This window comes from Psychrobacter sp. PL19, from assembly GCF_017875835.1.
In the GTDB taxonomy this organism is placed as follows: domain Bacteria; phylum Pseudomonadota; class Gammaproteobacteria; order Pseudomonadales; family Moraxellaceae; genus Psychrobacter.
This window is the reverse complement of record NZ_JAGING010000001.1, coordinates 288,358-346,028: the sequence shown is the minus strand read 5'-3', so window position 1 is coordinate 346,028 and position 57,671 is coordinate 288,358. Positions and strand designations below refer to the sequence as shown.

At 43.3% G+C, this 57,671-nt stretch carries 52 protein-coding genes and 2 pseudogenes (2 of these 54 only partly in view); 23 read left to right on the top strand and 31 right to left on the bottom strand.

The window, feature by feature from the left end; genetic code table 11:
• Positions 1–1,050, top strand: partial view of a tryptophan synthase subunit beta gene (trpB, locus tag H4W00_RS01355; RefSeq protein ID WP_209955702.1) — the 3' portion only. It extends 186 nt beyond the left edge of the window; only the last 1,050 of its 1,236 coding nucleotides appear in the window; the start codon falls outside the window, past its left edge; its stop codon occupies positions 1,048–1,050.
• Positions 1,051–1,122: 72 nt separating this feature from the next.
• Here the strand turns inward: trpB and H4W00_RS01350 are convergent, their stop codons facing one another.
• Positions 1,123–2,280, bottom strand: a complete 1,158-nt coding sequence (locus H4W00_RS01350) for a hypothetical protein (protein WP_209955701.1) — start codon at positions 2,278–2,280, stop codon at positions 1,123–1,125.
• 243 nt (positions 2,281–2,523) lie between these two features.
• Between H4W00_RS01350 and H4W00_RS01345 the strand changes: the two genes are divergently transcribed.
• Positions 2,524–3,627 carry an alkene reductase gene (locus tag H4W00_RS01345; RefSeq protein ID WP_209955699.1) on the top strand — a complete coding sequence of 368 codons (1,104 nt, stop codon included), beginning with the start codon at positions 2,524–2,526 and terminating at the stop codon, positions 3,625–3,627.
• A 103-nt stretch (positions 3,628–3,730) separates the two neighbouring features.
• On the opposite strand, the gene H4W00_RS01340 is transcribed toward H4W00_RS01345, so the two are convergent.
• Complete coding sequence (locus H4W00_RS01340; protein ID WP_209955698.1) at positions 3,731–4,774, bottom strand: pirin family protein; 1,044 nt, start codon at positions 4,772–4,774, stop codon at positions 3,731–3,733.
• 122 nt (positions 4,775–4,896) lie between these two features.
• Positions 4,897–6,207 carry an NAD(P)/FAD-dependent oxidoreductase gene (locus H4W00_RS01335; RefSeq protein WP_209955696.1) on the bottom strand — a complete coding sequence of 437 codons (1,311 nt, stop codon included), beginning with the start codon at positions 6,205–6,207 and terminating at the stop codon, positions 4,897–4,899.
• Between the two features lie 386 nt (positions 6,208–6,593).
• On the opposite strand from H4W00_RS01335, the gene acs reads away from it, so the two are divergent.
• From acs to H4W00_RS12690, 3 genes and pseudogenes are all read left to right on the top strand, one after another.
• Complete coding sequence (acs, locus tag H4W00_RS01330; RefSeq protein WP_209955693.1) at positions 6,594–8,561, top strand: acetate--CoA ligase; 1,968 nt, start codon at positions 6,594–6,596, stop codon at positions 8,559–8,561.
• A 186-nt stretch (positions 8,562–8,747) separates the two neighbouring features.
• On the top strand, positions 8,748–9,983 hold the full coding sequence (locus tag H4W00_RS01325) for an NAD(P)/FAD-dependent oxidoreductase (protein ID WP_209955692.1): 1,236 nt from the start codon (positions 8,748–8,750) through the stop codon (positions 9,981–9,983).
• Between the two features lie 462 nt (positions 9,984–10,445).
• Positions 10,446–10,547 (top strand): annotated as a pseudogene (locus H4W00_RS12690) (HU family DNA-binding protein); the annotation flags it as partial.
• Between the two features lie 29 nt (positions 10,548–10,576).
• Here H4W00_RS12690 and H4W00_RS01315 read toward each other — a convergent pair.
• From H4W00_RS01315 to H4W00_RS12680, 3 genes are all read right to left on the bottom strand, one after another.
• Complete coding sequence (locus tag H4W00_RS01315) at positions 10,577–11,452, bottom strand: lantibiotic ABC transporter permease (protein ID WP_334684839.1); 876 nt, start codon at positions 11,450–11,452, stop codon at positions 10,577–10,579.
• 144 nt (positions 11,453–11,596) lie between these two features.
• Entirely contained in the window at positions 11,597–11,866 is a 270-nt protein-coding gene (locus H4W00_RS12685) for a hypothetical protein (protein WP_442966419.1), read from the bottom strand.
• The gene (locus H4W00_RS12680) at positions 11,863–12,210 is read right to left on the bottom strand and encodes a recombinase family protein (RefSeq protein WP_442966418.1); all 348 of its coding nucleotides are present in this window, start codon (positions 12,208–12,210) and stop codon (positions 11,863–11,865) included. The genes H4W00_RS12685 and H4W00_RS12680 overlap by 4 nt, the downstream gene beginning before the upstream one ends.
• Before the next feature lie 329 nt (positions 12,211–12,539).
• Here H4W00_RS12680 and H4W00_RS12530 point away from each other — a divergent pair, with 329 nt between their 5' ends.
• Together H4W00_RS12530 and H4W00_RS12525 are read left to right on the top strand one after the other, a co-directional pair.
• A complete protein-coding gene (locus H4W00_RS12530; protein ID WP_334684838.1) occupies positions 12,540–12,878 on the top strand; it encodes an IS630 transposase-related protein in 339 nt (112 codons plus the stop codon).
• Between the two features lie 13 nt (positions 12,879–12,891).
• Positions 12,892–13,383 (top strand): annotated as a pseudogene (locus H4W00_RS12525) (IS630 family transposase); the annotation flags it as partial.
• Positions 13,384–13,693: 310 nt separating this feature from the next.
• On the opposite strand, the gene H4W00_RS01300 reads toward H4W00_RS12525, so the two are convergent.
• Positions 13,694–14,140 carry a hypothetical protein gene (locus H4W00_RS01300; RefSeq protein WP_209955687.1) on the bottom strand — a complete coding sequence of 149 codons (447 nt, stop codon included), beginning with the start codon at positions 14,138–14,140 and terminating at the stop codon, positions 13,694–13,696.
• An 864-nt stretch (positions 14,141–15,004) separates the two neighbouring features.
• Here H4W00_RS01300 and pgsA point away from each other — a divergent pair.
• Positions 15,005–15,667 (top strand): CDP-diacylglycerol--glycerol-3-phosphate 3-phosphatidyltransferase, encoded by a 663-nt coding sequence (pgsA, locus tag H4W00_RS01295; RefSeq protein WP_209955685.1) that lies wholly within the window; start codon positions 15,005–15,007, stop codon positions 15,665–15,667.
• Between the two features lie 214 nt (positions 15,668–15,881).
• A complete protein-coding gene (locus H4W00_RS01290; RefSeq protein WP_209955683.1) occupies positions 15,882–16,472 on the top strand; it encodes a DsbA family oxidoreductase in 591 nt (196 codons plus the stop codon).
• Between the two features lie 324 nt (positions 16,473–16,796).
• On the opposite strand, the gene H4W00_RS01285 is transcribed toward H4W00_RS01290, so the two are convergent.
• Positions 16,797–17,291, bottom strand: coding sequence for a pyridoxamine 5'-phosphate oxidase family protein (locus H4W00_RS01285; protein WP_209955681.1), 495 nt, complete (start codon positions 17,289–17,291; stop codon positions 16,797–16,799).
• A 448-nt stretch (positions 17,292–17,739) separates the two neighbouring features.
• On the opposite strand from H4W00_RS01285, the gene purL reads away from it, so the two are divergent.
• The gene (gene purL, locus H4W00_RS01280) at positions 17,740–21,753 is read left to right on the top strand and encodes a phosphoribosylformylglycinamidine synthase (RefSeq protein WP_209955678.1); all 4,014 of its coding nucleotides are present in this window, start codon (positions 17,740–17,742) and stop codon (positions 21,751–21,753) included.
• 383 nt (positions 21,754–22,136) lie between these two features.
• On the opposite strand, the gene tdh is transcribed toward purL, so the two are convergent.
• Positions 22,137–23,162, bottom strand: a complete 1,026-nt coding sequence (gene tdh, locus H4W00_RS01275) for an L-threonine 3-dehydrogenase (RefSeq protein ID WP_209955677.1) — start codon at positions 23,160–23,162, stop codon at positions 22,137–22,139.
• 66 nt (positions 23,163–23,228) lie between these two features.
• Positions 23,229–24,419, bottom strand: coding sequence for a glycine C-acetyltransferase (gene kbl, locus H4W00_RS01270; RefSeq protein WP_209955675.1), 1,191 nt, complete (start codon positions 24,417–24,419; stop codon positions 23,229–23,231).
• Positions 24,420–24,585: 166 nt separating this feature from the next.
• Here kbl and H4W00_RS01265 point away from each other — a divergent pair, with 166 nt between their 5' ends.
• Positions 24,586–24,828 carry a phosphoribosylformylglycinamidine synthase subunit PurQ gene (locus H4W00_RS01265; RefSeq protein ID WP_442966451.1) on the top strand — a complete coding sequence of 81 codons (243 nt, stop codon included), beginning with the start codon at positions 24,586–24,588 and terminating at the stop codon, positions 24,826–24,828.
• A 338-nt stretch (positions 24,829–25,166) separates the two neighbouring features.
• Here H4W00_RS01265 and H4W00_RS01260 read toward each other — a convergent pair whose 3' ends face one another.
• The 5 genes from H4W00_RS01260 to H4W00_RS01240 all read right to left on the bottom strand — a co-directional run bounded on the left by H4W00_RS01260 (position 25,167) and on the right by H4W00_RS01240 (position 28,201).
• The gene (locus H4W00_RS01260; protein WP_209955671.1) at positions 25,167–25,562 is read right to left on the bottom strand and encodes a hypothetical protein; all 396 of its coding nucleotides are present in this window, start codon (positions 25,560–25,562) and stop codon (positions 25,167–25,169) included.
• A 54-nt stretch (positions 25,563–25,616) separates the two neighbouring features.
• The gene (locus H4W00_RS01255) at positions 25,617–26,165 is read right to left on the bottom strand and encodes a DinB family protein (RefSeq protein ID WP_209955669.1); all 549 of its coding nucleotides are present in this window, start codon (positions 26,163–26,165) and stop codon (positions 25,617–25,619) included.
• An 84-nt stretch (positions 26,166–26,249) separates the two neighbouring features.
• On the bottom strand, positions 26,250–26,423 hold the full coding sequence (locus H4W00_RS01250) for a hypothetical protein (RefSeq protein WP_209955667.1): 174 nt from the start codon (positions 26,421–26,423) through the stop codon (positions 26,250–26,252).
• Between the two features lie 25 nt (positions 26,424–26,448).
• Entirely contained in the window at positions 26,449–27,075 is a 627-nt protein-coding gene (locus H4W00_RS01245; protein ID WP_334684837.1) for a type 1 glutamine amidotransferase, read from the bottom strand.
• A gap of 256 nt (positions 27,076–27,331) precedes the next feature.
• A complete protein-coding gene (locus H4W00_RS01240; RefSeq protein ID WP_209955662.1) occupies positions 27,332–28,201 on the bottom strand; it encodes an N-acetylmuramoyl-L-alanine amidase in 870 nt (289 codons plus the stop codon).
• A gap of 108 nt (positions 28,202–28,309) precedes the next feature.
• Here H4W00_RS01240 and H4W00_RS01235 point away from each other — a divergent pair, with 108 nt between their 5' ends.
• Complete coding sequence (locus H4W00_RS01235) at positions 28,310–28,744, top strand: hypothetical protein (protein WP_209955660.1); 435 nt, start codon at positions 28,310–28,312, stop codon at positions 28,742–28,744.
• Between the two features lie 33 nt (positions 28,745–28,777).
• Here H4W00_RS01235 and H4W00_RS01230 read toward each other — a convergent pair whose 3' ends face one another.
• From H4W00_RS01230 to H4W00_RS01210, 5 genes are all read right to left on the bottom strand, one after another.
• Positions 28,778–29,587 (bottom strand): MOSC domain-containing protein, encoded by an 810-nt coding sequence (locus H4W00_RS01230; RefSeq protein ID WP_209955658.1) that lies wholly within the window; start codon positions 29,585–29,587, stop codon positions 28,778–28,780.
• Between the two features lie 229 nt (positions 29,588–29,816).
• Positions 29,817–30,230, bottom strand: a complete 414-nt coding sequence (rsfS, locus tag H4W00_RS01225) for a ribosome silencing factor (protein ID WP_209955656.1) — start codon at positions 30,228–30,230, stop codon at positions 29,817–29,819.
• 123 nt (positions 30,231–30,353) lie between these two features.
• Positions 30,354–31,274: a nicotinate-nicotinamide nucleotide adenylyltransferase gene (locus H4W00_RS01220; protein ID WP_209955654.1), complete on the bottom strand. Its 921-nt coding sequence runs from the start codon at positions 31,272–31,274 to the stop codon at positions 30,354–30,356.
• 485 nt (positions 31,275–31,759) lie between these two features.
• Entirely contained in the window at positions 31,760–33,907 is a 2,148-nt protein-coding gene (gene pta, locus H4W00_RS01215) for a phosphate acetyltransferase (protein ID WP_209955652.1), read from the bottom strand.
• Positions 33,908–33,947: 40 nt separating this feature from the next.
• On the bottom strand, positions 33,948–35,183 hold the full coding sequence (locus tag H4W00_RS01210) for an acetate/propionate family kinase (RefSeq protein ID WP_209955650.1): 1,236 nt from the start codon (positions 35,181–35,183) through the stop codon (positions 33,948–33,950).
• Positions 35,184–35,817: 634 nt separating this feature from the next.
• Here H4W00_RS01210 and H4W00_RS01205 point away from each other — a divergent pair.
• The 4 genes from H4W00_RS01205 (at position 35,818) to H4W00_RS01190 (ending at position 40,037) form a co-directional block, all read left to right on the top strand.
• Positions 35,818–36,150, top strand: coding sequence for an LptM family lipoprotein (locus tag H4W00_RS01205; protein WP_209955648.1), 333 nt, complete (start codon positions 35,818–35,820; stop codon positions 36,148–36,150).
• A gap of 343 nt (positions 36,151–36,493) precedes the next feature.
• Complete coding sequence (gene lysA / locus H4W00_RS01200; RefSeq protein WP_209955645.1) at positions 36,494–37,840, top strand: diaminopimelate decarboxylase; 1,347 nt, start codon at positions 36,494–36,496, stop codon at positions 37,838–37,840.
• Between the two features lie 233 nt (positions 37,841–38,073).
• Entirely contained in the window at positions 38,074–38,961 is an 888-nt protein-coding gene (gene dapF / locus H4W00_RS01195; RefSeq protein ID WP_209955644.1) for a diaminopimelate epimerase, read from the top strand.
• 56 nt (positions 38,962–39,017) lie between these two features.
• Positions 39,018–40,037, top strand: a complete 1,020-nt coding sequence (locus H4W00_RS01190) for a tyrosine recombinase XerC (RefSeq protein WP_209955642.1) — start codon at positions 39,018–39,020, stop codon at positions 40,035–40,037.
• Positions 40,038–40,228: 191 nt separating this feature from the next.
• On the opposite strand, the gene H4W00_RS01185 is transcribed toward H4W00_RS01190, so the two are convergent.
• The gene (locus H4W00_RS01185; protein WP_334684983.1) at positions 40,229–41,104 is read right to left on the bottom strand and encodes a nitrilase-related carbon-nitrogen hydrolase; all 876 of its coding nucleotides are present in this window, start codon (positions 41,102–41,104) and stop codon (positions 40,229–40,231) included.
• 447 nt (positions 41,105–41,551) lie between these two features.
• Here H4W00_RS01185 and H4W00_RS01180 point away from each other — a divergent pair, with 447 nt between their 5' ends.
• Together H4W00_RS01180 and hpf are read left to right on the top strand one after the other, a co-directional pair.
• A complete protein-coding gene (locus H4W00_RS01180; protein ID WP_209955640.1) occupies positions 41,552–43,351 on the top strand; it encodes an RNA polymerase factor sigma-54 in 1,800 nt (599 codons plus the stop codon).
• Positions 43,352–43,925: 574 nt separating this feature from the next.
• The gene (gene hpf, locus H4W00_RS01175; protein WP_209955638.1) at positions 43,926–44,306 is read left to right on the top strand and encodes a ribosome hibernation-promoting factor, HPF/YfiA family; all 381 of its coding nucleotides are present in this window, start codon (positions 43,926–43,928) and stop codon (positions 44,304–44,306) included.
• 423 nt (positions 44,307–44,729) lie between these two features.
• Here hpf and thiS read toward each other — a convergent pair whose 3' ends face one another.
• From thiS to H4W00_RS01155, 4 genes are all read right to left on the bottom strand, one after another.
• Positions 44,730–44,930, bottom strand: coding sequence for a sulfur carrier protein ThiS (gene thiS, locus H4W00_RS01170; protein ID WP_209955637.1), 201 nt, complete (start codon positions 44,928–44,930; stop codon positions 44,730–44,732).
• Between the two features lie 85 nt (positions 44,931–45,015).
• The gene (locus tag H4W00_RS01165; protein WP_209955635.1) at positions 45,016–45,390 is read right to left on the bottom strand and encodes a DUF423 domain-containing protein; all 375 of its coding nucleotides are present in this window, start codon (positions 45,388–45,390) and stop codon (positions 45,016–45,018) included.
• A 111-nt stretch (positions 45,391–45,501) separates the two neighbouring features.
• Complete coding sequence (gene rpoH / locus H4W00_RS01160; RefSeq protein WP_209958786.1) at positions 45,502–46,365, bottom strand: RNA polymerase sigma factor RpoH; 864 nt, start codon at positions 46,363–46,365, stop codon at positions 45,502–45,504.
• A gap of 274 nt (positions 46,366–46,639) precedes the next feature.
• On the bottom strand, positions 46,640–47,140 hold the full coding sequence (locus H4W00_RS01155; RefSeq protein ID WP_209955634.1) for a sulfurtransferase TusA family protein: 501 nt from the start codon (positions 47,138–47,140) through the stop codon (positions 46,640–46,642).
• Positions 47,141–47,538: 398 nt separating this feature from the next.
• Between H4W00_RS01155 and H4W00_RS01150 the strand changes: the two genes are divergently transcribed.
• On the top strand, positions 47,539–49,248 hold the full coding sequence (locus tag H4W00_RS01150; protein ID WP_327192867.1) for a M48 family metalloprotease: 1,710 nt from the start codon (positions 47,539–47,541) through the stop codon (positions 49,246–49,248).
• A 150-nt stretch (positions 49,249–49,398) separates the two neighbouring features.
• On the opposite strand, the gene H4W00_RS01145 is transcribed toward H4W00_RS01150, so the two are convergent.
• Together H4W00_RS01145 and rpsU are read right to left on the bottom strand one after the other, a co-directional pair.
• Positions 49,399–49,848, bottom strand: coding sequence for a GatB/YqeY domain-containing protein (locus H4W00_RS01145; protein ID WP_209955632.1), 450 nt, complete (start codon positions 49,846–49,848; stop codon positions 49,399–49,401).
• A gap of 273 nt (positions 49,849–50,121) precedes the next feature.
• Complete coding sequence (rpsU, locus tag H4W00_RS01140) at positions 50,122–50,337, bottom strand: 30S ribosomal protein S21 (RefSeq protein WP_025651930.1); 216 nt, start codon at positions 50,335–50,337, stop codon at positions 50,122–50,124.
• A 404-nt stretch (positions 50,338–50,741) separates the two neighbouring features.
• Between rpsU and H4W00_RS01135 the strand changes: the two genes are divergently transcribed.
• The 4 genes from H4W00_RS01135 (at position 50,742) to H4W00_RS01120 (ending at position 53,901) form a co-directional block, all read left to right on the top strand.
• Complete coding sequence (locus tag H4W00_RS01135) at positions 50,742–51,302, top strand: c-type cytochrome (protein ID WP_209955630.1); 561 nt, start codon at positions 50,742–50,744, stop codon at positions 51,300–51,302.
• Between the two features lie 240 nt (positions 51,303–51,542).
• The gene (locus H4W00_RS01130) at positions 51,543–52,103 is read left to right on the top strand and encodes a c-type cytochrome (protein WP_334684836.1); all 561 of its coding nucleotides are present in this window, start codon (positions 51,543–51,545) and stop codon (positions 52,101–52,103) included.
• A 273-nt stretch (positions 52,104–52,376) separates the two neighbouring features.
• Positions 52,377–53,426, top strand: coding sequence for a tRNA (adenosine(37)-N6)-threonylcarbamoyltransferase complex transferase subunit TsaD (gene tsaD, locus H4W00_RS01125; RefSeq protein WP_209955628.1), 1,050 nt, complete (start codon positions 52,377–52,379; stop codon positions 53,424–53,426).
• A 103-nt stretch (positions 53,427–53,529) separates the two neighbouring features.
• A complete protein-coding gene (locus tag H4W00_RS01120; RefSeq protein WP_209955626.1) occupies positions 53,530–53,901 on the top strand; it encodes a CrcB family protein in 372 nt (123 codons plus the stop codon).
• Between the two features lie 303 nt (positions 53,902–54,204).
• Here H4W00_RS01120 and H4W00_RS01115 read toward each other — a convergent pair whose 3' ends face one another.
• The 4 genes from H4W00_RS01115 to potA form a co-directional block, all read right to left on the bottom strand.
• Entirely contained in the window at positions 54,205–55,095 is an 891-nt protein-coding gene (locus H4W00_RS01115; RefSeq protein ID WP_209955623.1) for a LysR family transcriptional regulator, read from the bottom strand.
• Between the two features lie 106 nt (positions 55,096–55,201).
• Positions 55,202–56,056, bottom strand: coding sequence for a spermidine/putrescine ABC transporter permease PotC (potC, locus tag H4W00_RS01110; protein WP_334684835.1), 855 nt, complete (start codon positions 56,054–56,056; stop codon positions 55,202–55,204).
• Entirely contained in the window at positions 56,056–56,934 is an 879-nt protein-coding gene (gene potB, locus H4W00_RS01105; RefSeq protein WP_209955621.1) for a spermidine/putrescine ABC transporter permease PotB, read from the bottom strand. Before potB ends, potC begins: the two co-directional genes overlap by 1 nt.
• Positions 56,934–57,671, bottom strand: partial view of a spermidine/putrescine ABC transporter ATP-binding protein PotA gene (gene potA / locus H4W00_RS01100; RefSeq protein WP_442966417.1) — the 3' portion only. Its footprint extends 603 nt past the window's final position; the window shows 738 of its 1,341 coding nt (coding positions 604–1,341); its start codon lies beyond the right edge, outside the window; it ends in the stop codon at positions 56,934–56,936. Before potA ends, potB begins: the two co-directional genes overlap by 1 nt.

Here is a 57,671-nt window from a genome sequence, read left to right as displayed (position 1 = left end):
ATGCAGCGTTTGCGCGAGACTTATATCGGTCGTCCAAGTCCTATATATCATGCCAGACGTTTAACGGAGCATTGCGGCGGGGCGCAAATTTATTTCAAGCGTGAAGATTTAAATCATACTGGTGCCCACAAGATAAATCACTGCTTGGGTGAGGTGTTACTGGCAAAAAAATTAGGCAAGACTAAGGTAATTGCAGAAACAGGAGCAGGGCAGCACGGGGTGGCACTGGCAACTGCGGCGGCCTTGATGGGTATTGAGTGCGAGATACATATGGGGGTAGTTGATATTAAAAAAGAACACCCGAACGTCAGCCGTATGAAAATTTTAGGCGCAAAAATTGTTCCCGTATCACGTGGCGCAAGTACTCTAAAAGAGGCCGTGGATAGTGCTTTTGAAGCTTATCTTGGCGAGCTAGAGACCAGTATGTTTGCGATTGGTTCTGCTTTAGGACCGGCACCCTATCCTGAAATAGTGAGTTACTTCCAATCGGTGGTTGGACGTGAAGCCCGCGCGCAGTTCTTAACCACGACTGGCAAATTACCCAATAAAGTAGTGGCCTGTGTCGGTGGCGGCTCGAACGCTATCGGTATATTTAGTGGGTTTTTGGGTGATGAAAATGTCGAGTTAGTAGGGGTTGAACCTGCTGGTGAAGGCTTAGATACCCCAAACCATGCAGCAACTATGACTCTAGGTGTTAAAGGTGAGATTCATGGTTTTAAATGTTATGTATTGCTTGATGATAAAGGCCAGCCTGCTCCCGTACATTCGATTGCTTCAGGTTTAGATTATCCTGGAATTGGGCCGCAACACTCACATTTAAGAGATGAAAAATTGGCCACTTATGAGTCTGCAACAGATGCTGAGTGCTTAGAAGCCTTTATGGCGTTGTCACGACTAGAAGGCATTATTCCAGCCTTGGAGTCTGCGCACGCCATTGCCTACGCGATGAAAATTGCCAAGGACTTACCCGCCGAGGATACTATTTTGATCAACTTATCAGGGCGTGGGGACAAAGATATTGATTTTATTTTAGATAAAGTACAGTTGTAGTCTAATATTATGGTTGTGGAGTGGGTTACTGCGAGCGTAAGCCACTCCAACGTCGCTACTCAAAGTGATTATTTAAAGTGATGATTCAACGTTATAACTGACACAAATCACGCTACTTAAACAGTCTCTATTATTATTGTCTTCCCAAGGTGAAGGTAGTGGTAACGCTGCCATTAACCGGTAGCGTGGCATTGCCCAATCGTCTCTCTTATTGCCCTTATCATCTTTGCTGGGCACTGGATACTTTTTCTTACGCTCGCGGTCGGACAGTGCGATAAAATCAAGAAAACTTTGCGCGTCTTGAGCCAAGGTACTGTTAGAGCGTTTGGATAACTGTGTCATTGCTTGTGTGTATTTGGGATCAAGAAATTCGTGTACAGCATCATCTGTCCAGCGGGTATTGTCTGAACCATAAAACAGCACATAGCGATACAGGCTAAATAAATCTTTTGCATCTTGAATAAAATAACTTTTTGGGTAACGCCGGATATAATCTTCCCAAAAGTTAGCACGGGCAATCACTTCGCTAAAAGACACTGCAACCGCCGCATCGTTCCAAAAAATATCTTGATTGTCTTTTGCCATACGCTGAATAAACTTGGCCTGTTCGTTGGGTAGATAGGGAATAAATAGCGCTGCCATCGCCTTTAAATTATGATGAAATGTGAAGATACCTTCGCCTAAATATAGCAGGCTAACGTCAGCGTTATTCGCTACTAATTCAATAAGGTAGCGTCCACGTGGGCTCAGTGTTTTTAGTTGCTTAACAGATAATCCTTGGCCTTGTTCTATGGTTGCTACTACCTCGTAAAAGTCTGCATCGTCCATATCATCATTAGACCCTAAAAAACGTCCATACAGCGCCTGATACTCCTTTAGCCACTGCAGTATTTCGACGTTATCAGTCATTGGCAAGCAAGCATTTAATTGCCGCTGGATAGCGTGAATATCTTCGATTTTACTTTTATTATCAATGGCTGTCATAGCCTCACTGAGCTTAGTGCAAACCAGCTTATCTGTTAGCTTTTTTTCAGACAGCTTTATCAACGCAGTCGCTAATGCCTTTGGGGTTTTTGCCTCTATTAGAGGTTCTGCATTTGGCTGCTCTACAGTTTGCGTGGATGTTGATTTGGTTTTGGATGTTTCTGGCAGATCAGCTGGAGGCTGGCAAGCGCTCATAGCAAATAATAGGCTTGCTCCCATCATCAGTGCTAATGTGGTCTTTTGCATAATTTGAATCCTTTAGGGTAATCTTATTAACTTAATACGGTTATAAGAGTACTTGAATAATGAGTATTATAAATATCGATATCACGTTATATGGGCGTTTTTGTTTGTAAAATATGCTTGAATAACATCATTGATCCCCTATAAAGGAAATTGAGAATTAACAGAACGCTAAGTGAATTCAATAAGTAGAACTAATTTTTACTCATTTAGCTATAAACTTTATAATGATAGACAAGGCACCTCATGGCACACGATAATTTATTCGAACCCGTCAAGATGGGTAAGCAAACTCTGAAAAACCGCATTGTTATGGCACCATTAACGCGCTTACGTGCCGTTGAACCGGGTGACGTACCAACAGCATTGGCGGGTGAATACTACTCACAACGCGCAGGCGCAGGTCTTATTATAACTGAAGCAACCCAAGTCTCGTTTCAAGCAAAAGGCTATGCAGGTGCGCCAGGTCTACATACGCAAGATCAGATGGTTGCGTGGAAAACTATCGTTGACAATGTCCATGCAAAGGGCAGTAAAATAGTTGTGCAACTTTGGCATACGGGTCTCGTTGCCCATGAGAGCGTCCAGCCTGATGGTAAAGCGCCCATCTCAGCCTCCGATATCGATGTCGGCGTACGTACTTCTCTACGCGATAGCGACAATCAAGCGATTCGTGTCGCTGCAACACCGCCGCGTCCAGCAACTATAGCTGAGATCAAGCAAGTTATTGCTGACTTTGCACAGGCGACTAAGCTTGCCCAGCAAGCAGGCTTCGATGGCGTAGAGGTTCATGGTGCTCATGGTTATTTATTACATCAATTTTGGGTTGAGCAAACCAATAAGCGCGATGATGAATACGGCGGCAGTCGCGAGAACCGTGCGCGCATAATGCTCGATGCTATCGATGCTTGTGTCGATGCTTGGGACAGAGATCACGTTGGTGTCCGTGTCTCGCCACTCGGCAGCTTCAATAATGTGGATGCCGGCTACGAAGAAGACAAAAATATCTGGTTAATCGAGCAAATCAATAAGCGTGATTTGATGTATTTGCACTTGTCTGAGCCGGATTGGGCAGGTGGTACACCATACAATGATGGTTTCCGTCAAAATATTCGCGCAGTCTTTGATAATACTATTATCGCAGCTGGTGGTTATACTGCTGAAAAAGCGGAGAGAAATGTTCGCGAAGGGTACATTGATGCCGCTGCTTTTGGCCGTGACTATATTGCCAATCCTGATCTGGCTGAGCGTATTCATCAGGGCGCCGCGCTTAATGATCAGCATCCAGAAAGCTTCTATGGTGGTGGTACAGCAGGCTATACCGATTATCCATTTTTAGACCAAGCCTAATAACTGTTTATTTATAGACAGCTGTTAAAAAAGCCACCTTGCTAGCGATAGCCAGGTGGCTTTTTTATAATAAACTTCCAATATTTAATTTTAAGCGAATATTTTAACCAAAATTACCCGTTTGATAGTCATGCAGAGTCCGCTCTAGCTCATCAGCGGTAGTCATTACAAAGGGACCATAGCTGGCAATCGGCTCACCAATCGGCTCGCCACTGAGCAGCAGTAACTTAACGGGCACTGAGACACTATCAGAGGTGACAGGATAGTTCAGTTCGATGACATCAGTAGATGAGCTGGATGACTGCTGAGACTCAGAGTTCTCAGTTTGTAGAGGTGTTGTTTGTTTGGTGGGCGCAGCAAACTGAATCAGCTTGCCAGCATCAACTAGAGTGTCATTGACAAGTAGCTCGCCCTCTTGCACCAGCAGCATAACATTGTGGCTATCAGGAACATTGAGTGTCGTGACGCCCGTGGTTAGTAGTTCAATATTCCATAAGTTAACGGGCGTAAAAGTCGTTGCAGCGCCGCGCTTATCTTGGTACTCTCCTGCGATGATAGTGGCGCTACCGATTTTTATACTATTGTCTGTAACTTGTCCATCAGCAGTGTCTTTATAAGCAGTGCCAGTAGCGTTGTCGCCAGCTTCACTAGCTTGACTATACAGATCAATAACGGGCATGTTAGTACGTCTAATCGTTTGGTGGTTTGGCGCTGTCAGTTTGTCTGCTTGTGGTAGGTTGATCCACATCTGCACCATGCTAAAGACCCCACCGTGCTGTCCAAAGTCTTTTGAGTGAAATTCTTCGTGCATGATACCGCGCCCTGCGGTAATCCATTTGACATCTCCCTCCGAAATAGTACCGCAACCACCTGCTGAATCGGCATGACTAAGCTGACCAGCATAAGCGATGGTCACTGTCTCAAAACCTCTATGTGGATGCTGACTCACCCCATACGGATGAGTATCATAATAGATATTAGGTGCAAATGTCCTTGGTAAGCCATAATCAAACAACAAAAAAGGGTCAGTGTGCTGGTAATTAAAGTCAGGATCTTCACTAAAATGACTGATCAACGTTTTTACATGAAAGCCATCACCTATCCAATGACTGGGCTTATCACCATGAACTTTTTTGATTGCACGCATGTATTACCTCATAAAATTAAGTTTATTATCGGATTAATATAAAAGATAAGCGGGAAGTTACAATCAAACTCACTGTGACGCTTTGCTTATTAGCCGGCTTCGGTTAGTAAATTAGGTTTCAATTAAACCACTTCACCGCAGACAAAGCCGCTGGCCCATGCCCACTGAAAGTTATAGCCACCAAGCCAACCGGTCACATCGAGGACTTCACCAATGAAGTACAGTCCGGCCTGATGGTTGCTTTGCATATTTTTGGAGGAGACTTCATCCGTTTTGACTCCACCGCGCGTAACCTCAGCAGTGCGATAGCCTTCAGTACCTGACGGCTTAATCCGCCAGCCATTAATGGTCGCTCCAAGCGCCGTTAAACGCTCGTCTTTAATATTGGCCAGTTCAGTATCTTTAATATCGTCCCACAGCGCCGTTTGTAGGGCGGTCAGTAGTTTTTTGGGCACGCTGTTATCGGTATAGTCAGCCAGTACCGTGCGGACCAGCTGCCTTGGGTGCGACTTTTTATGGTCTAGCAGCAGCGCAGTCATATCGATATCAGGGAGTAAGTTAATGTCAATATGTTCGCCTGTCTGCCAGTAGTTAGACAATTGCAGCATGGCAGGACCAGACAGACCACGATGGGTAAAGAGCATTGGCAGACGAAACGAGATCCGCGCATTACTCGCAATCACTGGTAAGCTAATACCTGCCAACGCACGAATCAGCTCACCGGTTTTATCGGTAAAAGTAAAGGGCACGAGACTGGCATCGATCGGGTTTAGCTTATGCCCAAATTGCTGTGCCAGCTCATAGCCTAAACCACTAGCCCCCATTGTTGGAATAGAGAGACCACCAGCCGCAACCACCAATGATTCACAGCTATAGTGAATTTGGGCGGGTTTTATCTCATTTGCAGGATCATTTTTATCCTTCTTACTGAGTTTCTTACTGGTTAAAAGCTGAAAGCGTGCCTCATCATTGTTAGCATGACTGTCATTTTGCTCAACTATTTGCACCTGCTCAATTTGAGTATTAAGTCGTACTTGCACACCAGCAGCCGCGCATTCATCAAGTAGCATTGATAAGATATCTTGTGCAGAATCATCACAAAACAGCTGCCCATGCTCGCGTTCATGATAGGCAATTTTGTGTTTTTCAACCAAGCCAATAAATTCCCAGCTGGGATAACGGCTTAGCGCTGATTTACAAAAATGTTGATTGGCACCGATAAAGTGCTCAGGTTCCACAAAATAGTTGGTAAAGTTACAGCGACCGCCCCCTGACATGAGAATTTTTTTCCCCGCTTTATTGGCATGGTCGAGTACCAACACTCGGCGTCCACGGCGACCAGCCGTAAGCGCACAGTATAGCCCCGATGCGCCAGCACCGATGATAATGACATCGTAATGGGAGTGGTTTTTTCCATTATGATTATTGTTCATAGCGGTTATTTTCCATTGCGGTTAAGTTTATAAAGCGATAGGTTTAAAAAAATATTGATTAAAAAATACTTTTACGGCTTAAAAAGAGCTGTTTAGAGTGGCTATTGTCCATATTTAATTTGGTGTTACAAGGGTTAAATAACAACCAATCTAAAAAATTTCAAATAATATCAACGACTATACAGCTACTAGTAGTAGGCAATAGGTGTACAAATGTATATTGAAACTGTGGCAATTAACGGTTGATGTCTTGCATCACTCGCCCTTATTTGTCAAACTGCTAGTAGGTGTCACACATTATGGAAGATGACCCCACATCACCGGTATAGATAACCATTATGAACGATAATTTGTACCGGTAATAATAATTAAAAAGGATTACAACCATGACTCAAAAATCATTTCCCATTGCGGCTGAGTTCGTCGCCGCCGCCAATACTAGCCCTGAACAGTATGCTGATACCTATCAAGATTCTATTAACTCGCCTGCCGCGCTTGATGCTTTTTGGGCTGAGCGTGCTGAACAAATTGACTGGATAAAAAAGCCCACTAAAATCAGTAATGTTAATTATGATTTAGATGATTTTCGCATTAAATGGTTCGAAGATGGTGAGCTTAACATTTCGGTCAACTGTCTTGATAGGCACCTAAAAACCAATCCTTATAAGCCGGCTATTATCTGGGAAGGAGACCATCCTTCCTTGCACAAGATTATATCATTTAAAGAGTTACATTCCGATGTCTGTCGCTTAGGTAACGCCATGCGTAAACTTGGGGTTACAAAAGGCGACCGGGTGACCCTTTATATGCCGATGATACCGGAAGCTATTATAGCCATGCTGGCTTGTACGCGAATTGGTGCGGTGCACTCGGTGGTATTTGGTGGCTTTTCAGCTGAAAGTCTAGGTAACCGAATCGTTGACAGTCAGTCCAAACTGGTTATTACCGCTGATGAAGGCTTGCGCGGTAATAAACGTACCCCGCTCAAAGCAAATGTCGATCGCGCGCTGGACATGGAGGGTACCGACAGTGTTAAAAATGTCATCGTGGTACACCGCACAGGTAACTCAGTACCGATGAGCGGTCGCCGCGATATTTGGTATCATACCTTGGTAGAAGGTGAAAAAGAGCAGTGCGAACCAGAAGTAATGAATGCCGAAGATCCACTGTTTTTATTATACACCTCTGGCTCTACTGGTAAGCCTAAAGGGGTATTGCATACTACTGGCGGCTATATCACCTACGCGCTGTCGACCTTTCGTGATGTTTTCGATGTTAAGGATGACGATATTTACTGGTGTACGGCTGATGTCGGCTGGGTGACTGGACATACCTATTCCACCTACGGACCGCTTGCTAATGGTACGACAACTGTAATGTTCGAAGGCGTACCAGAATATCCAACGTGGGCGCGAGTCGGTCATATTATCGATAAACATAAAATTAGTATCTTATATACGGCGCCAACGGCCATTCGCGCGATGATGAAAGAAGGCGATGCCTTTGTCCGCGAGTCTGAGCGCTCAAGTCTACGTCTACTCGGTACAGTCGGTGAGCCCATCAATCCTGAAGCGTGGGACTGGTATTACAATGTGGTTGGTAGTGGTCACTGTCCGGTTATCGATACTTGGTGGCAAACCGAAACCGGTGGTGTTTTACTAGCACCTATACCAGGTACGGTGGCGCTTAAGCCAGGCGCTGCCATGAACCCACTATATGGCATCATACCGGATGTTATGGATACTGATGGCACAGTGCTCCACGGGCCTGCTGAGGGTAATTTAGCGATTAGAAATAGCTGGCCGGGACAAATGCGTACTATTTATAATGACCATCCGCGTTTTTTAGAGACTTATTTTACCAACTATCCAGGTTATTACTTCACCGGCGATGGCGTACAGCGTGACGAAGATGGACACTACTGGATAACTGGACGTGTTGATGATGTACTCAACGTCTCAGGACATAGATTGGGCACTGCTGAGGTTGAAAGTGCTATAGATTCGCATCCTTCAACCGTCGAAGCAGCCGTGGTTGGCATGCCGCATGAGATCCGCGGAGAGGGTATTTGCGCTTTTATCATTCTCAAATTAGGCGAAATTGCCAATGACAACCTAAAAGCTGAGCTGAATCGGCATGTACGGAATGAAATTGGTCCGATTGCCAACCTAGACGCCATCTATATCGTAGAGGCCCTGCCCAAAACGCGCTCCGGCAAAATTATGCGCCGTATCTTGCGTAGCCTTGCTGCCGGACAATATATAGGATTGGGTGATCTATCCACCCTAGCTGATAGCTCGGTTATTAATCATTTGGTTGAAGTGGTCAAGGCTGAACGTAAAGTTTGCCATTAATAGATAGTGGTTATCAGAGACTCAAAATAAGCCATGTTGTTGAAGATAGCATGGCCTTGTAATGTGCTTTTTTAATAGATACAGCGTTGGATTATAATAAAACAGCTGCTTTGAATTAAGTCTTTTTAAGTTATCTAAGTTTCCTTTTTACTGATTGTTCTATATTTTATAAGGCTTATCGTCATTATGACCGACCACTCTGTCACTGATTTAAATAATACCAAAACCCACAGTTCTAATACTAATAATGGCGTAGCAAAAATAGCCATCATCGGCGGTGGGTTGACCGGTTTGTTCACTGCAACTTTGTTAGAGCGTACATTCGGTCAGCAAGCAGATCCCTCTGACCCTCAAAAACTGCCTCCACAGATAACTGTTTTTGAAAAATCACGTAGTGTTGGCCGTTTAGCAACGCGCTATCGCACTGATGAGCAGAGTGATAAAAACTGGCAATGGGCATTTGGTGCACAGTTTTTTACTGCCAAGTCAGACAGTTTTTCGCAGTTTATTGAACCGTGGTTGGGAACAGGTATGCTACAACCATGGTGCGCACAGGTGGTCAATTTAACGCCAGCCACTGAGGATGCACAACCTATCATCAATAAAAAGGAGCAATGGGATACCACCCATGCGCGTTATATTAGCACTCCGAAAATGACCAGCTGGGGTCGGGCATTAGCCGACGACCTACAATTGACTAGGGTAACGTTCAAAACCTGTGTCGCACCGCTAAGTGCTTCAAAAACTCATCAGCTACAAGAATATTCTACTCATAAAAAAACCGAGCTGTTTGATACCGAGGGTGACAGTTTAGGCTGGTTTGACTGGGTTATTTGCACCGCGCCAAATGATCAGGCGGTAGCCTTGATGGCAAATAGCAACTTTAGTGAACAAGCAAAGATTACCGAGCCCCAGATGCAGGCGTGCTATACGTTGATGTTGGGCTGGGACAGTGTGCAGCAGTTACCAGCAACTTTGAGTAGTAAGACGACCAACGCGACCAATGTTGTGCTGCCAGGGTGGGATGTGGCTTATATGCATGGTTCTATACTTGATAGAGTATTCGTTGAGCATCACAAACCGGGGCATGGCGATTTATCACCAAGCGTGACTATCCATGCGCGTAATGACTGGTCACAAGTACATGTTGATGACGATATTGAAACAGTAAAATCACAATTATTAGCTGCAGCGCAGCAAGCACTTAATTGGAATAATGATACGGCCCCTAGCCAAATAGACTGCCATCGCTGGCGTTATGCGGCAACGGTTGTTACTGACACCAATAAAGAACAAGGTATCTTAGTAGATGATAACCAACAATGGATCGTAAGTGGTGATTGGTGTGGTCAGGGCAATATAGAAAGTTGCTATAAAGCGGCTGAACAGACGGTAAAGGTTATGACTATGGCGTTGACATAAAAACCTGCGCAAATGGCTACCAAAATAGAACAGCTACTAAGAACTTCAACACTACTAAAAATTTAGATCTGTAGAGTATAGGTCGACTCTCTATTAGTGGGCCGAACACGATTTAAAGCGCTTATCTTGGATAGCGATTTTTAGTTAAACCACCATACCGACATGTTCATTGTCAACCTAGTGTCCAAGTATGTTTGTAGTGTCTGTACAATACGACTGTCCAGAGCGTTAAGTGAGCAACTATGGCACTAACCTGTCTATGAGGTAAATTATAATTCCCTGTAAGTATTAGGCTTAAAAACCACTAAAAGTATCATTGAGCTATGTCGACAATGCCGGGGCAGTTCAGTTATTTTAAATTCAGTGCTCGAAGTAATTGCTGAAGGTTTAGATAAATTAGAAGAAAATGAAAGATTAAAATTGATAGCGTTTACTACCTTTTAGAAAGTCAGAAGGAGCGCTCGAAATGGTAGAAATCCTAAGACTGGTGAGCCAGTCGATATTCCTGAACGAGTAACTATCAAAGTGACCATAAGTGAGAATTTAATAGACTCGAGGAGCTGAAACCTGATTTTAAATCCATAGGTCGAGTTTTATGTTGTATGGCGTTTTGCCATATATTTGCCCAGTAAGGGCAAGCAAAATGCTGGTAATTGAAAAGCACCCAGTAACGGTAAAAACACTGCACCCATAAAGGGTGCGGTTATGGTGTAAGCAAGTAATACATTGCGTCCGCCACACACTAGCGCAGCGACAATGGCGTTTTCATAGCCAAAACGTCGATATATTATATAAGCGCTAAAATAAAACACCAATGCCAATACAGAACTTAGCGCTAGTAATAACAACGCTTGCCACGGATCATGGTCAAAAGTGGTACGAAATCCTGCCATCAGTCCCAGTGGAAACAACATCAGCAGTAAAATATTAAACTGCCCAATTTTGGGATAATAACGTGACAAAATAGCCGGTGAAACGAACCGGCGCACCCCCACAGCTAGCACCATTGGCATAAGGATATAAACTAACAAGCGATTGACATAAACACCAACGTCTACATGCGCATTTTCATCGCCTAATAGCCACAATACGCCTAATAATGTACATGGCATAATGAGCGTGGCAGCGATAGTTTTTGCCGTCGCCAGTTGCGCATCAAACCCCACCGCATTGACCAATGCACCACTACCAAACAATGGGGCAGTGGCACCAAGACCTGCAATAGCCAATAGCCAATCGCCACGTACGCCGAGCGCATAAGCAATTAATATTAAAACTAGACTCATACCCCCGCTTTGTAACAAGGCAAAAACCCACACATAGCTTGTCGCTATACGTTTTAACAGCGCATATTGGTCGATGCCCAGTAAAGTAAAAAACATCAAGAAGAACAGTATTTGGGGTAAATATACTAATACCGCATTGGATAAGTTTGGAAAAAAAAAGCCCACAATTGCGCAAACTGGCATAATTACTGTGCTATGACGCGCAATAAAACGAAGAAGCATGACTGAACCGTCCTGGGATTGTTAGAGACTTGAGACTCTCCAATTAGGGATTTTATGCATACTAACTTAACAACGAGTGATACGTTCTTTTAAAGTATTTGAGTATTACTTCGTTTCTTTAGCTATCACAGCTATCAGCTGACGCGAGCACTTAGCAGTAGCTTGTATTTCGGAATAGCTATGCCCAGATTTTAGCAGACTAGCGATAACTTTACGCTTCTCGGTATCTTTCCTATGTCCTAAATATTTACCTTCTGTCTTAGCACGAGCGATACCTCGCATCTGACGGTTACGTCGATCTTTATAGTCTTTTCTAGTAATAGCTGCGAGCATATCCAGCATCATCGAATTGATGGACTGCAATACGCTGCTCATAAATTTAGTGCTGCTCTCAGATTGAAGCGCCATATACGAGGTAGGTAGCTCTTTTGATACGATAGATAGCTTTTTTCTGATAGCATTCTTTTGAGAGTATCCCAATCAGCTTGGTTCAAACGCGCCAAGCGATCAATCTGCTCAACTAAGATCAGATCGACTTCGTGAGCATCATCGATCAGCTGCATTAACTGTGGACGTATCAAAGTTGCGCCTGATTCGTTTTCGACATAGAAGGCGGCGATTTTGTGGCCATGATCTTTGGCAAATGCTATGAGCTCATTCTTGGCACGCTTAGCATCTTGCTCTTTGGTTGACGCTCGTAGATACGCTCTGATAGACATAATCGTCTGCGCAGTTTGTTATAAATGGTTCCATTATATCAGTCTATTTTAAGTGGTCTATTAATAGGTTTAAAGGCTGAAATAACTGGTTCCACTGGGGTATACCTATGGCAAAGCAATCATATTCTTTATTTACAAAGCCCTTGCTATAAGTGATAGCTTATTCATAATGTAATTTCGGCCGATAACTCCATATCTTCTACCTTCTATAACGATATCAAAAGATATAGCTGAGTTATCGATCTGCTTGAGTTCCATGATTATATAGTCAATTTCCTTTAAAAATGTTATAAACTAAACCAACTAACCTATTACTATTATAAATACTCATGACTTATTCACTAGATTTTCGCAAACAAGTCCTTAAAAGCTTGGACGGGGGTATGACCTTTGCTCAGGCGGTTGATTTCTATGATCTTAGTCCAACCACCATACAAAACTGGAAGCGGCGTGTCCACAGCAAAACAACAAGGCAAACTAAACCTCATAAGATAAGCGATGACGTTCTGCTCAATGATGTTAAAGAGCATCCTGACGATTACCAGTATGAGCGAGCTCGTCGATTAAACTGTAGCCCATCAGGCATTTATCACGCCTTAAAGCGCTTAGGTATTAGCAAAAAAAAAGACCTTAGAGCATCCAAAAGCTTGCCCCCTAAAGAGAGCTAAGTATCTAAGCAAACTCAACGACTATATCACTCAAGGCTTTGCTATTGTATACATGGATGAAAGCGGCTTTGAGTCTGAAACCCTGCGTCCCTTTGGCTATGCACCCATTGGAACCCCATGCATTGATAGCTATAACTGGCAAGGTAAAAAAAGAACCAACGTTATTGGTGCTTTATATGAAAAGATACTGTTTGCGCTTGATTACTTTAATAAGAATATCAATGGCGACATATTCTACAACTGGTGCAAATATACCTTAATTCCAAGCCTTAAACGTAAGTGCGTGATTGTGATGGATAACGCAAGCTTTCATAAACGTGTGAAAAGACTGCTTAACAGGCATGGTCACAGGCTTCTATTCTTACCCCCTTATAGCCCTGACTTAAACCCTATTGAGAAAAAATGGGCACAAGCAAAGTTTCTACGCCAAGGATGGATGGAAAACGACTTATCTAAATTGTTTTATGATATTAATCCTTGTCATAACACTTTTATTTTGAATTGACTATAGAAGGATTTTCGTTAACAAATTTTAATAGCTCTACATAATAAACATCGTCAATAGTTATAGCCAATTCTTTTGGGTTTTTAGCTAAGAAGTTTGCTGTATAGACAATAACATTGAAAAACTTATACTTCTTTTTGCGAAAATTGTTGAATTTATATCGCAACCAAATAAATATAATTACACAAATGGCAACTATCCCTAATATTTCCATAAATAAACCTTATTATTTTGAATGTAGTACATCATTATGCTTAAAAAGGTTACTATTTTACTCATTCCGCTTGAACATTGTTTAATTAAAAGGCTATCAAAGTGGATAACGAGATTTAAAAGCCAGCATAGCTATCGCCTCTGCACCACGTTTAGCTAAAATTAATGTGAGACAATATGAAAAATAGTCTCTCGCAATAGTTGTATCCAAGGCTCTCTCTCTATGAGCAATATCAAATGAGTCTAAATTAGCAGCTTCTTCACCTACCAATATAATAAAATTTGTTTTAGATACCTCCCTATTTAATATTACTCCATTTCTCAATCCATTCTTAGGCAAAATTCCTTGTCGTTCTAGACTTTTACCTGCAAATAGAATCAAACTGTGTGACATTTTTTCCCTTTGTTTTGCATTACTATGTTCTAGAACACCTAACCATTCAGACATTGATCTTAAACCAACTTCATTTGCATCTTGATATTTCTTCAGAGCAAATATTATATAAACAACAGCACCACCAGCAATCATCCAAATAATCGCCATTATTATATCCTCTCAATTAAATTTATCTCAAAATCCTATTACTCTAAGACAAATTAAGCACTATTTAAAAAATTTTCAGGTATCTAATTGGTAGGTAGCAGTTACACACTTTTTAGTAAAGTCTCACTACATGTACACCATGAAGTACACTGTGACTATTTCAGCGAGTTAAAACATTGATATCATTAGAATAAAGCCAAGGCTTCAATTCCTAACTAGGGTAGGGTACCGTGCTCATGAAAGCACCCTATAGTCTCATTATGCCATTCTCAATCAAATTACTATTAAGTTAACTATTGAGCAGAAAAATGCGTTTAAAAAGATAGATAATACTTAATATCAAATGCTGAGGCTTATTTGTAGCTACATAATTATATGGTGGTCAAACTATCAAAAATTAATTCAGATGGTAATCAAAGTGGTGGTCAGTTATTAAAATTTAATATATAAAACTTCATATATCAGTGGTTTAATAGACAAAAAAAGGCCCACAAAGGAGAGACTGTGGGCTGAGGAAAACTGAGTATGTAGCTGACTACAGGTTCAGTGGTTGTTACTTATTATTATTGGTTTTTTAACGCTATTGATTAACAAAGAGCCTAGATTGGTAAGTCAGCTGTTTTTTATGCTTGTTAATGAGTTCAGTGTACAAGTGTTGTTGATTCCTATTTATAATAACGGAAGTTATGCTTATTACGTTAGTGAAATTACATAACGTTACGTTTAAATAGTTTTAAAAAAATGAATTCACTATTTTATTGAGTTTTTCTTATTATCAATGTGCATACAGAGAGCACATGACGGCATGGGCGAAAAATGCTAAGCTAACCACCATTCTTACGTTTACATTGAAATGGCTTTGTCATGACTGAGAGCACACACCTGCAAGCACAAGATACGAAAAGCATCTTTAATTTGCCCAATAATTTGACCATCGCGCGTATTTTAATGATTCCATTATTTGTTGCGATTGCGTATTGGCCGCCAGCAATGGGTATTGGCATGCCTGCGATTTCGGATAATGTTATCGCGCGGGTGGGGATGAGTGAGTTTAGCGATAGCCTGCTACGCCATTTGTTGTTGACTGGAATATTTGTTATTGCAGCAATTACTGATTGGCTTGATGGTTATTTTGCCCGTAAACTTAATATGATGTCAGCCTTTGGGCGGTTTTTGGATCCAGTCGCTGACAAGCTCATGGTAGCCGCGGCGCTCATTATCTTGGTCCAGTGGCACCCTAACATCATCATGGCGATTGCCGCGATTGTGATCATCTCTCGTGAGATTGCAGTATCTGCGCTGCGTGAATGGATGGCAGAACTGGGCAACCGTACTAGCGTGGCGGTCTCTTATGTCGGTAAACTTAAAACTACCTTTCAAATGATTGCTATTTCTGTACTACTGCTAAACTGGGAGTCGCTGGAGATGATTGGTTATATCTTAATGGTAGCCGCGGTCATTCTGACCTTATGGTCGATGTTCATTTATCTTAAAGCCGCCTGGCCTTATCTTAAGCAAAGTGGTTAATCAGTGGTTACTTCAGCCTATTTGCCTTATCAGCACTGTTACGTAAATAATCACTTTATAAGTGAAGCGTTTTTATAACCACTCTCGTTAGATATTTGATTCAGTAAGCCTATTGGTTTTCTTTATAATTAATATGAAAATGTAAGGATGTACATGCTCTTACATCCTTATTACAATTTGTCTAAATCCTAGTCAAGTATCAAGTGAGGTGCTAATGCTCTCTATAACTGTCTATTCTGACTTTGTTTGTCCCTTTTGTATGCTCGGTGAACAGGTACTAACTGACGCAATTGGTAACAAGGACATCTCTATTAATTGGCGCGCTTTCGAGCTGCGCCCTTATCCAGTAGCAACACTGAGACCGGAAGATTCTTATCTGCCTACTATTTGGCAGCAGTCAGTTTATCCTCTCGCTGAACGCTTGGGCGTATCCATGCAGCTACCGACTATTTCGCCGCAACCGCGAACAGATAAAGCATTTGAGCTGCTAGTGATGGCTCAAGATAAGGGTCTGGATCACGAGTATTCGATGCGAGTCCTTCGAGCTTTTTTTCAAGAAAATCTTGATATCGGCGATCCTGAAGTTCTAGTAACGCTTGCTGCCGATGTAGGCCTTAATGCTAAAGACGCTAGGCAGGCGCTTGAAAATGGTATTTATACTGATCGGCACCGTGAGGCTTTGCGTCATGCCCGCGAGGATATGGCAATTACTTCCGTGCCTACTATCGTGGTCGGCAAACAAGTCTTTCGCGGAACCCCCTCTATATCACAATTGCGCGAGGCAATCGACCTGCTCGAAGCTTAAAGAGATACTAGTCTTGACCTTGAAAAGCTTTCTCATTCATAACTCAGAATCGCTATAATTCTTAATATTTATACCCGCATAAAAAAAACGCCAGTAGCGATAAGCTTACTGGCATTTTATATATATTACTCGTCTACAGTCAAAACATTGCTCTGTCTGCTATCGACTATTTCTTTATATCCCCTTTCAGCATGAAACACTATTTTTAGACATTAATAGCGGTCAATTATAGCTACTAGTGGCTAGTGATGACACCCCATTCTCACTACGTCACTGTTGTTGTGATATTGCTTTATAAAAATTCTAGTTGATAAAAGCAGTAATTTATAATGATACAGAGAAAGTCTCACCGATATCTTTAGCTGTTTTGCCTTCTTGTGCCGCTGCTACTGCCATCTTAAACATGTTTACAGTAGAGCTACCGCTTATCCAACACTCTGCGCCATGTGGTACCACTTTAATCAGTTGAACACTTTCATCTTCTTTACCCTGTTCAAAAAAAGCACTATCCATTGGTGACCATAGTTCTTCCAACTTATCTTTGTCATCTGATAATTCGGCATTACCACTAATTGAGACGTAGTTTTTGGCATCCTGACTCGCATAAGTAAGTCCAATTCTAGCGTCATCCTGAATATTTTTTACCAGGTCTGAGGTTTTATCACCGATGAACCAAATTTCTTTTACATCCAGACTGGTTTCAGTGGTGGTCATAGGCCAGGCATGAATGTCGCCTTTTTTATTAGTGGTACTCATCATGGCAAACTTTATGTCTTTTGTTAGCTCTTGAATTTTATCGATATGATCTTGTCTACTCATAGTGTTTATCCCTAATTCATTATAATGCTTACATTAAAATACTTTGATTGCCGTTGTTTGAAAATATTTGAATCTAAAGTAAAGACTTTATTCTTAATACGTAACTTAACAAGTACAAGTAAGCGGCAGCCTTGCATCTAGATTTAGGATAGCGAGTTATGGGCATAGGTTTATATAGCTTGCTAGTAATACGATGTGAGCGTTTGTAAGGTACACAAGTGTTTGGTAAAGCGCACTATAGTTTTATGCAGATGTGGATTAAAAGCGTCTAGTATTGACAGTGAAGGTTTAATTTTTTCTAAAAATTAAACCTTAGGTAGACAGATAAAGGATGAATTTATGGCGGTTTGACCCTGTTTCTTATGAGGCTTCTTGTTATAATGTGCAAACCATTTACTTTACATGGCAGTGATGCCAAATCTATCCTAATCCCACGGAATATGCCTTTATGATGACCATCGCCGGACAACCGTTTTTGACCGATTTTCAAACGCAGCAACTCATCAGCCAGTTTCAGCAAAAAACCAATCTCAATATCACCCAAATTAACACCCAACAAGTCTATGTACTGTCACGGGAATTAGACGGTGATGAGCATAAAAAGGCATTAGATTTGTTGGGTATCAATAAAGGGGCTGATGGCAATACTGAAGTTACTTCGCCAGAAGACAAGCAATTACAGGTAATTGTTGGTCCACGCTTTGGTACGATATCGCCATGGGCAAGCAAAGCGACTGATATTTTTAATAATTGTGAAATTAAAATTAATCGCGTTGAGCGAGTTATTGTTTATACCCTAACAGTCGACGGCGAGGTTAGTGAAAAACTACCTAAAGTCGCCGAGCAGTTATTATTTGACCGTATGACCCAAAGCTTGGTTTACGATTTAGCAGAGACCAGTAAATTATTTGACGACCAACCGCCAGCATCGCTTAACCATATTGATGTGATTGGGGAAGGGCGCGAAGCATTAGAGTCTGCTAATACAGAATTTGGTTTTGCATTGTCTAGTGAAGATATTGACTATTTAATGCATGCGTATGTCAATGAGCTACAGCGCAATCCGACTGACGTTGAGCTGATGATGTTCGCGCAGGCTAACTCTGAGCATTGCCGTCATAAAATCTTTAATGCACAGTGGACGATTGATGGTGAAGTCCAAGCCAAATCATTATTCCAAATGATTAAGAATACTTATAAAGCCAATCCACAAGGTATTTTGTCTGCTTATAAAGACAACGCCGCAGTGATGGCAGGCTCTGAAGGCTGGCGCTTTTATCCAGTTCCTGAAAATGCTCAAGATGAAAATTCAGCACATCCGTATAAATTTCATCAAGAAGAAATCGATATCTTAATGAAGGTCGAAACCCACAATCACCCAACGGCGATTGCTCCTTATGCGGGCGCGGCGACTGGCGCTGGTGGTGAGATTCGTGACGAAGGCGCAACCGGTCGTGGCGGTAAACCAAAAGCAGGCTTGACTGGCTTTCATGTGTCACATCTCCATATTCCTGAGCTAGCAGAAAAGTGGGAGCAGTCAGGCACGGTTAGTACAAAAGACTATGGTACGCCCGATCGTATGGCCACCAGCCTTGAGATCATGACCGAGGCTCCTTTAGGCAGTGCCAACTTCTCTAATGAATTTGGGCGTCCGAACTTGTGCGGTTATTTCCGTAGCTTCCAGCTTGATACTTCACCGGCCAAAGATGGCAGCCAAATGCGCGGCTATCATAAGCCGATTATGCTGGCTGGTGGCTATGGCAATATCAAACGCAACTTAATTGAAAAAAATAGCATTCAGCAAGGTGATTTACTCATCGTCCTTGGTGGTCCAGCCATGCAAATTGGTCTCGGTGGCGGTGCAGCATCTTCGGTTGATAGTGGTTCATTAGACGAAGGCTTGGACTTTGCCTCTGTACAGCGTGATAACGCGGAAATGGAACGTCGCTGCCAAGAAGTGATGGATCGTTGCTGGGCACTAGCGGGTAATGATGTCGATATTAGTAATGCTGGTAAAGACGGCAACCCTATTGTTTCTCTCCATGATGTCGGCGCAGGTGGCTTGTCAAATGCGATGCCAGAATTGGTTAATGACCATGAAATGGGTGCGCATCTAAACCTACGTCGTATTCCGTCATTAGAAGCTGGCATGTCACCAATGGCGATTTGGTCGAATGAAGCGCAAGAGCGTTATGTGTTGGCAATTCATCCAGAAAGTGAAGCGCAGTTCGATGCGATTTGTGCCCGTGAGCGCTGCCCGTATGCCATCTTAGGCACGGCAACTGATGTCCGTCAGCTGATCGTTGATGATACATTGTTAACGGAACAGCCAGTCGATATGCCTATGCAAGTATTGCTTGGTGGCACGCCGCAGATGAAACGTCACTTTAGCCGTTCCGAAACCACCTTGCCAGCGTTGGAACTGGCTGATGTTAATTTAGCCGAATCTATTACTGATGTCTTGCGTCATCCTACCGTTGCTAGCAAGTCGTTCCTGATCAGTATTGGTGACCGTTCTATCTCTGGCATGGTGGTGCGCGATCAATATGTTGGTCGCTATCAAGTACCGGTTGCTGATTGCGCAGTGACTGCTTCTGGCTTGCTTAATCTCGATGGTCAACCAATGAGCGGTGAAGCCATGAGTGTCGGTGAACGTACGCCGGTCGCCTTGATTAGCCCAACCGCCTCTGCACGCATGGCCGTTGGTGAAGCCATTACCAATATTGCTGGCGCGCGCATTGCTCAGCTATCAGATATCACCATGTCAGCAAACTGGATGGCTGCTTGCGGTGATGACGCGGAAGATGCGGCATTATTTGATGCGGTTCATGCGATTGGTGAAGAATTATGTCCGGCACTCGGTATCGCTATTCCAGTGGGTAAAGATTCGCTATCTATGCGTGCCAATTGGACAGATAAGGACACAGAATCAGGTTCACAAGACAAATCAGTGGTCTCACCAATGAGCTTGGTCATTACTGCTTTTGCGCCAGTGATTGATGTGGCACAAACGCTAACTCCTGAGCTGATTAACGGAGATAGTGCGTTTTATCGGATTGATCTGTCTAAAGGAAAATTGCGTTTAGGCGGTTCAATCCTTGCGCAAACGTTGAGCCAATTAGGCAATGACTGCCCAGATTTAGCGCAACCTAGCGACTTGGTTGATTTCTTTAACTTTATCCAAGCGGGTAATGCGCAAGACGTTATCAGTGCCTATCACGATATCGGTGATGGTGGCTTATTAGCAACTATCGCTGAGATGCAATTTACCAGTCGCCAAGGTATCAAGCTGTCATTGACCGATGATAACTTATTGGGTCAACTGTTCAGTGAAGAGTTGGGCGCGGTTATCCAAGTTATGCCGGAAGACGTGCCAGCATTAATGCAATTGGCAGAAGAATTTAATGTCAGTGATATGCTCAGCCTAGTTGGTCAAAGCGTAGAGGAAGAAAGCCTGCTGATCCAGACCCCAACAATGATGGGCGATGATACGCTAAGCTTTAGCCGTGGTAAGTTACAGCAAGAATGGAGTCAGGTCAGCTATCAAATCGCCCGTCGCCGTGATAACCCTGCTTGCGTGCAACAAGAATACGACTTGATTACTGATAGCCGTCATCAAGGTCTGATTGCCACGCCAAACTTTGATTTGAGCCAAGCGATTGAAGCCCCTTACCTCAATAGCCGTGCCAATAAACCAAAAGTCGCTATCTTACGTGAACAAGGCGTTAATGGTCAGTTAGAAATGGCAGCAGGCTTTACTCAAGCTGGCTTTGAAGCAGTAGACGTGCACATGAGCGACTTGCTAAAAGGCCGTATTAATCTACGCGATTTTGAAGGTTTAGTGACTTGTGGCGGCTTTAGCTACGGCGACGTATTGGGCGCAGGCTCAGGCTGGGCGAACTCTATCTTGTTCCATGACGACTTGCGCATGCAGTTTGTCCGCTTCTTTGCCCGTCCTGAAACCTTTACCCTGGGCGTCTGTAACGGCTGTCAGATGATGGCGCAGTTGAAGGACTTGATCCCTGGTGCAGAGAATTTCCCACGTTTTATCGCCAATAAATCGGCTCGCTTCGAAGCGCGTACGGTCAACGTAAAAGTCGAGCGCACCAAATCAGTATTATTTAAAGGTATGCAAGACAGTATCCTACCGATTGCAGTTGCGCATGGCGAAGGCTTTGCCACGCTTAATGCCACAGAAATTGACGGTATGGCTAAGCATGGTCAACTTGCCATGCGCTTTGTGGACAGTCAAGGTCAGCCAACTGAGACGTATCCGCTCAATCCAAACGGTTCGGTCGGCGGCGTCACGGGTCTTTGTAGCACCGACGGTCGCGTCACCATCATGATGCCGCATCCTGAGCGTACGCTACGCGCGTACAATCACAGCTGGAAACCGGCTGTCTGGGATGAAGATGGCGCGTGGATGCGGATGTTCCGTAATGCGCGGGCGTGGGTAAGATAGGTTTCGTTAAGATTATTTGAGCTGTTTTAGATAATAAAAAAAGGTGGGCTTAGGCTCACCTTTTTTGTGTTTGGGATTTGGTTTTTAAAGTAGGGGAGCTGATTCCCGCCTTCCGCTTGTATCTGCCAGTCTGGGTGAGGCGCTGGCTACAGTTTGGGTCGTCGCTTGCTCCGCGTCGACACCCCAAAACCTAGCCACCGCAACTCGCCCAAATCAGCAGGATACCGCTACAGTCACGGCTAAACCACGCCTCCGAATAACCATTTAGTAAAAATTTAATATTAATAGTGCGTTGTAAGCAGCCTACGAGATCGTAATTTATTCACTTACATTAGTCACTTACATTAGTCACTTACATTGGTTACTTTCAAAACTCGCCAATATCAATCCCAGCTTAAAATCACCTTACCGCATTGCCCACTTTCCATGATATCAAAGCCTTCTTGAAAGTCATCAATGTGCATGCGATGGGTAATGATTGGCGACAAATCAATACCGCTAATCAGCATTTGCTCCATCTGATACCAAGTTTCCCACATCTCACGCCCATAAATACCCTTTAGGGTTAACGCCTTGAAAATAATCTTGCTCCAATCCACCGTGGTGGTGTTAGGTAAAATGCCCAACAGAGAGATTTTGGAGCCGTTATACATGTTACTAATCATCGAATCAAAGGCCTGAGGCGAGCCTGACATCTCAAGCCCAATATCAAAGCCGTGCATTTTTAACTCAGCAATGGCACCTTCGATGGTTTCACCTTTGGCTGGGTTGACGGTCATAGTCGCGCCCATTTTTTTGGCAAGCTCCAAACGATAATCACTGATATCGCTCGCCACAATATTACGTGCCCCTGCGAAACGACAAATCGCCGTTGCCATTGAACCAATCAGCCCCGCACCCGTAATCAGCACATCCTCACCAAGTACAGGAAATGAAAGGGCAGTATGAGTGGCATTGCCAAAGGGGTCCATAATGGCTGCCATCTCATCGCTGATACGCTCATCGAGTGTTATGGCATTATCGGCAGGTATCACCAAATATTCGGCAAACGAGCCATCGCGGTTCACGCCAACGCCTATGGTATTTTCGCACACATGTAGCTTACCACGGCGGCAGTTGCGGCAATGCCCGCAAGCGATATGACCTTCGCCTGTGACTCGGTCACCCACTTCAAAATGCTGCACACCATCGCCTATTTCGCTAATGACACCGACGTATTCATGTCCAATAATCATCGGCGTCTTTATGGTTTTTTGTGACCACTCATCCCACTTATAAATGTGCAAATCTGTACCACAAATGGCGGTTTTTTTAATTTTTATTTTAACGTCATTGATGCCGACCGTAGGTTCTGGCATGTCTTGCATCCAGATGCCTTTTTTGTCATAGGCTTTAACCAGTGCTTTCATATTTTTCTCTTATTTAGCGGCGTTGCACTTTATTGTTGAATCCAGTAAGTAAATACCGAATTATTCTTAATTAATCACTTTCATTTGCTTGGCGACTTTGATAAAGGCGGCGATACACTGGTCTAGCTGCTCGCGAGTATGGGCGGCAGAGAGCTGGACACGAATGCGAGCCTCGTCTTTGGGTACGACAGGGTAGAAGAAACCAATCACATAAATGCCCTCGCAAAGTAGCGCATCTGCCATTTGTTGGGAGACAGTGGCATCATAAAGCATAACCGCACAAATCGCTGATTGGGTGGGCTTGATATCGAAGCCCGCATCTTGCATTTGCTTAACGAAATAGGCGGTATTTTCATGCAATTGGTCTTGTAGGGTATTGTCTTGCGCTAGCAGCTCAAACGCTTTTAACCCAGCAGCAGCTATCATGGGAGGAATGGAGTTTGAAAACAGATACGGGCGTGAGCGTTGACGCAATATCTCAATCATTTCTTTTTTACCCGTAGTAAAGCCGCCAATAGCACCGCCAAATGCCTTGCCTAAGGTACCAGTGATGAGCTCAATATCACCACGTAGATTAAACAATTCAGTCACGCCGCCACCAGTGCGACCGACGACGCCTGCTGAATGACACTCGTCAATCATGACCATGGCATCATATTTTTGTGCCAACGCATAAATCTCATCCATTGGCGCCACATTACCATCCATTGAAAACACGGCATCGGTGACAATTAAACGAAAACGCTGTGCTTGCGCCGCTTGTAATTGAGTCTCTAAATCTTGCATATCTGCACTGGCATAGCGGTAACGCGCGGCTTTACACAGGCGCACACCATCAATGATTGAGGCATGATTTAGCGAATCAGAAATAATGGCATCCTCAACGGTCAGCAGGGGCTCAAACGCACCGCCATTGGCATCGAAACAGGCCGCATAAAGAATCGTATCTTCGGTATTAAAAAACTTAGAAATCGCCGCCTCTAATTGCTTATGCAAATCTTGCGTACCACAAATAAAACGCACCGATGACATACCGTAACCTGAGTCTTCAATGGCTTGGATAGCCGCCTTTTTAATCTCAGGGTGGTCAGACAATCCAAGGTAATTATTGGCACAGAAGTTAAGCACCTCACGGCCATCGGCGATCTTGATTAGCGCATCTTGCGGGGAGGTGATAATGCGTTCGGTTTTATACAGTCCTGCCGCGCGTATATCGCTGATTTCTTGCTGTAGATGCTTCTGAAAAGCTTGATACATAAAGATTCCTTTTTTAATATTATTGGGGTCTGTTGGATAATATCTATAACCCCGTAAGCAGTAATTTTATCATTAGCCCATCGCAATAAGTAGCTTAAATAGCTGGTAAGTAACATCCATCCAACTTACGAGTTTTCAATACAACTAAAATCACTTAGCTCGACCTATACCGATAAAAGTCGCTAAGACGGTCATGGCAGCCACCATTAAAGACAAAAATCCACTCAATCCAAACGGTTCAGTCGGCGGTTTCACTAGTCTGTGTAGCACCTATGGTTGCCTCACAATTTCGATACCACATCCTGAGCGTACGTTATGCGCCTACAATCACAGCTGGAAATCAGAAGAATGGGACGAAGATAGCGCGTGGATGCGCATGTTCCGTAATGCGCGGGCTTGGGTTCGTTAAGATATAGAATAAGCTAATTTAGGGTATTGTTTTAGATATAAAAAAAGGTGGGCTTTGGCTCACCTTTTTTGGGTTTGAATTTTGGGTGTTTTTTTTAAAACAGGGGGAGCTAAACCTGCTTTCCGCTACTATCTTGGTCGTTCACTAGAGCGGTGACTATTAGCTAGTAGCGTTCCTGTTATCTCGATAACACTTCTAGCTAAGTCACCGCAATCTAGTGACCAACCAAGGATATCCGCTACAATCAGGGCTAAACCGCGCCTCGATGCAACCATTTCATGATAAATCAATCTGAGATTTAATTTTAATCGGTGCGCTAGGCGCACACTACGAACTTTTCAATAAAACCAGTCGCCATTACGAAGATTTTCTATATCTCTGTCACTTGCTTTACGCACCATGTTAGATATTGCACCGTTAGCTTGTCCATGGTCTAGCTTTGTAAGAAAGGCATTCACCTCAAATTCATCCGCGTGAAGTATCTTATCTAAGTAATATCGTTGTTCACTCTTGTCTAATGCAGTTTCTTTAAGCTGAAAAGGTCGATGTAGGGCAGCGTTGAGGAGTGTTGCTCTATACCTGTCGTTATCGATTACTTCAAAGTCTTGAGAATTTATATCTATGATCACGTTATATTCTGCGAATCCACTTTCAACAGAAATATTTAAAGTGTAAACTCCATTTTCTGCTTTCGCTAACATACGTAGATCGTGGAAAATTATTTTTCTGTTCATAATTATCCTTCCAAGCAACTTTAAAATTATAAGTTGTTATACTCATTACGAAGCTCATTCATTATCTACATTTGGAATTAACATCAATAGGTCTGTTTCCCCTATATCAATATCTATCTGAGAAAGTAACGTAGTTACTTGCCCGCGATGATGGGTTTGATGATTAAAAAGATGTTGTAGCAACATAGCAAATGACTTATTGAAGATATCATTATTAGTGTTTCGATAACTCAAGTTCTTAGAATAATCGCTTTCATCGGATTCCTCAATGAATCGAATGATTATTTGATCTAAAGCCTGCCTATTTCTACTGAAACCCTGTTTATCATCATATAAAATCTGAGTAAGCTTGGTAGGCAATGGGAAGTCTTTTAACGACTCTAAAGCTTTAAATCCTGTTGGATAACTAGGATGCTGGTTTAAACGATTGAGCCAAATTAAATCGCCAACTATTAGATGATTTAGCGTACCTAGTATAGAACCAAAAAATGCCTTTTTATTTTCCCATAAAATATTCTCAGAGGTAGTTGAAATATTGTCACATATTCTTTTGTTCATTAGCGCATTGTATGATGCCATGACTTCGAAGTTAGGTTTTATCATAGTATTTGTACCCTAGATTTTTTTCAAGTTTCAGGTTTTTCATATTGCGATAGTATTCCGAACTCTATGTCGCTAACACTCAAATCATTTTTTAACCTCTTTCTGAGCCTCAGCAATCAACTCATGAATCTTAGCACTTTCTTTTAGCACACAAGCATCATACGCAGAGAGAGGCTCAGATTCCTGTTCATTTTCCTGTTCTTGTTTGGCTTTTTCTTCTAAATACTTCTCAAGATCGTCTTGTTGTGAATTACTCATAGTTGATTCCTCTTAATATTTAGTTTTAGCTATCTTTCGCTATGCGATTGAGCATGGCTGCTAACCTTGCGTTGTTGTCTTCAATATACTTATTACCACTCTCTATTATCTCAGCAGTTGATTGTACGGTTTTGGGATAGTTGATAAGCCCACTCTGTATAGCATCATGTCCATTCGCTACCATCTTGACGATACTTTCTTCGGTCACTTCAAAATGACACTGCCAGCCCATAATCCAAGTGCCAAGCTCTTTATGTAGCGGCGTTTGATAAATGAAACCTTGGTTGGCCCACGCTTCCGAAGTGGCGATAGCGGTTGCGCCTTGTGGACAGTCAAAACCATCTCCGTGCCAATGAAATACGGTAAAAGGGTGCTTTGGCAAATCTTGTAATAAAGGATGTGACTGACCTTCTTGCGTCAACTGAATTGGCAGCCAACCAATCTCTTTTACCCTAGCTGGCTGAACGGTAACACCCAAACAATGCGCGATAAGCTGGGCACCCAAACAAACGCCGATAACCGTTTTTCCATTATCAATACTTTGCTTAATCAAACGCTTTTCATCGATTAACCAAGGATGTCTTTCTTCATCATGGACACTCATTGGCCCACCCATCACTATTAACCAGTCAAAACTGTTTGGCTTTGGCAATAAATCATCATTGTAAGACCGAGTGTAACTCATTATATAATTGTGGTTGTTTATCCACCGCTTGACGAAACTAAGGTCTTCATAATCCGTATGAAATAAGGCGTGGATGCGTAGCGTCATGGGATACCTTTTAATAGAAATAACTTAGAGTAGAAACAACTTATGATTAGAAAGGGCTTATTAATAGCCTAGGGTGGTTTAGGTCTTGTCTGCATTCTCTACTAGAGTTTGGTAAAACTAACAAACCTTACGCCAATCAATAAAAGTTATCGGTACCAGCATACTTCTTATTTAATGCCTTTAAAACAGCATAGGTTTCTAAATCCATGGTCGCGGTTAAATGCTGCGGGCTAAAATGCAGTTGAAAGGCATAAATGACATCATGGCTCTTCTTATCCCATACGTCTGTATCATTGATTCGATAACCATACTCTCTAAATTCTTGTTTTATCTCCTGAACGCTTGCTGCTGCAAACTCGTCCTGATTCATAAACAATTGCTTATCCTGCTCGTCATACCATGCACCAATACCGTACTGCTCATACAGCCTTTGCCAAGGAAACTTAGCACCCGGGTCGATTTTGCGCGAGGGCGCCATATCGGAATGACCAATAATATTCTTTGGTGAGATGTCATATCTCAATGCCAAATCTTGTACCAGTTGGGCGACTTTCTTAATCTGTATCTCTTCAAATTCTACATAGTGCTCGTAAGGATGGTAGTCTTGGACGCCTCGTTTAAGTGCCTTCCTATACTCTGGTTTAATCCCATCATTGACAATCTCTATGCCGATAGACGTATCGTTTAAGATGGTTCTCCCCGCAAACCCGCCATCACCCGCATGCCAAGCGCGTTCACTTTCAGACACTAGATTATAAATTTTATCGTCGTCATTATTCAAAATAAGATAATGTGCGCTCACATTACCAGTGGTCAATTGCTTTAATGACCGCTCATTATCGCCGACGGTATAGTGCAAGATGATAAATTTAATCCGCTCACTTTTGCCAGTCGCTTGATAAGTGTTACTATCAATAATGTAACGTGGCTCTGTGGTTGATACGCAGCCAATCAGTGGCAATGTCATACATAAGGCTAGCGCTAAAGAGGTAATGTTTTTTGCCATGAAATGCTCTGTGTTGAAGGAATAGTAATATAAAATACGCTATAGTTTCTTATATTAAATTTGATAGCTATAAAATTATTTTTCTAATTTAGTGAACCGGAGTCAATTATGTCTATAAGTATAGAGAACTTAGATTGCTGGGATGTAACTTGGTTTGCTTCTGATAAGGAAGGTAAATTAGGTGTATTCTTTAGCAATGGTACGACCTCGGTTTTGGTCAATAATATTCTAAAAGAGCAAAATTATGAGAATTGTTATGAATATTTTAACCATCTAGAAGATAATGGCAGCATTGCTAATTTTTGTATAGAAAATCAAGATATATCTGCTAATAATACTAATTTTGAAGAATTTATCTTCTATGCGAAAAAAGGACTACATGTATATGATACTGATGATTTAACTCAGCCAAGTTATATCTTAATAGCTAAGCCTTCTATCCCGTTACTAATCAGTGATATTGATAATCAAATAAGTAAAATTATTGAAAACTACGAAGGTGTATTTTCAGATATACTTAGAATTGAACCAGTTAAGATATAGAGTATTAGAGAATTAATTTTTAGCGTTTTATACTTAACTCTTCCGAATCTTCTTCTTAAGCACTACCTTCCAACTGTCCTCTAAGCACTCAATCGCCAACCAAGGCTCTATAATATCAGCAGTAAATTGCTCTTTTGAATTAGAAAGTTGCCATAACTTTTTAAGGTTTGCGAATGGATAGGGGCGCTCTATCAAATATACCGGTAAATCAGCTGCAATCATGCCATCACGAACCACTTCAAAATACCAGCCCGCGATACCTTGCGAGGTAATCCATGACGCTATGTTAGGCACTTTGGTAAATTGTCCGATTTGGTCATTGATTTTGTAGCAAGGTCGCCGTGGTTGCACGAGTCGTAACTGCACACTGGTATCTTGAGCATTGTCAGTGACTTGTTCATTACTAGATGGCTCATCGCCATATTGCCCACCATATTGCCCACCATATTGAAAGACATCGCCAATACATACCGTGCTTTCATTCATATCAGGTAAACCATTAACGGGCTCGGTAATGAGGTTTTCTCCTAAGGTACCGATACGGACATTGAGGTTAAACTCTGCGTTAATCAGTCCGTAAGTAGCCGTAGGCATCTGATGCACCGCTTTTAGTGGGCCGCCATGATGTCGGCGATCGGCTTGTTCATCAGTGGTTAACCCCATAAAATTGACGGCAACGGGCGCCTTGATTGGTGCTTTATCAATCGCGCTCATTTGTTCACGAGTAAACGGCATCGCTTTGCCTGCACGAACACCAATTAAGGTCGCGATATGCACAGGTAAGTCTTGATTGAAGTCAGTGTTAACTTTTTGGGTGAGTGGTTTGATCGTTTCTGCGCTCATGGGGTGTCCTATAGAGGGTAGCCTTTAAGAGAAGCTTTGAAAAATAGCTTTGAAGCATAGCTTTGATAGGTAAATACTGTTTGGCGGCTGACATTATAGTAGCGTAATCGCTCGTTTGTTTATAGCTCTAAAATACCCAAAATTTGAACGAAAAAAAGGCCAGAGGATTAATCTGGCCTTTTTGGTCTGACACCACAGTTTCAATAGAGCGTCACTTTAATAAGTCGTGTTACTTATTTTTATTACGGCGACCGGCTGTTTTCTTTTCACGTGGTACTGCGACCAGCTCAGCCAGCTGTTCAGGAGATGACCATAGACCTTCTAAGTCATAAAACTCGCGCGCTTGCGGGGTCATCATATGGACGACGACAGCACCCAAGTCAATCAAAGTCCAGTCAGAATCAGCACCACCTTCGCGGCCAAGTGGCATAAAGTCAGCTTCTTTGGCTTCAGCACCCACACTATCAGCCATTGCACGTACATGGCGTTTAGAGGTACCGTCAGCGATAACGATACGCTCCATTACGTCGGTTAGTTTTTCAACATTAAGGACAGTGATGTTCTTGGCTTTCATATCTTCTAGGGCAGTTTTGACTAGTGCTAAGCATTCTTCTAAGCGTTCGTCAGTCATGGTAGTAATCATAAATATTAGTCTCTTGAATCGTCATTAACGATAATTAAAATAAAGGGTTAAATGGTCATTTTTTAACGATTAGCGAGCCACATATAGTCAGGCTATCTGTAAAATGACAACAATAAGGCAATTTTAACGGAATTGAGCAGCAGAATATAGCTGATGGGCGATAATATATTGATAAACCGTAGGATTTAGTAAATGAGCGAGGTTATCGGGCTTATTATTAGCAATAAAGTCATTTGTTGGTAGTTGTTTAAATAGTTGCTCATGTAATTGTTGGCGTATGTCGGTACTCGATACTGCCATGACTGGCCGTGAGTCTATATAAATGCGTCCTCTAGCATTACCTTTCAAGAGTGGACCGTTTTTCAAGAATTTGCTCCTTTCCAAACAGTCACTCAATAGCTGCGTTAAGTCTATCGGGTTTTTGGCGGTTTGTGCTTGTAGTTGAGGCGGTAGTTCAACATATAAATTAGCAAGATTTTGGGTAGACAGATTTTGCTTGTTATCGTTCTGATCAACTGAGAGGGCTTGTGGAGAGATGTCAGGTTTATTGATATGATCATTAGTAAGGTTCTCATCACGGTCAAATATCCATAGGTGTACATAATCTGTTAATTGTAGACCGTCTTTCCACTTTTCCAAGCTACGTGCGCTGTCCATTCCCATAATAAATATCAGACAGTCGTTAGGGTAGCGTTGCCGTAGCGTGTGCACACTATCAATGGTATATACCGGCGGCTTTTGCCATAGCTCAAGCTCATTTATCTGTAGTGGTGTGTCTTGCGTGGCTAACTCTAACATTGCTAGCCGGTGTGCAGGATCAATACTTTGTTGCTTAAAAGGAGAGCGGGCGTTAGGTAGTAATGACACGTATAACGCGCGCTGTTGCTGCTTGGCGATAGGAAGTAAGCACTGATAAACGTGCATTGCTATCTGCATATGACCGTTATGTACTGGATCAAACGAGCCACCCAAATAGGCACGAATAGCAGATCTAGGGGCGTTTCTAACAGAGTTAAGGTCTGCATCGGAAGGAGTAACTGACATAGGCAAATTGGCTGAATAGAGTGGCTGGCTGGTTAGATATTTATCCAAAGCTGGATCTGGCCCTATTGTAGAGTGCCTACGCGTACTTGTCATCAGTTGATATAGTCAATGAAAAGTAATATCGATACATAACGTACTGCTGGCATAAGTTTTTCTTGCTTGCTGTGCCTACGCAGACAGAGGCTGCAAAAAGCTTATACCAGCAGTACCGAAGCGTTTTTAAGGTATTTTAACTATACCAATCCTAATATCAATATAAAAAAGTAAGCCTACATTATCAGATTCGTTAATCCTACTTATTATAATCTTTGCACCCGTTCAGTTTGCTCAGTGGTCTTTAATTTTCACTAATGTAATGATGTTTTTGGAGGTAAGAATATCCATTAAAAAGCCGACCCTCATAATCGTATGATGGTCGGCTAGATAACTTAGTAATTAGGCATATAGCTTATAAACGTTAAGCCAAAAACTTAGCAGGCCATCTACTAAATAGCGTCGCTATGAGCTTGGATTGCAGTCAGCGCGATGGTATAAATAATATCATCGACCAGTGCGCCACGTGATAAATCGTTCACCGGTTTATTCAAACCTTGCAGCATAGGGCCAACACTAATGACGTTGGCGCTGCGTTGAACCGCCTTATAAGTGGTGTTACCGGTGTTTAGATCAGGGAAGATAAACACGTTGGCTTGACCGGCAACGGGCGAGTCGGGCGCTTTTTGTTTGCCAACGCTCATGACTGAGGCCGCGTCATATTGTAAAGGACCGTCAACGGCCAGCGTTGGCTCACGTTCGCGAACGATTTGCGTGGCACGGGTGACTTTTTCGACATCAGCACCAGTTCCTGATGAGCCCGTTGAATAGCTAATCATGGCAACTTTGGGCACAATACCAAAGGCGGCAGCAGATTGCGCCGATTGAATGGCAATCTCAGCTAGCTCTTCAGCGGTAGGATCAGGGTTAATAGCGCAGTCACCATAGACCACGACTTGCTCAGGCAATAGCATAAAGAAGATAGAGGACACCAAGGAGTATTGCGGTGCGGTCTTAATCAACTGAAAGGCTGGGAGTACCGTACTCGCTGTGGTATGGATAGCCCCAGAGACCAAACCATCAACTTCGTCCATCTGTAGCATCATCGTGCCCAAAAAGACCGTATCTTTAAGTTTTTCAGCGGCGACAATATCAGTGGTTTTGCCTTTACGGCGTTCAACTACCGCAGCGATATATTTGCTCATATCGAGGGTGTCAGGATCTAGAATCTCAAGCCCTTCTGGCAAGATTAAATCACGGTTTTTGGCAACTTGCTCAACGTCGGCACGTTTAGCCAGCAATACACAGTTAGCAATACCACGACTTTGGCAAATACAAGCCGCTTCTACTGTACGTGGCTCAGCACCTTCTGGTAATACGATGCGTTTATTAGCGTTTTGAGCTTTTTTGACCACTTGATGACGGAATGCTGACGGTGATAAGCGTGGCTTATGATCGGCGCTGAAATACGATTTGATCCAGCCGAGATCTAAGTGAGCGGCCACATAACGGGTCACTTCTTGCGCGCGCTCAATATCATCGCTCGGGATTTCAGCGCTCATGTGCATGAGACTTTGTACGGTTTCAAAACTATCAGTCTCAACGCTCATCACTGGGATGCCGGTTTTGAGTGCTGACTGCCACAATTCTGCTACGGTAGCATTAGGGGCCACACCGCCGGTTAATACCAGGCCAGCAAGTGGAATACCGTTAATACAGGCCAGCGCTGCGGCTAGTAATAAATCATCGCGGTCACCAGGCACCACGATAAGCGTGCCACGTTTGAACACTTCGTCTATGCGGGCGATCGAACGAGCCGTCAAGCTAATATGATTGATACGGCGCGACTTTGCTTCACCAACGTTGAGCCAGGTGGCGTCAAGCTCAGTAGCGATATCCCAAGTACGCGGCACCGATAGCGACTCGCTAAATGGCACCACCCCAATTAGGCGAAACTGTTCGGTATTAAAGTAGGGCGACAGACGTTGGACTTCTTGTATAAAGCCTTGGTCTAAACTAACCACTGCCTCACCAGGAGCAACCGGCTGGTTTTCAAAGGTATTGGGCACATCATGGACGCGCATCAAGACGCAGCCTAAAGTGCGTTCATTGACCATACCGCCGAATTCACGAGCGTGCACATCTAGCTTGTCTGCTAAATGAGCTGGGTTTTTGGTATCGACTGTGCTGACAAAGATAATCTTGGCATCTAAAGCATGAGCAATAGCGCGGTTGATTTGCGAGGCATAAGACGCTTCAGTGGTGGGCACTAAACCTTCACAGATCACAATATCATGATCATCGCCGATGGTATGGTAGTTAATAACCACTTCTTCCATCAAGTCATCAAGGTTGCCATCGCCAATCATGCGTTCAACACGCTGACGGTTGATAGATTTAGGCGGTGTGAGGCCAAACGCTTGCATGATTAGTGCGCTTGAGCTGTCTAAGCTATTCTGTTTATCGAGCGTATCATCTTGCAAAAATGGCTTCATAAAGCCGGCTTTGATGCCGTTATAATCGAATGCCCGAATCAGACCGAGCGCTGCTGAGGTCACACCGATACCACGGCTGATGGGAACAAGTAAAATGGTTTGCATAGCGTATCCTATGATTTGTTATATGGTAGTCGAACAGCGCTTAGTTTAGACCCAGTGCTTGACGGGTTTCTTGAGCAATGCGGCACTCTTCATCCGTTGGAATAACCCATAGCTCAATGCTACTGTCTTGATTGTGGAAGCTGCCCTCGCTACCGCCGACCAGGGATGCATTCTTATCTTTATCAAACCTGATCCCGAAGTGGCGCATAACGTCTAAGATACGGACGCGGGTGGTCGCTGAGTTTTCGCCAATACCGCCAGTGAAAACAATACCGGTAAATTCAGGTAATGCACAGCTCAGGCTAGCCAGATACTTACCAACACGGTAAGAGAACATCTCAATAGCAAGTAGCGCATCTTTATGCCCTTCATTCGCCGCTTGCTCAACCGTACGCAAGTCATTTGACAAGCCTGAAATACCGAGCAGGCCACTTTCGCTATTAAGCATCTTGTCAATCTCTTCTAGACTCATACCAAGCTGACGCTTTAGATGGATATGTAAGCTAGGATCGACATCACCACTACGGGTACCCATCATTAGGCCTTCGAGCGGCGTGAGACCCATACTGGTGTCTAAGCTTTTACCATCATAAACAGCCGCTGCTGAACAACCATTACCTAAATGAGCGGTTAACCAACCATGTGGGCCTTTAGCTTCTGTAATCAGGCTAGCACGCTCTGAAACATAAGCATGTGAGGTACCATGAAAGCCGTAACGGCGGATTTTTTCTTCTTCATATAACACTTTTGGAATAGCATAACGGTAGGCTACTGGCGGCATAGTTTGGTGAAAGGCCGTATCAAATACCACCACCTGTGGAATATCAGGATAGATGGCTTGTACGGCTTCAATACCAAGAGCATTGGCAGGATTATGCAGAGGGGCTAGAATTTTTAGACGTTTGACTTCTTCTAACACGTGCTGATCAACGCGGACGGCTTCTGAGTATTCACGGCCGCCATGAACCACGCGGTGACCAACAGCGACGAAATGATACTGCTCAAGTAGGGCAAGGATTTTTTGTAACGCCAACTCATGACGACCACCGGGAATAGCAATTTCAAGTTTTTCGCCGTTTAGGGCCGTGTGTTTAATACGAGCGGTATCGAGGCCTAAGTTTTCAGCAAGTCCAACGATACGGGTTGACTCATCTTCGCTAATCAGCGCGTACTTGATGGAAGAAGAACCGCAATTAAGGACCAAGGTAGGGTTGGTCAATGTTGACTGGTCAATGTTCTGATCGTTATAAGAGGGATTGGTGGCGCCGTCGCTCATGCTCTATCCTTAGATTATGTTGATAAGTAGTGAATCATAGCGGATTGATATCCGTCGAACAAATAAAACCAGTAAACCTGCCATGACAATGGTGTAAGCAATATCCAATCTAACAGTTTACTGACTAGTGCTCATTTATCGCCTTTGTAGGAGCATGCTAGCTCTCGATTGTAGCGACAAGTTCTGAGTATAATGTAACATAGTTACGCATTTACACCACAACAACTATAAGGTTTAGCATGAGTAGGCGTCAAGAGCTTGCAACAACTGTTCACTGATATAGCTGGGAGCCATTAGACATTATAAAGGCACGACAGCCAGTAATGAAATTGTAAGAAAGTTTGTCGAAACGCTTTTAAACCAACTTTTGTTTAATTGCAATACAGTCTAGTGGTATTGAATGGCTCATAATTAATATAAAAAGCCCGATATAAGCCAACACACATTTTTTATTACACTTAAGTAGCCCTTATAGACAGCAAAATGATCAACCAAACAAACGCAAGGTGTGCACAGCTTTACCGAATAATGCTATGATTAAATCAATTATAATGTGGTCAAAACTTAAGTCACAAACTGTTTATTATTCATCATTCTTTTATCCTGTTCACACGGTTGCAAGGTTACCTACCCTATGTTCAATATATGCCGCGCTGCAAATTCTGCGGATAAGAATAGCTTATCTGTTACCATTAGTCGTCAAGCTATTCATGCCTTAATTATTGGTAGTACCGTTATGTTCGGGGTAACTGGCTGTGGGCAAAAAGGTGCCCTATACTTAGCTGATACTAGCAGTCAAACGGTCGCCATGAGTTCAGACAACACAAACTCAGAGGTATTGGATAGTACTAGCAACCCGCAAGATGCCGCCTTTGCTGGTATCGACGATGACGACTATCAAAAATCACGTTATCTAGAGCAAAAGCAGGTGTTGCCAGACGCTAGTGATGATCCTAACGACTATTAAGTTGCATGACTGCTTATTCTTACAGTTATTGATTTGCATGATGATTGATTTGTATGGCTATTGCTTTGCATGATTACTGATTTTTATGATTATTGATTTGCATGATTATTAATAATTATGACGCTTACCCTTTTGAATGTGTTGAATGTGTTGAATGTGTTGAATGTGTTGAATGTGTTGAGTGTGTTGAGTGTGTTGAGTGTGTTGAGTGGTGGCGGGGAGATTTTAAGCTGTCCCTTGAACGACTGTATAGCAGGCAAGTTTAATCCGACAACAACGCTTGAATGCTTGTTGTGGGTTTTTATTCTTTAACCTTGATAACCTGATTAAATTAGAGAGAGATATGAGTAATTCTGAGCTGCAAGCTTGCGTGACCGTCAAAACTGAGAACGGGCTGTATATCGACCCCAAAGCCTTAACCGCCCATTTGTCAGCGCTACACTATAGCGATGATGGGTTATGCATGGAACAAGTTAGTATTACCGAATTGGTAAAGCGTTACGATACGCCGTGTTACGTCTATTCAAAGCAGGCGATATTGGATGTTTATCAAGCCTATAGTGACAGCTTTGCCACTGTTGATCATCAGATTTGCTATGCGGTCAAGGCCAATTCCAATCTAGCGGTGTTGGGTGTGCTAGCGCAAGCGGGTGCGGGATTTGATATTGTCTCTCGTGGTGAGCTGATGCGTGTACTCGCGGCCGGTGGCGATGTCTCTCGCGTGGTGTTTTCAGGCGTGGGCAAAACCTTTGGCGATATCGAATATGCGCTAACTCAAGGTATTGGCTGCTTTAATGTTGAATCAATCAGTGAGTTGGCGTTGATTAATGAAGTGGCAGCGCAGTTGGATAAAATCGCACCCATATCGTTGCGGGTTAATCCAGACGTCGATGCCAAGACCCATCCCTATATCTCGACAGGTCTTAAAGATAATAAGTTCGGTATCGCTCACGAAGATGCAGTCGCGGTCTATGAGCAAGCGGCCGGTTTGTCACATATTAATATCGTTGGTATCGATTGCCATATTGGCTCGCAGTTAACGGAGGTCGAACCGTTTATTGCGGCTTTAGATAAGGTTGTTGAGCTGATTCATAAATTAGGTAATAAGGGCATTACCCTGCAACATGTCGACTTGGGTGGGGGCTTGGGTGTGCGTTATATTGATGAGACCCCAGTGTCTATTGCTGAATTTGCTGCTGCATTATTACCAAAGCTTAGTGAACTGGGGTTAAAAGTGTTTTTTGAGCCAGGTCGCAGTATCGTTGCCAATGCTGGCGTGTTACTGACTCGTGTTGATGTGCTAAAACCTACCGAGCATAAGAACTTTGCCATTGTTGATGCAGCGATGAATGACTTGATTCGTCCTGCTCTTTATCAAGCTGAAATGGCAGTAATTCCTAACATATTGCCGAATAAAGGTATTGAAACTGACGGTACACAGCCATGGGACATCGTTGGCGCTGTCTGTGAGACCGGCGACTTTTTGGCAAAAGATCGCTTATTATCTTTGTCGACAGGCGATATCTTGGCGATAACCGGTGCTGGCGCTTATGGTTTTGCTATGAGTAGCAACTATAATTCGCGTCCACGTGCCAGCGAGGTGATGGTTGCTGATGATCGTCATCAACTGATCGGAAAACGTGAAACAGTTGAAGCGCTATATGCGAATGAAAGTCTGTGGCAAGAGTAATCTCAACTTTAAGTGATAAACGAGTCAATCTAATGTGGCCAGACTCGTAACCTTCCATTGATGACTGCTTTAATAACCATATAAAAATGGCCCATTGTTGTGATGACGATGGGTTTTTTATGCCAGGAATTTTAGCAAAAATAAGTCGATAGTTGAGCACGGTGATAAATATCATTGTGCCAGACAGCGTGCTAATATAACGAATACATAAAAATAGGATAGGACACAAGGATATGCTAATAGAATTTACCAAAATGCATGGTCTGGGCAATGATTTTATGGTCATTGATTTGGTGACCCAGCGCTTAGACTTGACCAAGGATTTGGTGCAATTATTAGGCGATCGTCATTTGGGGATTGGTTTTGATCAATTGCTAGTGGTTGAACCCCCCATGCGGCCTGATGTGGATTTTAGTTATCGCATCTTTAATGCCGATGGTACAGAAATTGAGCAATGTGGTAATGGTGCGCGCTGTTTTGCCCGCTTTGTGCAAGCCCGTAAATTGTCATTCAAGCAGCGGCTACGGGTTGAAACCGCCAGCGGTATTATTTCCCTAACCACCGATCGTTACGGTTGGGTAGAAGTTGATATGGGCAAACCTAAGTTTGAACCCAATGAGATTCCGTTCACGCCCAAAGCCATTACCAAAATTCAAAATGCCTATCATCTTGATGTGGCAGGCACCCCGGTTCGGCTGTATGTGGCTAATATGGGCAACCCACATGCGGTGATCAAGGTTGATGACGTACTAGACGCGGAGGTCGAAAAATTAGGCAAGGCTATCGAGTCGCATCCGGCATTTCCTAATCGAGTTAACGTTGGTTTTATGCAAATAATGAATCAGCGGCATATCCGTCTACGAGTTTATGAGCGCGGCGTTGGTGAGACCCAAGCGTGTGGCACCGGTGCTTGTGCGGCAGTAGCGATCGGTATACGACAAGGTTGGCTCGATGAGGGCGAGGATGTGCGTGCCCAGCTGTATGGCGGCAGCATGGTTGTTCGCTGGCAGCCTGGTTACTCGGTGATGATGACTGGTCCGACTGCTTTTGTCTATGAAGGGGTCTTTAGTCCAGATGGTCTGATGGCGCAAGTTGGCATGAAGCTTAATCCTGACAGCTAACAAGTGGCAACTTTGAATGTGTTGTTAATTGACTGTGATACTGCTAGGTGAATGGTATGTCTATTTCTAACGAAAAACTGCGAGCGACCCCGAAAAGGTCATGGATATCAGCAGAATTAGCAGCAACAATAGAGTCAGATCAGACTCTACGAGAGCTATTGTCACCGGTACACCGCTGGCTTAATACTTTGGCCGTACGTAATCATTCGGCACATACCTTAACGGCTTATTTTTCTGGAGTGAATCAGCTCGCGTTATTTTTGCGTGGTAAGCGGCTGACATGGACACGCTGTGATAAACGTCAATTGGCCCAGCATATTAGTCAGCGCCTCGATGAAGACAAGCTCGCGCTGGCCAGTGTGCAGCAAGAGCTGTCAGCTATCCGGCATTTTTATGGTTGGCTGATTGAAGAGCAGCTGGCACGTATCAATCCAACGACTGGCTATCAGCTGAAACGCAGCCCCCGACCGTTACCCTCGATTGCTGACATTGACTTGTTGACCCAGCTTCTGGATCAGGCGATTCCCGATACGCCAGAACAAGCGCGATTGTGGTTGCGTGATAAGGCGATGTTTGAACTGCTTTATAGCAGCGGTCTGCGTGTTGGCGAGTTGGTAGCGCTGGATATGGCAGATGTAGATTTATCCGACTTACGGGTACGCGTCACCGGCAAGGGCAATAAAACGCGTTTAGTACCGTTAGGATCTAAGGCGGCTGCCGCGATCATTCACTATTTACCACATCGTAATCTGTGGGTTGAGCAGCAGGACAGCGCAGTATTCATCAGTGAAAAACTAGGGACTCGGCTATCAACGCGTGCGGTTCAGCAACGCCTAAAAATCGCTGCAACGCGCGCTGGTATTGCTCAAAATATGTATCCACATTTGCTACGCCACTGTTTTGCCTCGCACATGCTGTCAGGTAGCGGGGATCTGCGTGCAGTACAAGAAATGCTGGGACATAGTGATATCAGCACCACGCAAATATATACTCATGTCGATTTTGCGAAGCTGACCCAAGTTTATGACCGCGCCCATCCTCGAGCGACCCATGCGCAAAAAGAACCAGACTCATAGCAAAATCTTAGTCATTACATTCAATATCGCTAAGCTATAAAAGTGCTTTGTCAGCGTTGCATTTTAAACAAATGATATAAATACTGCTAAACATAAAAGCGGCACAAGGACATTGAGTACAGAATATATATCTAATGTGCTAATTGAGAGTGACCGTGTAGCGCGAATATAGTGGCTTGCTTGATGTTATCTTATGCTAACCGATGACATTGGAATATGGGTAGCTTTTGCCGTGCTTGTTCTTGTGCGGGTTTATCTAAAGTGGCCAGTACCAGTGCGTAGTCCTTAGCGCTACCTTGATCTGTATTTTGGCGGTTAAGTTCGCTGTCATCATAACTAGTCATGATTTTGCTGTCATAAGCCGTAATTGCCGAATGCCCCCATGTTTGGCGAATATTGCCATCCTTATAAATATGGTCACCGCCTTGAGCGGCCCCAATAACCATACATTGACTGTCTAAGGCGCGCGCCTGTAGCAATAGCGACCAGTGCGCTTGACCAGTCAGGTAAGTGAAGGCAGAAGGAGCGCTGAGAATATCAGCACCCGCTTGGCGCAGACGCTGTGCTAGTGCTGGGAAGCGCAAATCAAAACAAACCATCATACCTAAATTATAAACCGACTCATTAGCTTTTAGCGCTGCGACCACAGTTTGCGTACCGGGCTCAAACGTTGCTGCTTCATTATAGCTGCCTTGCTTATCGGCGACGGTGGCGGTAAATAAATGAATTTTGTCATAGCGCGCTACTTGCTTGCCGTCAGGGGCAAACAGCTGGCTGACTTGACGCAATCGACCATCAGGCACTGTGACGCCATCAGGGCGATACAGACAGGGTAGCGTGCCGGCAATTAGGTAGACACCCTGTTGACGGGCATAATCTGCTAGCGTCGCAGATAGCGCTTCAAAACGCTCGGCAGTCGCAAACTGCTGTCCCATGCTACAGCAGTTTTCAGGCAACACCACAAGCGTAGCACCTTGGCTGGCGGCGTCCTTAATGGCAGCTTGGATATTGACGAGATTGGCTTCAATATCTTGCTGACTGTTCAGCTGTACGGCAGCTATGGTCAGCGCATTTTTATTTTTATTCTGACTGTTATTTTGAGCACCGTTTATTTTAGTGCTATTTATTTTAGTGCTACTCATTTCAGTGTTATTCATAGTTTTTCTCGGTTATATTTATGAGCGTTGCTTTGGTTATATTTATTGATGTTTTTATGTGCTTTGCTGACTGTAGAGGGGGTTTGTTAGTCGCTAAAAACTGAACTGACTCTTAATGACCACTCAGCTGATTGCTACTAACAAAAGATAAGAAAGCTTAATTATCAGGTAAGAGATAAATTATCATAGCAAAAATATGACAAAAAATGCTATCGTCATGACCTGATGCATCTAAGCTCTCCGTCAAATTTGGGTAAACTGCAGATGCCAAGACTGCCTTAGCCAAATTTATTAATCAAAGCTGTCAGCAGATTTATCATCACAATAATAATAATTCTGGAGTGCAATAACCTACCTATGAGTATGTCATTTGGATTGGCGGCCACGCTAAGTACTTCGCAAAAGCTCACGCCGCAAATGCAGCAGGCCATCAAACTGCTGCAGCTCTCTAGTCTTGAGCTTGCGCAAGAGGTTCAGGCCAAGCTGGATAGTAATCCGCTGCTTGAACGAGTCGAGGATGACGAAGATGCTTATGAAGACAGTAGTGATGCAGTAGGAGACCCGCTAAGCGAATCCTTGACACTTGAGATGTGGAATAATAATACGACAATGGAGTCATCTACTGCCTCAACTAATGATGACGAGCGTCCTAATACTACTGAATATGACGATAACTCTTCTAACGATACGTTTAGTGATTATGATGACAGCTTTAATGATTATGACGATAGCTTGCAGCAAGCAAGTATTGATGGTGATGTTATAGACCACAGCGCTACTGATGATTATGTTCATGACAGCGACTATCAAGGTATTAATGACAGCATTAATGACAGTAACGACTATAGCCGCTTTGATACGAGTAACTTTAGTAATAGCAGCGCTTCTACCGCTGTTGCACCTTCAGACTACGATGAGCTTGATAGTTATCAGGGCGCTACCTGCGCTACTATTCAAGATCATGTGCGCTGGCAGCTCAATTTTAAACGTCTCTCAGAGACGGATATGCTGATAGCAGACTACCTGATGGACTCTATGGATGATATGGGGTTTGTTCGGCTTGATATTGATGAGCTACTACAAAGCTTTGCTACTATGGCAAGCTTTTATCAGTGGCAAGCCTCGGTTGAACACGACGAGATAGAGGCAGTACTGCGAGTCATTCAGTCTTGTGATCCGCTAGGCGTCGGTGCACGCAATCTTAACGAGTGTCTGGCCATTCAGTTATCGAAGCTGGATCCTGATATCGAGCATCTGAGTGCTGCGCGGGCGTTATTATCCGCAAGTGAGCATCTGGTTAGCAACAATATTAAGGCTTTGATTGAGCTAACCGGACTGTTACCTGAGCATATTACCCCAGCACTGAGTCTATTGCGCACCTTAAATCCCGCACCGGGATTGTCTTTTCAGAGCAGTCAGCCTGACTATACGCTACCGCCTGCCAGCTACGATATCCCCGATGTATTGGTAACGCCCATGCGTCGCAACCACCTTAATAACAATACCGCTGATAACAATGCTATGGGTAACAGTGCTATAGATAACAGTGCTGTGGACAATATGGTGCTAGAGGACGGCTGGCACGTTCGCCTTAATCCTGAAACTTTACCGAAATTACGCGTTAATCAAGAGTATGCTAGTTTGGTCAAGCGTGGTGATGACAGTCCAGACAATCAATATTTACGTGAAAACCTCACTGACGCGCGGCTATTCATTCGTAGTATTGAAGAGCGTAATCAGAACTTACTCAAGGTTGCTAGCAGTATCGTGCACCGACAGCAGAAATTTTTGCAGTATGGTGCTACCGCCATGCAACCCCTTATTTTAAAAGACATCGCAGAGGAGGTTGACTTGCACGAGTCTACGATTTCACGTCTTACCACCAGTAAAACTATTTTAACCCCACAAGGTTTGTTTTCGCTGAAACATTTCTTCTCATCACACGTCAGTGGTAATGATGGCGACGTTTCCTCAACTGCTATTAGCGCTATGATTAAACAGCTTATAGCCGATGAAAATCCTAAAAAACCACTATCTGACAGTCGTATACAAGCGCAGTTATTAGCAGATGGTATTGATATCGCAAGGCGCACAGTTGCCAAATATCGCGAAGCTATGAATATTGGCTCATCCACCCAGCGTAAACAAAAATACTAACCCACAAAAAATATAGTTTGTCGTCAACAATCAGACCCATTTCAAGCGGGTTCGTTAGTATGTCATGTATCGATATTACTTTTCATTGACTATAGCTGACTGATATAAAAACATTAATAAAGGCCTATGACGAAAATCAATGAGTAACTTTAAGCGTTTTGGTGTCATCAATACGATCAATGTTTATCAAATTGTTATGAAGGTTAGCGAGCTGTATTACTTAATACTTACTCTATTATTATCGATAGGGTCAAGGTCACTCAAATGTATCGTAAAGGTAAATAAACATAAAAAAGAAAAGTTTTCGATTATATAGAAAGATAAAGTAAACAACAGTTTTTATTACATATAATTACAATATACCATCTTGCTACTATTTAGATTTCATGACAAATTAGAGGCATATCAATAACAAAAACCAAGCAGCTTATTTACCCTAGTAAGGAACAGCGATAAAAAAGGACACGCTACCATTACTTGATAAGCTGACGATAGTTATTGATAAGGCAAGGTGGAAGAGGCGGGAATGCTGACTCACCTGTTGGTTATTAGCTATAAATACAAGGACAACAATATGAATGTTTCTATCAGTGGTCACCATATCAGCATTACCGATGCCATGAATACCGCGGTTCGTGAAAAACTAACCAAAGTAGAGCGTCACTTTGATCAGATACAGAGTATTCAAGTCATACTATCGCTAGACAATAGCGGCGCAAGTGATGGCGGTCAAAAGAGCCATAAAGCCGAAGCCATCGTGCGAGTCTCGGGTCAAGAAATGTTCGTACAAGCTCTTGATGATGATATGTATAAAGCTATTAATGAAATGGCGGACAAACTCGATAGACAAGTACGAAAATATAAAACTCGACAAGAGCGCAAAAAAGTTCAAGGTGCTGGTCGTGATGGGCGTTATACCGACAACGACGTTGCTGACGTTGCGCCAGTTATCTAAGCTTGGTACTGTCCTAAGCTAGGTAGAGACAACAAGAAGCCATTAAAGAAGCTACCTTAAATTTAAATAGATTTAAATAGAAAGTCATTAGAAAATAGGGAGTCGTTAAAAAGTTAAGTCATTAAAAAATAGAAAACTATTAAAGACAAGTAATATTTAATCATTTGGCCGATTTGTTAACGTGCATTTAGTAGCAATAGTAACTGTCGATAATTATAAAAATAAAGTCACAGTTGTTATGGCGATAAACCATCTTAACAAGTCAGTTAATTGGATTAGGTTTATTTAACGTGAGCTTTTTACCCTTAGAAACGTAACCCTTACACTTAATCCTTACTAAGAAAAAAGACCTCAGACGTGCAATACGTTTGAGGTCTTTTTTTACGAGGTGTTATAAACTAAAAAGCAGTCATACCTTACCAACTAGCCACCACCCACTGCTTGTACTACCTCGATGTTCATACCTTCAATAATTCGTAGTTGACTCAGCTCGCTCTTAGGAATAAGTTCACCGTCAACTTCAACCGCATAGCGACCTTTACTAAGCCCAAGCTCGTTAACCACTAACTGCACGGTTTGATGCGTTGTCTGTAAGGTTCTGCCATTAACGCTAATAGTACTCATAATGCTTGCTTCCTAATTGTTTAAAGTGCTCTTCATTGAGTGCTTTGAACCTATTACCTATTTCAGTATTTAATTTATAGAATATTCAGCCCACAGAATTACCCAAGCGGAATGTCGTTACCGCTAGCCACACCCAGCCTGCAATCATTGTAACACCACCAATAGGCGTAATAGCACCAAACCAGCGCGGCGCACCGAGCGTCATCGCGTATAAGCTACCAGCGAAGATAATGACCCCAATTTGTAGCAGCCAGGCAGTCGTTTGGGTAGCATAGTTTAATCGAATCAGTAAGCCGACAAGCAATAACCCAAGCGCGTGCACGAATAGATAAAGCGTTGCGGTATGCCACCATTCGAGCTGCTGGGTATTAACCATATTCTTTAGACCATGGGCTCCAAATGCGCCTAGAGCCACGGCAATGGCCATATTAATCGCCGCAATACCTATCCAATTTACCATCGTCAAACTCTTAATATTTAATGGATTTATAGTCAATTACCTAGTCGTATTTACTAGCTATTTGCTGACTACTTAGTAGCGATTTAGTAGCGATCTAATGCTAATAGCTATCTACTGTATGTCATCCGGTAAGATGACACTTTCGATGGTCATTGCATCGCGGATTTTATCCATAGCATTTTTTTCGATTTGACGTACCCGTTCTGCGGATATCGAATAGACGGCCGCCAATTCGTGTAAAGTAGATTTTTGCTCGGTAAGCCAGCGCTGCTCAACGATATCACGTGAGCGATCATCTAGCGTATCCATGGCGGCGATCAGGGCTGAAGAATTATTCTCTTCCCAATCAGACTCCTCCACCATTTCGGCAGGATCGATTCCATCTTCTAAGAACAACTGCGGGGCATAACGGCCATCGTCATCATCACTAGATTGGGTCTCGAATGAGGCATCATAAGAGGTCAGGCGCGACTCCATCTCTAGGACCTGCTTACGGGTAACATTAAGATCTTGAGCAATAGCATCCGCTTCTTCTAAGGTTAGCTGATTGTTGGTCTTCTTTAAACTGCGTAGATTAAAGAATAATTTACGATGGGCTTTCGTGGTCGCCACTTTGACAATACGCCAGTTACGAATCACAAACTCATGAATTTCAGCTTTAATCCAATGCACTGCAAAGGAGACCAAGCGTACGCCTTTATTGGGATCAAAGCGTTTGACTGCCTTCATCAAACCCAAGTTGCCTTCTTGAATCAAATCGGCTTGCGGTAAGCCATAGCCAGAATAACTGCGAGCAATATGAATGACAAAACGTAGATGGGACATCACCAATAAGCGCGCAGCCTCAACATCGCCTTCGTCATAATAGCGGTGTGCTAGCTCTTGCTCTTGGGTGGGGGTCAAAATTGGGATTTGGTGTACAGTGTTGATATAGGCACCTACATTCACTCCAGGCGCAGATAAGTGCGTAGGCATGGCAGGCACTAAGTCACGTGTACTAGTGTCTTCGAGCGCACTGGCATCATAAGGTGGGCGCTGTGCTGCTGCCTTCAGCGCCGCTTCCCGGGCTGGGTTGGTTTCAGTAGCAGGACTATTGCCATTTTGCGGGTCATTACTTTGCGATGTCGTCGTCGAGTCAGTAGCCATATTCTTGACCTTGATTAAAATTGAATAAGTAAGCAAAGTTGTCGATGAAAGATTTCTCTATCTTAAAAGATGTCGTTATCTTAATTGTAAAGGATAGCGTTACTTAGTTGCTATCAGTTTTAGTAATGATGAAGTGAAATATTGTATCGAGCGTTTGAGTAGAGGCGCTACCAGTGACTGAACTGTCAGTCACCTGATTAATTAATAATAATAGAGTGTCAGCCATAGCTGTTTGCTGAGTTTGCTGACAAAATGCGATGATGTCAGCTTGAGAGTTAGGGTCGGTGGCAACCACGTATAGTGATTCGCCGGTTGCCACACCGCGCAATGCCACTTTAGTCTTCAATAATGGCATTGGACAGGCAAGTCCGCGTCCATCTACTAGGTTTTTGATAGTAATAGACGCTATTTTTTGCCCGTCATCACCGTCTAGCTGGATATCTTTAATATACTTATTAGTTAATGAGCCAGCGGTTAATAAGCCAGTCGGCAATAAGGTTAGCAATGAGGTAATATTACATTGCTCAGACTTAGGTAATGTCTGCGCCAGACTTAATTGATAAGGCGCGTGCATGGTGGTTGATGAATCGTTAGCAACAGACATAAATGATACCTTTATCATATTAACTTTTAATACTCAGTGTTGAATATTTGATTTTCATAATAGCGGTGTTATAGATTTACTATCATAACAAATCAGCGCTTAGCAATTGCAGCTGTTTGCAGTTGTCATTACTATGACTGTGTAAGTTAGAATAAAAGGACAGCCAATACGAAAGTCAGCTGCAATAAAGACAGGATAAAAATAGTAGGCCAACTGTTGCTACAGGCCAAAAGCATCGCATAGCAATGTTGCACAAGAGTGACGCACTGCTTAGACATTGGTAGTCAAGCTCATACTAGAATTGACCTCATAGCGACAAGCTCGTATAGTCGAAACTGACCTTATAACTAATCGCGTTATAACTAACCCGGTTATAAATAATCGCATAGGATACGCAATTGTACTATTTTAATTGTCAGTCTATAGACAAAGGCCCATACGATAAGCATCGAAGCAATGCGCAGTCGCCTGTATATCGACAAGGTAACGGGCGGCTACCAATGTTTTTATCATTAGGATCATCAATACGCTTGTCAGCAGGCTTCTCCACAGTGTTATTGGCGATTGCAGCATTAGCGAGTAATTATAGCCAGGCTGCGCCTTTGCCTTCATCATCAGCGCCATCCGTAACTGCCTCGACGTATGGTACTTGGCAAGCATCAGATTTAGATGAATTAGCGTTACCTAGTTTGCGTGGTCAAGGGCTAAGTTTCAATGAACAGTATCAAAATAAGCTCATTGGCGAATGGTCACTACAAAATATTAACGGCCGCGTCAAGATGGAACATGACCCTTGGATTCAAGAAACCGTACAAGGCATCACTTGGCGACTCAACGCGCAAGCACGGCAGCAGGCACCATTAGCACTAGTGATCATCGATAATCCCAGTATTAACGCGTTTGCCGCGCCGGGTGGTGTTATTGGTATTAATACAGGCACGATATTGGCTGCAGGCAGTATGGACGAGCTCTCTAGCGTAGTGGCGCATGAGGTCGCGCATATCAGCCAGCGGCATTATGAATTTGCGGCAGATGAGCGTCAAAAAGCTTTACTCATGCAAGTAGGCGGAATATTGGCGGCTATTGCGGCAGCGGCAGTTGATGGAGATGCTGCCGCGGCAGTGATGATGGGTAGCCAAACCCTGGCGATGAATACTAGCATGGCCTTTAGCCGTAGTAATGAGCGTGAGGCTGATCGGGTGGGCATGCAGATAATGACTCAAGCTGGCTACGATCCTCGGGCGATGCCGCGGTTCTTCACCACGCTGAATCAACAAAGTCAGCTCAATCAAATTGAAAATCGATTTTTACCGAGCTTTGTGCGCTCGCATCCTCTAAGTAATGAGCGTCTAAGTGAAGCGCAAAGTCGTGCTCAGCGTTATCCTTCACTGTCATTAAATCAGCAGCAGCGCCATCAAGCTTTATTTGACTTGCTCTATTGGCGGGTACAAAGTACCGGTAAGCATGTTTCAAAAACCGCGCTAACGACCGCAGCGAAGAACAGCTTGGGGGCAAAAATTGCCTTAATGCATTGGTACGGTGAGCAACAGCGCTTTGAAGAGGCTAATGAGGTTATGAGCGAGCTCACTGCCTTGCCAAGTGCGCAGCGGCAAGTATTAGAGCCTCTCTTGTCTATCACACATAGTCAAATACTGAGTGAACAAGATAAATGGCAGCAGGCCGCTGAGGTATTACAGCGTCAGCAGCGTCTTTATCCTGAGCGCCGTGACTTACGCCTCTATTTAGCAGAAGCGCTGACCAATAGCAATCAGCCTATCCAAGCACAAGCATTGCTAAAACCGCTGACCGAGCAGCAGCCAAGCGATCGCTATGCCTGGCAGAGTCTGCAATTAGCTAATGAGAAATTAGCCAAAACCACCGCTTCACCGCAAATCGCACATATTGCGACTATTAATGCGCTACGTTATCGCAGTCATGATCAGCTATGGAGTGGGCGTTATGACGCGGCACTCATATCACTTACTCAAGCAAAGCAGCTGACTGAACAGATGCAAACTACGGCGCAAGCCACTAGTGCCCGTCCGTTATTAGCGAGTATTAATGCAGAAATTAGAGCCGTAAAAACCGCTAAAAACTATAAGCTTTAAGCGGTTGTTTGCATATTTTAATGGCTTGAATATAGGGCGCGTTGAAACTTGATACTAAAAGTCATGTAGTCAATAAAAAGTAATATCGATACATAACCTACTGCTGGCATAAGTTTTTCTTGCTTGCCGTGCCCAAGCTTTGATAAGGCTTTAACCTTGGAGTGCTTGTTTCACGAGTTTCGATATCAACGCAGGATCAGCACGACCAGCGGCTTTATCTTTTAGCACGGCCATGACACTACCCATATCACGCATTGAGGTTGCGCCTTGTTTTGCAATTTCAGCGTTCACTAAAACTGAAAGCTCGGCGTCATCCATTTGTTTGGGCATAAATTCGTTAATGATATCAATTTCAAACTGCTCTTTGGTCGCCAAATCCTCACGGTCATTTTCAGTAAAAATAGTCAATGACTCATGGCGCTGTTTGAGCTGTTTTTGTAGCACTTCTAATACGTCAGCATCATCAAGTCCCGTACGACGATCGATCTCGATTTGCTTGATGACCGCTTGCACATTACGCAATACTTTAACACGCTCAATCTCGCGCGCTTTCATAGACTTTATGATAGTGTCTGCTAAATGTTGTTTGAGTGGGCTCATGGCTATTATTATTCCTTATGGGTTAATAGGTTTTATATGACAGCGGATTGATGAGAGCAAGCTTGGTAATGACAGCTTCTTAAATAGAGGTAATAATAAAAATTGTAGCACAAAAAACGCCACTGATATCAATAGATAGCAGTGGCGTTAGTATATCAGTATTGCGAATAATTTTATTAGTCTGTCAAGTCTCAAAATATTTAGAGATTAGCAGTTAGTTTAAAGGTTTCAAATACTAAACTGAAAAGCTTAAACTGTAATCGTTATAAACGATTAATACATACGCGTGGTACGGATAGTTTCGCGTTGTAATTTTTTCTTATAACGCTTTACGGCAGCTGCTTTTTTGCGCTTACGCTCTTGCGTTGGTTTTTCATAAAACTCACGCTTACGCACGTCTGATAAGACACCGGCTTTTTCACAGGCACGCTTAAAACGGCGGATAGCGATATCAACTGGTTCGTTTTCTTTAACCTTAACTGCAGGCATGAAGACTCCTTATGAGGATGAGATAAAAGGGCATTAGTTCGGTTGTGTATTAGTATTTAGCCGTAATATCTCAAAATTATCGGCATCAACTCAAACTAGGACAGTCTCGTGCAATAGCACAAGGGCGGCAATTTTAACTAAAAATGTCAGCAAAGTCAAAGCCTTTAGCGTATTTATTCATTATAATCATCAAGGTGCTCATCGTATCATTATTGGTTTAGGTATTTGCTTTTTAGTTTAACGTTTTTGATATTATTTTAATAAAATTTTGACCGGTAGTGTATAAATTGCCCGCAAAAAACCCTTGCTGACTATAACGTATTGGTCGCAGTTTATGCTATGATAAATTCAGTATTATAGTAAGGGTTTTATACTTTTACGTCAAATTCACTAAGGTTGTTAAGATGAAAAAAACGGTAATAAAAGGCTCATTCAGCACTGCTCTATGGACAACATTGATCGTCACGTTAGGCGTTAGCATTAGTGCCTGTAGCGGTGATAAAGAGTCAGGTGAAGTCTTGGCAGTCGATCGAGTCGAAGCCGCGGAAGAGCTTGCCCGTAAAAATGCTCCTGAAGCCGAAGATATGGGTTTTGCAGAAACTGCGCCGATGGTAACTGCCGCCGCTGAAGATGCGACTTTAACCGCCGCTGCGGATATGCCGGATGCGACTGACACTGCAGGAGCTGCGCCAGCAGAGACTGCTGCTGCGCCTGCAGATCTTGCCGTTAATGTTGGTGCTCAACTTTACAGTAAACAGTGTGTGGCTTGTCATCAAAACGGTTTGTTAAATGCGCCGAAATATGGTGATGCAGCCGCTTGGGCGCCGCGTATTGCGAAAGGTAAAGAAACCTTATACACCCATGCAGCAAATGGTTTTAATCAGATGAACGCGCAAGTGAATGCTGAAGTGACTGAAGAGCAAGTTCATGCAGCAGTTGACTATATGGTTGCAGCAGCCAGCTAGTAAGGTGACGTTGAATCCGCTATAAATTACCAAGCTATATGACTGCTAGGCTACATATCGTTAAGTCTATATAAATACACGATAGCGTTAACTTTGTTGGCAACGAAATCACCTGAATTCGACTGTCAGAAAGTGTTACATCCACAAATTTTCTAGTAGCTGTCATTTAGATAATAATAGTCTTAATAAAAACTAACAGTATTAACAAGTAGTTGCTATTATGGCCTATTAGATGAGGGTATGAACATGACTATTAAGGAAGAAGTTATCAATAAACAGGATGTTATGAATAAAAACTCAGTTGCCAAATTAGCATTGTCAGCACTGAGTCTCAGTCTACTATTAACGCTGAGTGCTTGTAGTGGTGAGGACAACACTGCTACTGACGAGACCGCTGCTGTCAGTGACACCGAAACTGCAGTAGTCGCGGTCGAAGAACCCGTCGTTAATACTGAGGAAGCGGCTACAAGTGAGGTGGCAGAGCCAGCCGTTGTTGAAGCGCCTATGCCCACTGCGGCAGTTACTGCTGAACCTATCGCTACCGAAACTGAATTATTAGCAGTCGACGCCGGGGCCAAACTATACGAATCTAACTGTCAAGTATGCCATCAAAATGGCCTACTCAATGCCCCGAAATACGGTGATGTGGTCGCTTGGGCGCCACGTCTTGCGAAGGGTAAAGAAACCTTATACACGCACTCGGCAAAAGGTTTTAACAAAATGCCAGCACAGGCTAATGATGAGGTCAGCGAAGCTCAAGTCCATGCAGCCGTTGACTATATGATAGCCGCCGTCAGTTAATGTTAATAGCTACTAGCTAGTAGCTATTAACTATTAGCCGATATTAGGGTTCAACCTATGTAGACGAATCAGGCTGTCAGACTGGCCTGCCGTATCGCCTGTTATAAACAGTGTTTATTGTTATAAATAGCTATTCTGATTATCTGGTTACGACTCTAGCGATGAAAATTTGTTAAACTTACCGCCATTGTGTTTCACAATAGCGGTTTTTTTACGGATAAAAATAGTCGCTTATTAATATGGATAAAACCACGCACAAAGAAAGGCAATAGCATGAAAGTATTGGGTTTGGAGACCTCTTGTGATGAGACAGGTCTAGCAATTTATGATAGTGAGCTGATAGACACTGACAACCAGGGTTTACTTGGGCAAGTGTTGTATTCGCAAATAGAACTACACGCGGTCTATGGTGGTGTGGTGCCTGAGCTTGCCAGCCGTGATCATATTCGCAAGCTGGTACCGTTACTTAATGAGCTGTTAGATCAATGCGACATCAGTAAAAATGATATTGACGCTATTGCTTACACCAAAGGCCCTGGGCTAATTGGTGCATTGATGACCGGCGCTCTATTTGGTCGCAGTCTGGCTTATGGATTGAACATTCCAGCGATTGGTGTGCATCATATGGAAGGGCATTTATTAGCGCCATTGATGGGCGCCAATCCACCTGCATTTCCTTTTGTATCGTTATTAGTATCTGGCGGTCATACCTTACTTATTGCGGCACAAGGTATGGGCCAGTACGAAATATTAGGCGAGTCGATTGATGATGCGGCAGGCGAATGCTTTGATAAAGCGGCAAAAATGCTGGGTTTAGCGTATCCGGGTGGCCCTAATATTGCCAAGCTTGCTAAGACCGGCAATCCCAATGCTTACAATCTACCGCGCCCGATGCTGCACCGCGGTTTAGATTTTTCATTCAGTGGTATGAAAACCGCTGTCCATAATCTCATTAAAGACACCCCTGGTTCAGGTATAGGTTCTGATAGCGATCCACAAGTTCGAGCCGATATAGCAGCGAGCTTCCAACATGCGATGGTCGATACCTTAGTTAAGAAATGCGTCAAAGCACTTAAGCAGGTAGATATGAGCCGTCTGGTGATAGCCGGAGGTGTCAGTGCCAATAGCCATTTACGCATAACGCTTGAGACCGAGTTGGCAAAAATAAACGCCACCGTACATTATGCGCCACCCGCATTATGTACGGATAATGGCGCCATGATTGCTTATGCTGGTTATCAGCGCTTGCAAGCAGGCCAGAGTGATGATTTGGCTGTCACCTGCGTGCCACGTTGGCCAATGACTGAGTTGCCGGCAGTGTAACAGGTGTGGTGCTTATCAAAATAGTATCTATTAGGGCCATCTATTAATGGTACAGATCAACACGCTACTTATTAATAGTAGGTATTAAGGAAAGGATGACATCATGCAATGGCTCGCCATCGGTTTAGGAGCAGCAATCGGCGCATGCCTGCGGGCATGGCTAGCACGCTTTAATCCGCTGCATAATTGGATACCGCTTGGGACTTTGGGTGCTAATATTTTAGGTGGGTTGTTAATAGGGTTAGCGCTAGTATGGTTTGAGCGGGTGGGTAGTGAACTGTCTTCTAACGTCAGGCTGTTTGTGATCACTGGTTTTTTGGGCGGGTTGACTACCTTCAGTACCTTTAGCGCTGAGGTTTTTACCTTTATTCACGCGGGTAAATTATTGGCGGGTTTAGGGCTGATAGGTTTGCATGTTGGGCTAACATTATTAGCGACCGCGCTCGGATTTTACTTTTTTAAGTCGATCTTGTGATTCGATTATCTGTAAAAACTGAATCTAGCTTAAGTAAATATTAGATTGCAGACGACCGGAATAGCGAACAGTTACTGGTTTTCTGAGGGTTGTTCTAGAGGTTGTATTTTCCAGATGCTATAGTCGATCCAAGTTAAAAAAGATACAGTGCTGCTGGTATGAATTTTTTGCAGCCTCTGTCCCGCTTGCGAACAGCAAGCAAGAAAAATTTATACCAGTAGTACGCTGACACAAATGTATCTATTTTATTTTGAACTGACTATACGTAAAGTTATCCTAAATAATAAGTTCAACAGATATCGGCTACAATGGCTTTTTTATCCCTTCTAATAAACTGGCGAATCCTTGCATATAAGCCGTATCCTTGCTTGAGACACGAGTAGCGGCATACAGCTGACAAAAGACGCCAGTACCTAATGGGCGAGAGACTACCCAGCCTTTTTTTTCATATTCTGCGACCACCCAATCGGGTAGTGCTGCTACCCCGCGTTCACTGGCGACCAACTGAATAAGCATCGCCGTCAGCTCAGTAGTACGGATGTTCTTAAAACTTACCTGGGCGGGTGTCATAAAATTGGCGATGATATCAAGACGTTTTGCTTCTACTGGGTAAGCAATTAAGGTTTCCTCACATAAGTCATCTGGGCAAATAAAATGTTGCTCTGCTAGATTGTGTAATGGCGACAGCACCAAGCGGCTTTCGTATTCAAATAAGGGTTGATAGCTGATACCGTCTATTGGCAAATTGCTAGTAGTGATCAATAAATCAATATCACCTTCCATTAATAAATGATGCGGCTCAGGCTCAAAGCCAGTCGCAAAATCTAATTCCACATCTGACCATTCACGACGATAGTGATTGAGAATCGGCATTAACCAGTCAAAGCAGCTATGACATTCAGAGGCCAAGCGCATTCTACCAGCTTGACCGTGAGCCAAACGCTTAAGATTGGCTTTAGTACGGGTAACCTGCGGCATAATACTGTCAGCTAAGGCCAGTACCGTTTTGCCTGCTGGAGTAAAAGTCAGCGGACGTGTTCGGCGATTAACCAAGCTAATGTCATAGTAGTTTTCCAGCTCTTTTAGCTGATGTGATACCGCAGAGGCAGTGACATGCAACTCATCGGCCGCCGCTGCCAGTGAACCATGGGCTCGTAGCGCGGTTAGAGTATTTAGATGACGAAGTTCGAGCATAGAATAACCTAACTGCTTATTTAAAAAAATGAAGGGAGAAAAATACTATAAATAGGGTTGTGAGGCTTTTTATTCAAAACTTATTATCAGCACCGTTCATTGCTCTTTAGCGCCGACGTAATAGTAATTGCGAGATTATAACCAGTATTAGGGACGCGGCCAGCAGGATCGTACCAATGGCATTGACTTCAGGCTTGAGTCCCACGCGCACCATAGAATAGATACGTAGCGGTAGAATCTCATAGCTGGGACCGGTAACAAAGGTGGATACCACCACATCATCGAGTGATAAAGTAAAAGCTAACAGCCAACCTGCCATCACTGCGGGCAGTATCACTGGAATTAATACCGTACGTACCATAGTCGATTCATTCGCGCCCAAATCTCGCGCCGCTTCCATCAGCCGCTCATCTAAGCTACTCAATCGTGCAAATACCGTGATAACTACAAAAGGTAGGCAAAAGGTAATGTGAGCCAATAGTAGCGATACAAAGCCTAACTGTAGACCAATTAATAAAAATAAAGCCAGCAAAGAAATGGCAAGGACAATTTCAGGTGACATCATCAGCACAAACAGCAAGCCGTTTAATAAACCCTTCCCGCGAAAGTCATAACGATGTAATGCCAAGGCAGTCAAGGTGCCTATTAAGGTTGAAACGGTTGCGGCTACCAAGCCTAAGACAATGGAATGCCAAAAAGCATCAAGCATGGCTTGGTTTTTAAATAGCGACTCATACCACCTTAAACTAAAGCCACCCCAATTGTAGCCAATTTTTGACTTATTAAAGGACATAACGACCAAGACAATGATTGGTAGATACAGCAGGGCGTAGATAAGTCCTAGATAGCTTTTTGCCGCGACACTGCCAATCTTGATATTTTGCTTAATAGTAGACTTGTTACGTTTAGGCTGATGAGGCGGTTTGGTTTTGATAATCTGGCTTTTATGAGAGTCAGACATTAGGCCACCTCATTAAAGTCAGTCTTGCCAATACGGCGACTACTGGCGCGATAAGCAAGTAGCAACACCGCCATAGCTAGGGTTAACAAGACGCTGGCTGCTGCGCCAAATGGCCAGTCACGCGCATCTAAAAATTGGTTTTTGATAATATTACCGACCAATAAGTTGCGTGAACCACCCAAGATATCTGCCACGTAAAACATACCCATCGCTGGCAATAATACCAACAGCACACCTGAAATAATTCCGGGCGTAGTCAAAGGCAATACCACATGCCAAAAAGTCTGAGTTTTTGATGCGCCCAAGTCTTGCGACGCCAGCAGCATATCATTGCGTAGGTCGGTAAAAACAGCATATAGCGGCAACACCATAAATGGGAATAATAAATAGGTTAATCCCGCAATCACCGCGCCTTGGGTATATAAAATATCAATAGGACTATCAATAATACCGATAGCCAGTAAAAACTTATTGATTAAACCGTTATTGGCAAACAGTAATTTAAGCGCATAAGTACGTACTAAAGAGTTGGTCCAAAATGGCAGTATCAGCATCATCATTAATAGCGGTTGCCAACGTGGTTTGGCTTTGGATACCAGCCAGGCAAAGGGATAGCCAAGTACCAGGCAAATGACGGTAGTAATACCTGCCATCCACAATGAGTGCATAAAGACCTCGAAATACAGCGGATCAATCATGCGCACATAGCTGTTGATGCTAACCGGTAGACTAATAAAATCACTACTGTCACGGGTCAAAAAACTGACCGCAATAACCAATAAATTCGGCAATAGCGCAAAGAGGAGCAGCCAACCCCAAATCAGCCACAGGGTCGCGGTACGAAAAGGGCTTTTATTACTTAAACTTGTGCGCGCCATTAGCTTATATCCTTTTGGACAGTCGTGCTAACGGCCTTGCCACTATTAATGTCACTGTCAGACTCATTATCGGTCTTATCATCAACAGAGTTATCATTTGGTAAGACCCATTCCCAACCATCGACCCATGAAACTTTGACCGCTTCATTCAGCTTATAATCAAAACTCGGATCGTCCTCATCAAAAAACTCAGAAGCCTTGATGATATGGCCGTTCTGTAGCTCAATAATAGAGTCTAAAGTACTGCCTTTATAGTTACTCTCAATAACGTGGCCAAGTAGTCCGCTATGGGCACTGTCATCGACTTCATAAATACGTAAATCTTCAGGGCGCAATAGCAGATTAACCATATCACCAACTTTTATCTCGTTTGCAAAGTCAGGACGGCGTAGATTGCGTAAGGTGGTTGGGCCCTCTTGCGCTTGCGACTCACAGACTTCCACGGCAATGCGGCCGTTGGTTACCTGGCCATCGCGATCTGGCTGATCTGGATAAACGCCCCGTACTTCTGCCTTAAAGAGATTGGTCTCACCGATGAATTTGGCGGTAAATAAATTTGCTGGGGTTTCATAAATCTCAATTGGGGTGCCAATTTGCTGAAACTTACCATCTTTCATCACCGCAATGCGATCTGACATTGACAGCGCTTCTTCTTGATCGTGAGTAACAAACACAAAGGTAATACCTAGCTCGCGTTGCAAGCGCTTGAGCTCTGACTGCATTTGCAAACGCAGTTT

Coding starts and splice junctions, on each gene's coding strand:
- H4W00_RS01350 (WP_209955701.1), bottom strand. CDS start 2,280: ATGCAAAAGACCACATTAGCACTGATGATGGGAGCAAGCCTATTATTT.
- H4W00_RS01345 (WP_209955699.1), top strand. CDS start 2,524: ATGGCACACGATAATTTATTCGAACCCGTCAAGATGGGTAAGCAAACT.
- H4W00_RS01340 (WP_209955698.1), bottom strand. CDS start 4,774: ATGCGTGCAATCAAAAAAGTTCATGGTGATAAGCCCAGTCATTGGATA.
- H4W00_RS01335 (WP_209955696.1), bottom strand. CDS start 6,207: ATGAACAATAATCATAATGGAAAAAACCACTCCCATTACGATGTCATT.
- acs (WP_209955693.1), top strand. CDS start 6,594: ATGACTCAAAAATCATTTCCCATTGCGGCTGAGTTCGTCGCCGCCGCC.
- H4W00_RS01325 (WP_209955692.1), top strand. CDS start 8,748: ATGACCGACCACTCTGTCACTGATTTAAATAATACCAAAACCCACAGT.
- H4W00_RS01315 (WP_334684839.1), bottom strand. CDS start 11,452: ATGCCAGTTTGCGCAATTGTGGGCTTTTTTTTTCCAAACTTATCCAAT.
- H4W00_RS12685 (WP_442966419.1), bottom strand. CDS start 11,866: ATGAGCAGCGTATTGCAGTCCATCAATTCGATGATGCTGGATATGCTC.
- H4W00_RS12680 (WP_442966418.1), bottom strand. CDS start 12,210: ATGTCTATCAGAGCGTATCTACGAGCGTCAACCAAAGAGCAAGATGCT.
- H4W00_RS12530 (WP_334684838.1), top strand. CDS start 12,540: ATGACTTATTCACTAGATTTTCGCAAACAAGTCCTTAAAAGCTTGGAC.
- H4W00_RS01300 (WP_209955687.1), bottom strand. CDS start 14,140: ATGGCGATTATTTGGATGATTGCTGGTGGTGCTGTTGTTTATATAATA.
- pgsA (WP_209955685.1), top strand. CDS start 15,005: ATGACTGAGAGCACACACCTGCAAGCACAAGATACGAAAAGCATCTTT.
- H4W00_RS01290 (WP_209955683.1), top strand. CDS start 15,882: ATGCTCTCTATAACTGTCTATTCTGACTTTGTTTGTCCCTTTTGTATG.
- H4W00_RS01285 (WP_209955681.1), bottom strand. CDS start 17,291: ATGAGTAGACAAGATCATATCGATAAAATTCAAGAGCTAACAAAAGAC.
- purL (WP_209955678.1), top strand. CDS start 17,740: ATGATGACCATCGCCGGACAACCGTTTTTGACCGATTTTCAAACGCAG.
- tdh (WP_209955677.1), bottom strand. CDS start 23,162: ATGAAAGCACTGGTTAAAGCCTATGACAAAAAAGGCATCTGGATGCAA.
- kbl (WP_209955675.1), bottom strand. CDS start 24,419: ATGTATCAAGCTTTTCAGAAGCATCTACAGCAAGAAATCAGCGATATA.
- H4W00_RS01260 (WP_209955671.1), bottom strand. CDS start 25,562: ATGAACAGAAAAATAATTTTCCACGATCTACGTATGTTAGCGAAAGCA.
- H4W00_RS01255 (WP_209955669.1), bottom strand. CDS start 26,165: ATGATAAAACCTAACTTCGAAGTCATGGCATCATACAATGCGCTAATG.
- H4W00_RS01250 (WP_209955667.1), bottom strand. CDS start 26,423: ATGAGTAATTCACAACAAGACGATCTTGAGAAGTATTTAGAAGAAAAA.
- H4W00_RS01240 (WP_209955662.1), bottom strand. CDS start 28,201: ATGGCAAAAAACATTACCTCTTTAGCGCTAGCCTTATGTATGACATTG.
- H4W00_RS01235 (WP_209955660.1), top strand. CDS start 28,310: ATGTCTATAAGTATAGAGAACTTAGATTGCTGGGATGTAACTTGGTTT.
- H4W00_RS01230 (WP_209955658.1), bottom strand. CDS start 29,587: ATGAGCGCAGAAACGATCAAACCACTCACCCAAAAAGTTAACACTGAC.
- rsfS (WP_209955656.1), bottom strand. CDS start 30,230: ATGATTACTACCATGACTGACGAACGCTTAGAAGAATGCTTAGCACTA.
- H4W00_RS01220 (WP_209955654.1), bottom strand. CDS start 31,274: ATGTCAGTTACTCCTTCCGATGCAGACCTTAACTCTGTTAGAAACGCC.
- pta (WP_209955652.1), bottom strand. CDS start 33,907: ATGCAAACCATTTTACTTGTTCCCATCAGCCGTGGTATCGGTGTGACC.
- H4W00_RS01210 (WP_209955650.1), bottom strand. CDS start 35,183: ATGAGCGACGGCGCCACCAATCCCTCTTATAACGATCAGAACATTGAC.
- H4W00_RS01205 (WP_209955648.1), top strand. CDS start 35,818: ATGTTCAATATATGCCGCGCTGCAAATTCTGCGGATAAGAATAGCTTA.
- lysA (WP_209955645.1), top strand. CDS start 36,494: ATGAGTAATTCTGAGCTGCAAGCTTGCGTGACCGTCAAAACTGAGAAC.
- dapF (WP_209955644.1), top strand. CDS start 38,074: ATGCTAATAGAATTTACCAAAATGCATGGTCTGGGCAATGATTTTATG.
- H4W00_RS01190 (WP_209955642.1), top strand. CDS start 39,018: ATGTCTATTTCTAACGAAAAACTGCGAGCGACCCCGAAAAGGTCATGG.
- H4W00_RS01180 (WP_209955640.1), top strand. CDS start 41,552: ATGAGTATGTCATTTGGATTGGCGGCCACGCTAAGTACTTCGCAAAAG.
- hpf (WP_209955638.1), top strand. CDS start 43,926: ATGAATGTTTCTATCAGTGGTCACCATATCAGCATTACCGATGCCATG.
- thiS (WP_209955637.1), bottom strand. CDS start 44,930: ATGAGTACTATTAGCGTTAATGGCAGAACCTTACAGACAACGCATCAA.
- H4W00_RS01165 (WP_209955635.1), bottom strand. CDS start 45,390: ATGGTAAATTGGATAGGTATTGCGGCGATTAATATGGCCATTGCCGTG.
- rpoH (WP_209958786.1), bottom strand. CDS start 46,365: ATGCCTACGCACTTATCTGCGCCTGGAGTGAATGTAGGTGCCTATATC.
- H4W00_RS01155 (WP_209955634.1), bottom strand. CDS start 47,140: ATGTCTGTTGCTAACGATTCATCAACCACCATGCACGCGCCTTATCAA.
- H4W00_RS01145 (WP_209955632.1), bottom strand. CDS start 49,848: ATGAGCCCACTCAAACAACATTTAGCAGACACTATCATAAAGTCTATG.
- rpsU (WP_025651930.1), bottom strand. CDS start 50,337: ATGCCTGCAGTTAAGGTTAAAGAAAACGAACCAGTTGATATCGCTATC.
- H4W00_RS01135 (WP_209955630.1), top strand. CDS start 50,742: ATGAAAAAAACGGTAATAAAAGGCTCATTCAGCACTGCTCTATGGACA.
- H4W00_RS01130 (WP_334684836.1), top strand. CDS start 51,543: ATGAACATGACTATTAAGGAAGAAGTTATCAATAAACAGGATGTTATG.
- tsaD (WP_209955628.1), top strand. CDS start 52,377: ATGAAAGTATTGGGTTTGGAGACCTCTTGTGATGAGACAGGTCTAGCA.
- H4W00_RS01120 (WP_209955626.1), top strand. CDS start 53,530: ATGCAATGGCTCGCCATCGGTTTAGGAGCAGCAATCGGCGCATGCCTG.
- H4W00_RS01115 (WP_209955623.1), bottom strand. CDS start 55,095: ATGCTCGAACTTCGTCATCTAAATACTCTAACCGCGCTACGAGCCCAT.
- potC (WP_334684835.1), bottom strand. CDS start 56,056: ATGTCTGACTCTCATAAAAGCCAGATTATCAAAACCAAACCGCCTCAT.
- potB (WP_209955621.1), bottom strand. CDS start 56,934: ATGGCGCGCACAAGTTTAAGTAATAAAAGCCCTTTTCGTACCGCGACC.